The organism is Mordavella massiliensis, from assembly GCF_016902415.1.
Classification (GTDB): Bacteria; Bacillota; Clostridia; order Lachnospirales; family Lachnospiraceae; genus Merdimonas; species Merdimonas faecigallinarum.
In genome coordinates this window covers 1-57,671 of record NZ_JACJLV010000001.1, presented here as the reverse complement: position 1 = coordinate 57,671, position 57,671 = coordinate 1, and the positions used below count along the sequence as shown (strand labels likewise).

50 protein-coding genes, 1 tRNA gene and 1 riboswitch (1 of these 52 running past the window's edge) are annotated in these 57,671 nt (G+C 48.0%); of the genes, 47 read left to right on the top strand and 4 right to left on the bottom strand.

What is annotated here, in order from left to right; translation table 11 throughout:
• The 3 genes from pglZ to H6A13_RS00250 form a co-directional block, all read left to right on the top strand.
• A protein-coding gene (gene pglZ / locus H6A13_RS00260; protein WP_204907613.1) for a BREX-4 system phosphatase PglZ crosses the window boundary here: on the top strand, positions 1-1,338 show its 3' portion. The gene continues 996 nt to the left of window position 1, outside the view; 1,338 of the gene's 2,334 nt are visible here — the last part of the coding sequence; its start codon lies beyond the left edge, outside the window; its stop codon occupies positions 1,336-1,338.
• Positions 1,339-1,360: 22 nt separating this feature from the next.
• Complete coding sequence (gene brxL, locus H6A13_RS00255; protein WP_204907612.1) at positions 1,361-2,884, top strand: BREX system Lon protease-like protein BrxL; 1,524 nt, start codon at positions 1,361-1,363, stop codon at positions 2,882-2,884.
• A gap of 219 nt (positions 2,885-3,103) precedes the next feature.
• Positions 3,104-4,213, top strand: a complete 1,110-nt coding sequence (locus tag H6A13_RS00250) for a cysteine desulfurase family protein (RefSeq protein ID WP_338042967.1) — start codon at positions 3,104-3,106, stop codon at positions 4,211-4,213.
• 271 nt (positions 4,214-4,484) lie between these two features.
• On the opposite strand, the gene H6A13_RS13465 is transcribed toward H6A13_RS00250, so the two are convergent.
• The 3 genes from H6A13_RS13465 to H6A13_RS00230 form a co-directional block, all read right to left on the bottom strand.
• The gene (locus H6A13_RS13465; RefSeq protein WP_338042966.1) at positions 4,485-4,853 is read right to left on the bottom strand and encodes a DUF3791 domain-containing protein; all 369 of its coding nucleotides are present in this window, start codon (positions 4,851-4,853) and stop codon (positions 4,485-4,487) included.
• A gap of 123 nt (positions 4,854-4,976) precedes the next feature.
• On the bottom strand, positions 4,977-5,531 hold the full coding sequence (locus H6A13_RS00235) for an ImmA/IrrE family metallo-endopeptidase (protein ID WP_204907610.1): 555 nt from the start codon (positions 5,529-5,531) through the stop codon (positions 4,977-4,979).
• Between the two features lie 64 nt (positions 5,532-5,595).
• A complete protein-coding gene (locus H6A13_RS00230; protein ID WP_204907609.1) occupies positions 5,596-6,045 on the bottom strand; it encodes a helix-turn-helix domain-containing protein in 450 nt (149 codons plus the stop codon).
• A 297-nt stretch (positions 6,046-6,342) separates the two neighbouring features.
• On the opposite strand from H6A13_RS00230, the gene H6A13_RS00225 reads away from it, so the two are divergent.
• The 41 genes from H6A13_RS00225 (at position 6,343) to H6A13_RS00025 (ending at position 54,020) form a co-directional block, all read left to right on the top strand.
• Positions 6,343-6,900 (top strand): hypothetical protein, encoded by a 558-nt coding sequence (locus tag H6A13_RS00225; protein ID WP_204907608.1) that lies wholly within the window; start codon positions 6,343-6,345, stop codon positions 6,898-6,900.
• A gap of 233 nt (positions 6,901-7,133) precedes the next feature.
• The gene (locus H6A13_RS00220; protein WP_204907607.1) at positions 7,134-7,421 is read left to right on the top strand and encodes a helix-turn-helix domain-containing protein; all 288 of its coding nucleotides are present in this window, start codon (positions 7,134-7,136) and stop codon (positions 7,419-7,421) included.
• Between the two features lie 623 nt (positions 7,422-8,044).
• On the top strand, positions 8,045-8,437 hold the full coding sequence (locus tag H6A13_RS00215) for a type II toxin-antitoxin system PemK/MazF family toxin (protein ID WP_204907685.1): 393 nt from the start codon (positions 8,045-8,047) through the stop codon (positions 8,435-8,437).
• A gap of 89 nt (positions 8,438-8,526) precedes the next feature.
• Positions 8,527-8,742 carry a DUF6870 family protein gene (locus tag H6A13_RS00210; protein WP_204907606.1) on the top strand — a complete coding sequence of 72 codons (216 nt, stop codon included), beginning with the start codon at positions 8,527-8,529 and terminating at the stop codon, positions 8,740-8,742.
• A gap of 150 nt (positions 8,743-8,892) precedes the next feature.
• The gene (locus tag H6A13_RS00205) at positions 8,893-10,575 is read left to right on the top strand and encodes a recombinase family protein (RefSeq protein WP_204907605.1); all 1,683 of its coding nucleotides are present in this window, start codon (positions 8,893-8,895) and stop codon (positions 10,573-10,575) included.
• A complete protein-coding gene (locus tag H6A13_RS00200; RefSeq protein WP_204907604.1) occupies positions 10,576-12,282 on the top strand; it encodes a recombinase family protein in 1,707 nt (568 codons plus the stop codon).
• Between the two features lies 1 nt (position 12,283).
• Positions 12,284-13,840: a recombinase family protein gene (locus H6A13_RS00195; protein ID WP_204907603.1), complete on the top strand. Its 1,557-nt coding sequence runs from the start codon at positions 12,284-12,286 to the stop codon at positions 13,838-13,840.
• A gap of 185 nt (positions 13,841-14,025) precedes the next feature.
• Entirely contained in the window at positions 14,026-14,529 is a 504-nt protein-coding gene (locus tag H6A13_RS00190) for a stage V sporulation T C-terminal domain-containing protein (protein WP_420827208.1), read from the top strand.
• A gap of 60 nt (positions 14,530-14,589) precedes the next feature.
• On the top strand, positions 14,590-14,964 hold the full coding sequence (locus H6A13_RS00185; RefSeq protein ID WP_204907601.1) for a TIGR04086 family membrane protein: 375 nt from the start codon (positions 14,590-14,592) through the stop codon (positions 14,962-14,964).
• A gap of 72 nt (positions 14,965-15,036) precedes the next feature.
• On the top strand, positions 15,037-15,180 hold the full coding sequence (gene scfA, locus H6A13_RS00180; RefSeq protein ID WP_101694638.1) for a six-cysteine ranthipeptide SCIFF: 144 nt from the start codon (positions 15,037-15,039) through the stop codon (positions 15,178-15,180).
• Positions 15,181-15,311: 131 nt separating this feature from the next.
• Complete coding sequence (gene scfB, locus H6A13_RS00175; protein WP_204907600.1) at positions 15,312-16,742, top strand: thioether cross-link-forming SCIFF peptide maturase; 1,431 nt, start codon at positions 15,312-15,314, stop codon at positions 16,740-16,742.
• A gap of 6 nt (positions 16,743-16,748) precedes the next feature.
• Positions 16,749-18,893 carry a protein translocase subunit SecD gene (gene secD, locus H6A13_RS00170; protein ID WP_204907599.1) on the top strand — a complete coding sequence of 715 codons (2,145 nt, stop codon included), beginning with the start codon at positions 16,749-16,751 and terminating at the stop codon, positions 18,891-18,893.
• A 73-nt stretch (positions 18,894-18,966) separates the two neighbouring features.
• Positions 18,967-20,676, top strand: a complete 1,710-nt coding sequence (recJ, locus tag H6A13_RS00165; protein WP_204907598.1) for a single-stranded-DNA-specific exonuclease RecJ — start codon at positions 18,967-18,969, stop codon at positions 20,674-20,676.
• 87 nt (positions 20,677-20,763) lie between these two features.
• Complete coding sequence (locus H6A13_RS00160) at positions 20,764-21,288, top strand: adenine phosphoribosyltransferase (protein WP_204907597.1); 525 nt, start codon at positions 20,764-20,766, stop codon at positions 21,286-21,288.
• A 137-nt stretch (positions 21,289-21,425) separates the two neighbouring features.
• Complete coding sequence (locus H6A13_RS00155) at positions 21,426-23,702, top strand: RelA/SpoT family protein (RefSeq protein WP_420827209.1); 2,277 nt, start codon at positions 21,426-21,428, stop codon at positions 23,700-23,702.
• Between the two features lies 1 nt (position 23,703).
• A complete protein-coding gene (locus H6A13_RS00150; protein WP_204907595.1) occupies positions 23,704-24,330 on the top strand; it encodes an MBL fold metallo-hydrolase in 627 nt (208 codons plus the stop codon).
• Positions 24,331-24,333: 3 nt separating this feature from the next.
• Positions 24,334-25,761, top strand: a complete 1,428-nt coding sequence (gene hemZ, locus H6A13_RS00145) for a coproporphyrinogen dehydrogenase HemZ (protein WP_204907594.1) — start codon at positions 24,334-24,336, stop codon at positions 25,759-25,761.
• On the top strand, positions 25,752-27,017 hold the full coding sequence (gene hisS, locus H6A13_RS00140) for a histidine--tRNA ligase (protein WP_338042965.1): 1,266 nt from the start codon (positions 25,752-25,754) through the stop codon (positions 27,015-27,017). The genes hemZ and hisS overlap by 10 nt, the downstream gene beginning before the upstream one ends.
• A 43-nt stretch (positions 27,018-27,060) precedes the next feature.
• Positions 27,061-28,872 carry an aspartate--tRNA ligase gene (aspS, locus tag H6A13_RS00135; RefSeq protein ID WP_204907592.1) on the top strand — a complete coding sequence of 604 codons (1,812 nt, stop codon included), beginning with the start codon at positions 27,061-27,063 and terminating at the stop codon, positions 28,870-28,872.
• 82 nt (positions 28,873-28,954) lie between these two features.
• Positions 28,955-29,027: transfer RNA gene (locus tag H6A13_RS00130), tRNA-Gly, on the top strand.
• Between the two features lie 86 nt (positions 29,028-29,113).
• Complete coding sequence (locus tag H6A13_RS00125; RefSeq protein WP_204907591.1) at positions 29,114-29,545, top strand: MarR family winged helix-turn-helix transcriptional regulator; 432 nt, start codon at positions 29,114-29,116, stop codon at positions 29,543-29,545.
• A 131-nt stretch (positions 29,546-29,676) separates the two neighbouring features.
• Entirely contained in the window at positions 29,677-32,982 is a 3,306-nt protein-coding gene (locus H6A13_RS00120; RefSeq protein ID WP_338042964.1) for a DUF5717 family protein, read from the top strand.
• A 12-nt stretch (positions 32,983-32,994) separates the two neighbouring features.
• Positions 32,995-34,278 (top strand): DUF5716 family protein, encoded by a 1,284-nt coding sequence (locus H6A13_RS00115; protein WP_204907589.1) that lies wholly within the window; start codon positions 32,995-32,997, stop codon positions 34,276-34,278.
• Positions 34,253-35,035: a hypothetical protein gene (locus H6A13_RS00110; RefSeq protein ID WP_204907588.1), complete on the top strand. Its 783-nt coding sequence runs from the start codon at positions 34,253-34,255 to the stop codon at positions 35,033-35,035. Before H6A13_RS00115 ends, H6A13_RS00110 begins: the two co-directional genes overlap by 26 nt.
• Before the next feature lie 98 nt (positions 35,036-35,133).
• On the top strand, positions 35,134-35,982 hold the full coding sequence (locus H6A13_RS00105; RefSeq protein WP_204907587.1) for an amino acid ABC transporter substrate-binding protein: 849 nt from the start codon (positions 35,134-35,136) through the stop codon (positions 35,980-35,982).
• 71 nt (positions 35,983-36,053) lie between these two features.
• On the top strand, positions 36,054-36,704 hold the full coding sequence (locus H6A13_RS00100; RefSeq protein WP_204907586.1) for an amino acid ABC transporter permease: 651 nt from the start codon (positions 36,054-36,056) through the stop codon (positions 36,702-36,704).
• Positions 36,705-36,714: 10 nt separating this feature from the next.
• Positions 36,715-37,401 (top strand): amino acid ABC transporter ATP-binding protein, encoded by a 687-nt coding sequence (locus H6A13_RS00095; protein WP_243424682.1) that lies wholly within the window; start codon positions 36,715-36,717, stop codon positions 37,399-37,401.
• A gap of 87 nt (positions 37,402-37,488) precedes the next feature.
• Positions 37,489-38,922 carry an adenylosuccinate lyase gene (purB, locus tag H6A13_RS00090; protein ID WP_204907585.1) on the top strand — a complete coding sequence of 478 codons (1,434 nt, stop codon included), beginning with the start codon at positions 37,489-37,491 and terminating at the stop codon, positions 38,920-38,922.
• Positions 38,923-39,218: 296 nt separating this feature from the next.
• On the top strand, positions 39,219-40,631 hold the full coding sequence (locus H6A13_RS00085; protein WP_204907584.1) for an alanine/glycine:cation symporter family protein: 1,413 nt from the start codon (positions 39,219-39,221) through the stop codon (positions 40,629-40,631).
• Positions 40,632-40,762: 131 nt separating this feature from the next.
• Positions 40,763-40,863: riboswitch (glycine riboswitch) on the top strand.
• A gap of 170 nt (positions 40,864-41,033) precedes the next feature.
• Entirely contained in the window at positions 41,034-41,420 is a 387-nt protein-coding gene (locus H6A13_RS00080) for a GrdX family protein (RefSeq protein ID WP_204907583.1), read from the top strand.
• Positions 41,421-41,486: 66 nt separating this feature from the next.
• Positions 41,487-42,767: a glycine/sarcosine/betaine reductase component B subunit gene (locus H6A13_RS00075; RefSeq protein ID WP_204907582.1), complete on the top strand. Its 1,281-nt coding sequence runs from the start codon at positions 41,487-41,489 to the stop codon at positions 42,765-42,767.
• 19 nt (positions 42,768-42,786) lie between these two features.
• Entirely contained in the window at positions 42,787-44,097 is a 1,311-nt protein-coding gene (gene grdB, locus H6A13_RS00070) for a glycine reductase complex selenoprotein B (RefSeq protein WP_204907581.1), read from the top strand.
• 62 nt (positions 44,098-44,159) lie between these two features.
• The gene (gene trxB / locus H6A13_RS00065; protein ID WP_204907580.1) at positions 44,160-45,104 is read left to right on the top strand and encodes a thioredoxin-disulfide reductase; all 945 of its coding nucleotides are present in this window, start codon (positions 44,160-44,162) and stop codon (positions 45,102-45,104) included.
• A 45-nt stretch (positions 45,105-45,149) separates the two neighbouring features.
• Positions 45,150-45,467: a thioredoxin TrxA gene (gene trxA / locus H6A13_RS00060; protein ID WP_204907579.1), complete on the top strand. Its 318-nt coding sequence runs from the start codon at positions 45,150-45,152 to the stop codon at positions 45,465-45,467.
• 72 nt (positions 45,468-45,539) lie between these two features.
• Positions 45,540-46,001, top strand: a complete 462-nt coding sequence (gene grdA / locus H6A13_RS00055; RefSeq protein WP_204907578.1) for a glycine/sarcosine/betaine reductase complex selenoprotein A — start codon at positions 45,540-45,542, stop codon at positions 45,999-46,001.
• 172 nt (positions 46,002-46,173) lie between these two features.
• Positions 46,174-47,712 (top strand): glycine/sarcosine/betaine reductase complex component C subunit beta, encoded by a 1,539-nt coding sequence (grdC, locus tag H6A13_RS00050; protein WP_204907577.1) that lies wholly within the window; start codon positions 46,174-46,176, stop codon positions 47,710-47,712.
• A gap of 12 nt (positions 47,713-47,724) precedes the next feature.
• On the top strand, positions 47,725-48,879 hold the full coding sequence (grdD, locus tag H6A13_RS00045) for a glycine/sarcosine/betaine reductase complex component C subunit alpha (RefSeq protein ID WP_204907576.1): 1,155 nt from the start codon (positions 47,725-47,727) through the stop codon (positions 48,877-48,879).
• Positions 48,880-49,005: 126 nt separating this feature from the next.
• A complete protein-coding gene (locus H6A13_RS00040; protein ID WP_204907575.1) occupies positions 49,006-50,238 on the top strand; it encodes a GNAT family N-acetyltransferase in 1,233 nt (410 codons plus the stop codon).
• Positions 50,235-50,714, top strand: coding sequence for a threonine/serine exporter family protein (locus tag H6A13_RS00035; protein ID WP_204907574.1), 480 nt, complete (start codon positions 50,235-50,237; stop codon positions 50,712-50,714). Before H6A13_RS00040 ends, H6A13_RS00035 begins: the two co-directional genes overlap by 4 nt.
• A complete protein-coding gene (gene gltX / locus H6A13_RS00030) occupies positions 50,711-52,171 on the top strand; it encodes a glutamate--tRNA ligase (protein ID WP_204907573.1) in 1,461 nt (486 codons plus the stop codon). The genes H6A13_RS00035 and gltX overlap by 4 nt, the downstream gene beginning before the upstream one ends.
• A 10-nt stretch (positions 52,172-52,181) precedes the next feature.
• The gene (locus tag H6A13_RS00025) at positions 52,182-54,020 is read left to right on the top strand and encodes an ATP-dependent helicase (protein WP_204907572.1); all 1,839 of its coding nucleotides are present in this window, start codon (positions 52,182-52,184) and stop codon (positions 54,018-54,020) included.
• Here the strand turns inward: H6A13_RS00025 and H6A13_RS00020 are convergent.
• Positions 54,006-54,293, bottom strand: a complete 288-nt coding sequence (locus H6A13_RS00020) for a DUF1292 domain-containing protein (protein WP_204907571.1) — start codon at positions 54,291-54,293, stop codon at positions 54,006-54,008. The two genes, H6A13_RS00025 and H6A13_RS00020, sit on opposite strands and share 15 nt — an antisense overlap.
• A 143-nt stretch (positions 54,294-54,436) precedes the next feature.
• Here H6A13_RS00020 and H6A13_RS00015 point away from each other — a divergent pair, with 143 nt between their 5' ends.
• From H6A13_RS00015 to H6A13_RS00005, 3 genes are all read left to right on the top strand, one after another.
• The gene (locus H6A13_RS00015; protein ID WP_204907570.1) at positions 54,437-55,444 is read left to right on the top strand and encodes a sugar ABC transporter substrate-binding protein; all 1,008 of its coding nucleotides are present in this window, start codon (positions 54,437-54,439) and stop codon (positions 55,442-55,444) included.
• 15 nt (positions 55,445-55,459) lie between these two features.
• Positions 55,460-57,160 carry an alpha-amylase family glycosyl hydrolase gene (locus H6A13_RS00010; protein WP_204907569.1) on the top strand — a complete coding sequence of 567 codons (1,701 nt, stop codon included), beginning with the start codon at positions 55,460-55,462 and terminating at the stop codon, positions 57,158-57,160.
• Positions 57,161-57,167: 7 nt separating this feature from the next.
• A partial coding sequence (locus H6A13_RS00005; RefSeq protein ID WP_204907568.1) for a TraX family protein occupies positions 57,168-57,671 on the top strand: 504 nt, incomplete at its 3' end.

Here is a 57,671-nt window from a genome sequence, read left to right as displayed (position 1 = left end):
TATGCAGAGAGAAAGAGAATTCTTGATAATATTCCTGAGAATCTGCCTTATATCGACGATTATTGTGATCAGATTGGTAAGTATGAGAAGTATGCAGTCCGCTATTTGACTTCAACAAGCGAAAGGGAACGATATGAACTTGTAAGATGTCTGTCTATTTATGATTATAGCGAAGAAGAAGTTTCAGAGATTCTCAAAAATGGTTTCCCTGATATTTACTGTTATATGCAACCTTTTACTTTTGACGTGCTTAACACCAAATTGCCTGATGCAGATAGTCCTTTGCGGAAAGAGCTGACAGATTACTTCATACAGTATAAACAGCAGAAGTTAACCAATCGTATTTATGACGATTTTATCACCAAGGTGGATAATCATGCGGTTGATAGACCTTTTATGAAATTGCAGCCAAGAAGCAGTATCGTTTCTAAGCTGGATAAGAATAAAACAGGGTTCTTCTTTTTTGATGCTTTAGGTGTCGAATATCTCGCTTTTATTCAAAGTAAATGCGAAAGATATGGTTTGGTTTTTGAGGTCTCTGTTGGGCGCTGTGAACTACCTTCTATTACTTCGGAAAACAAGGAGTTTGAGAACACTTGCCCGAATGTAAAGAAGATTTCTGATTTAGATGAGTTGAAGCATCACAGCATGATATACGATTATGAAACATGCCCTTATCCGATCCATTTGTTCCGAGAACTCGAAATTATTGATACTGAACTGAGACGAATTCAGACTCAGCTCGCACAGGGAACTATTGAAAAAGCGGTGATTCTCTCCGACCATGGTGCAAGTCGTTTGGCTGTACTGTACGGAAAAGAATCTACATCTAATATCGAACTTAGCGAAAAAGGTGTCCATAGTGGAAGATGTTGTAAAATAGACGATGACCCAAATCTTCCCCAGGCATCTTATGAAGATGGCTATGCAGTTCTTGCCAACTACGAAAGATTCAAAGGAAGCCGTGCTGCAAACTTGGAAGTACATGGTGGTGCCACATTGGAAGAAGTTCTTGTTCCAGTTATTACATTGGTTAGAAAGCCTGACAATATTACCTATTGTTTTGTTGAGCCTGTGATTAAGTATAAGATGGGACAAGATGCAAAAATCACGCTGTTTTCCAATATGTCGATGAAACAACCTCGTATTCAGGTGAATGGCATTTTCTATAATGGTACATTTGTAGGAGATAAGAAACACGCAGAATTCGTTATGCCTGAACTAAAGCGTACAAATTCCTATGAAGCTTTCGTTTATGATGGTGACAAGAATGTTGGTGTAACACTCAGTTTCAGAATTGAACGAGCCACTAAACAAAAGAATCTATTTGGACTATAAATAAGATTGGAGGGGATTCTTAGTGGATGAATTTGCCGTAAAGATAGGTACAACAACCGATAATTGTCTTAATTCTGAGAAAAAACAAGGGGGTTATAAAGAGGGAAACGAAGATTTTATCAATCGTCTGAAAGATGCTTTTGATACAATGGTGGTGTTTAAAGACCTTCAACAAAATAATTTTATTTCTTCTTTTAAGCTTCCGTCTTTTATGCGAGACTATGTAATAAAAAATTTTCAGGATGATGACGGTGAGGTTGATGTAGACGGAGCAACAGATTTTATCAGAACTTATATTCCTAAAAAGGAAGACTGGAAAAATTTAAAAAATAGAATTATTAACAATAATGAAACGATTAAAATTTTGGCAAAAGTATGCGTCGAAATAGATATTCGTACAGGAGATATTTCGTTTTCTCTTCCGGATTTTGGTCTTGGATATAAAGACACAACTATTCCTCGAGATGTTTGGGACGCTTGTAGTGTCAATCTATTGAAAGCAGAAGAAAACTGGGGGATTATAGAACTTGGTTATCAGTATCCATATGATTCTAAAACACCAGGAAAGATTAAATTAATAGATTTTATAGATTTTTGTCCGTATGAAACTGACCTCGAAGAATATAAAACTGCACGTGAAAGCTTTTCTTTGGATGAGTGGCTTGATATTGTTCTTTCTGCTGTTGATTATAATCCTGCTGGATACGAGAATAGGGCTCAAAAGTTATCAGTTATTCAGCGGTTGTTACCGTTCGTAGAAAAAAACCTGAATTTGATTGAGCTTGCTCCTCCAGGTACTGGAAAATCATATTTATTCGGTCAAATTAGTCGTTACGGGTGGCTCGTTTCGGGAAAAGTTACACGTGCTAAATTAATTTACGATATTGGCAAAAAGGCAGATGGTATTGTAGCCTATAAAGATTTCGTTGCATTAGATGAAATTCGAGAAGCAGATTATATGAAAGATACTGAGCTTCATTCTGCTCTTCAACAGATTATGGAGAACAGGAAGTATAATGCCCCCGATGGACATGAAGTAAATGTTGATGCTGGCATCGTGTTCTTGGGTAATATCTCTGGTAGTGCAATGGATGAATATAGTAATATGTTTTTAGAACTGCCTGAGCCATTCCACAGAGTTCCTTTTTTAGACCGTATACATGGTTTCATCAAGGGATGGGATTTGCCAAGAATGAATGATGATTTGAAAGCATTTGGTTGGGCATTGAATTCTGAGTATTTTTCGAGTATTATGCATGAATTAAGAGATGATCCCTCATACCGAGCGATTGTTGATGCTCTTATCGATATGCCGCCTAAAGCAGATACTCGTGATACGGAAGCAATTAAGAGAATCTGTACCGCATACCTGAAGCTGCTATTCCCGCATGTTCGCAGACCTCAGGACATTACTTCTCGTGATTTTAATCGTTACTGTTTACAGCCTGCAATGGATATGCGAGCAATTATTCGTATTCAAATGGGTATTGTTGATGAAAAAGAAGCAGGCAAGACGGTTCCGAGCTTTTCTGTAATTGATGCGTAAGGTAAAAAAAATATCTTGTGTTTCTTGCGGGAAGGAAGCACTTGAAAAGGACGAAATTGGAATTAACAAGAAACTATTAGGGGAACAGGTAGAAACCTTTTACTGTATGGATTGTCTTGCTGATTATCTTGGAGTATCGGTTGAGGATATTTTGGATAAGATTGAAGAGTTCAAGGATCAAGGTTGCAAACTGTTTGAGTGATAATTATGAAAGTGTACGTGGATCATGCAGCAACAACACCATTAGATATAGATGCATTTAATGCGATGAAGCCATTCCTTCTTAATGATTTTGGAAATGCTTCACAACAATATTCCTTTGCACGGACAGCAAAAGCTGCATTGAAAGCTGCTCGTGTAACAATAGCAAAATGTATTAATGCAGAACCTGAGGAGATCTATTTTACATCAGGTGGAACAGAAAGCGATAACTGGGCTATCAAATCTACCGCCTTCGCTTTCGGAAATCACCGAGCAATAATTACATCTCAGATTGAACACCATGCAATTCTCCGCTCATGCCATGCTGTGGAGCGTATGGGGATTCCAGTGTTTTATTTACCGGTAGATTCAAGTGGTGTTGTCCAACCAGATATCTTGTCAGAGTACATTGATGATAGCACAAAAATGGTATCTATCATGTATGCCAACAATGAAATAGGAACCATACAGCCGATTAAGAAATTGTGTGAGATCACTCATTCCAAAGGAGCATTATTTCACACAGATGCAGTGCAAGCGGTTGGACACATCCCGATTGATGTGAAAGAACTTGATATAGATATGCTTTCCGCCTCGGCTCACAAGTTTAATGGTCCCAAGGGTATTGGCTTTCTGTATATAAAGAAAGGAACTCAGATTGCTCCTTATGCAGATGGCGGTGCACAAGAATTTGGAATGAGAGCCGGTACAGAAAATATCGCATCCATTGTTGCAATGGCTGTAGCATTAGAAAAGAATTGCAATAGGATGAAATCAGTTAGTGACCATCTGATAGGATTGGAAAAGTTGATGACATCTTTGTTGAAGAAAGCCGAGTTAGATTTTATTAAAAATGGAAGTCCCAAAAAAATTCCAGGAAATATAAGCCTTTCTTTCAAAAATGCTGAAGGAGAAATGCTCTTACATAGACTTGATTTAATGGGAATAAGCGTCTCTACAGGTTCTGCTTGCGATAGTAAGAATACGCAGATTTCTCATGTTTTGGAAGCTGTTCATGTATCAGAGAACTATGCCAAAGGAACAATACGAATTTCCTTGGGATATGAGAACACTGAAGAAGAAATATTCTATATTGTGCAGTCTTTAATGAAAATTCTGAAACGCTAATCTATGTAGTATAGGCTTTTAACAGGGTGCGGCGAATAGATTGACGGCACTGCTGCCCCCCCCAATAATGCCGTTAAACCGCCGATAAACTGCCGGAAAATGTAAGGATGTATTGGGAGATATCGGAAAAGAGGACGGGCTTGCAGGTGCATTTCACTGAAAGCAGATTGGTGACAATAGTTCCAATAACGCCACATGTAGCATTGATGGTGTTAAAAAGCAGACCTATCCAGTGTGCTGGTGTGGTCTGCTTTTTAAGTCCTGAAGCATTTTAAATTTTACCGTCATATTCCGAAATGAGTTCTTCCATCAGATATTCATCGCTCATGCAATGCAGATTGGATACCCTTTCACTGATTAGGCGATAGGTAACCGAATGATAGAAGCAGTCCAGAGCGTCATTTAAAGAAAGTTTTTGCCTTTCGGAAAAACGTTCAACGATTCGAGCGTATTTCTTTTGCAGTAAAACAGGATTAGCGGTCATATCGGTCGGTCTTCGGGGCAATACGGTCAACACAATGCTGTTTTCCTTTATAACAGCGATAATATCATCAACAATATAGTCTTTGCTCTGCGTATGTAGCATTTCATACTCTGGTATGATGTAACCGGACAGTATATTGTTTTCTTCGGTCAGCATCTTATATGTTTCTTCAGCATTTTTTTGAGCCGGATTGCAATATTCTCAATACAGAACACAGCAAATTCCAGCTCTTTCAGGTTCTTAATTTTAACATCTTCTAAAATGGCACTAATCCATCCGTTATTCATATTCAAAACGGGAACTATCATCATAGGCTCCCAAATCTTCTTTCAAAAAATCAGATTTCCGGATATACATGGAATCTACCCGTTTTCCTTTTTCGTGGAGCAAACTGAATTTGTAGTCCAGCAATGCAGCCGGTACAAAAAGCCGTTGGGCTGTTTCAAAGAAAGAGTATTCGGATAGATTTTCCAGGACTTCGTTATCGTCAAGAAGAAGTTCAGCAGCAAAGAAATTGGCTTCATCTTCTTCCAGGGAACTGCCGTCCAATACTTCCATTTCCTGAAAACCTTTCATCATGGCGATTTTGGTATGAAGCACTGCGTGTCCCAATTCATGAGCGATCAAGATGCGCTCCAGCACTTCATTGACGTTGCTGTCAATCACAATATTCTTTTGTCTTGACTGATAGAAGAAAAATCCCTTTAATTTCTTTTCCATGTTATAGAAATGAATTTTTATCCCTAAAGCCCGACAAAGCTCATAGGGATCTTTGGTATCATATTTCTTTACCAGCTTTTCGACTGCTTCAATAATATGTGCTGCGGTTCTCACTTGCTTCACCTCCAAATCGAGCACAGAACCCATTATGATAAACGAGAAAAGATGCTGTCAGGCATCATTCTGTTTTTCTATGCTTTCTGTACTTTTTCGGAGTGAATTTTTCTCTGGCATTCTTTTTGGAGTCCATATACACCGACATAAGAGCCTGGAAAAATACATCTTTGGCTTCTTCGTCCAGATCGCCGCCGGCAAACAGTGAACTTACACGTCCCAATACTTCCTGAGCTTCCTTTGCACCTTTTGAGCCGAATTTCTCCCGTGCTTCAGCAATGAATAAGTCCTCTTCTCTATGGATCTGAGTATTAGATTCCTGGTCGTCCAAAAGGTACGAAACAGAAATATTCAGTGCTTCAGCCAGTTTTCTGATGTTGCTTTTACGAGGGATTGTTCCGAGCTGTTCGTAGGTATAGAGAGAGCGTTCAGAGATACCTGTCATCTGAGCAAGCTCCGTCTGAGAAAGATTCATTGCCAATCGAGCTGCCTTTATTTTTTCGCCAAATGTCATTTCCGATCCATCCTTTCTAAAAATTTTTCGTAACTTCCGATTAACCATTGACAAACTTCCGAAAATCAGTATAATAGGAATTAATTAAAGAAGTTTAACTTCGATATAATTGTATATCAGAAGTTACAGGAAGTCAAGAACTTCCGATGAAAACTTCTGATTATACGCTCCGTAGTATAAGCAGAGCGAGTGATAAATGGTTATTTTGCCCATGATCCGGCATTTTCTTTCCCTTTGGCTGAAAATGGGCTTAGAAAGGATATAGTACATATGGTATAGATTTGAAAGGAGATTGCTATGAGTAGAAATAGTACACAGGCGTTACATAATATACGAATGCTGTGCCGGATACAGCAAGTGGATGAAAAGATTCTGTATGAACGGTCCCGACTGATTCTGTCGATTTATCGGGATGTTTGCTGGTCAGCAATCGGACGAGCTGAAGAAGTTCATGAAGATTTGATTTATAATTGCAGTTCCGGCTTGGATGGTGCTCTTGTCTATCTGGAAACTTTTGCTCCTGACGAAGCAAGAGAACGATTTGAAGAACGAATCCGCAGCCTGTTTGAAACGAGATGGCTTATTGAACTGGTGGATAATGCGATGGGACGAGTCAGGGATTACCCTTGCCGGGGAGATTTGTATTGTGTAATCCTGTCCAAATGTTATATGAGCCGATTCAAATATAAAGAAGCAGAAATGCTGGAAATTATGAATATGGAACGGAGTACCTATTACGACCGTAAAAAAGAAGCAGTTTTACTGTTTGGTTTATCTCTTTGGGGAAATTCGATTCCCATGTTGAAACAGCTTTTGCTGGATACAGAAAATGAGGAAAACGATATGGGATTATAAAAAAGTCCGATGAAAGTCCGACAAAATCCCGATGGTTTCCCTACTGAAAGTCCGACTTGATAGATGCTAAGATTGGTATGCTGGGAGATCGCAGCATACGAAACTGAATAAATACGTTTGCCTCGTGCCAATGCGGTACGGGGCTTTTTTGATGCCGTCTTCCAGACATTTGCATGAAAGAGAACCAGAGATTTCCTCCGGTTCTTTTTTTGCGCCGTCAAGGAGGAAACGGTATGTATTTTGACCCGAAAGAATGCGGAAGAAGAATTGCAAAATTGAGAAAAGAAAGAGGACTGACACAGGAACAGCTAGCGGAAAAGCTGAATATCAGCACCAGCAATCTTGGAAAGCTCGAAAGAGGATTGCAGGGTCTGTCTATCGACTTGCTGGTTGAGATCAGATGCTTCTTTGATGTTTCGACAGACTACATATTACTTGGAGAAGAGATTCAGCGTCAGGAAATAGTTGCAGATATAGATGCTGTTATTGCCAAGATGATTGCTCTGAAGCATAAAGTCTGAAAATCCACCGTACCACGGTGGGTGAACCGCCGTACAAGGTCATAAAAAGTTGAGTTCAGAACAGGTACAATGTAGATACAGCCAAGGAAAACGGCTGGATGTACCTTGAAAACAGAATACTCACTCATCAAACACGTTCCTGTTGCCGGTGCGAAAGCATCAGCCACATCAGCAATACGCCAGGACGATTTCGATCAGAAACACAGAGTCACTTATTTTGTCTGTTCATTCTGAGGGTCAGAGCGAGAACTATTGGCTTGTAAATATCGGATTGCTTCCGGTACGGCAATGAAAGCAACAGGTATAATGATACTTCTGCCCAGCCACAGCCTTGTGAAAACAAGATCACGCAATGGGGGCAGCCCGGTGAGAACCACGGGGAGGTTGGATTCCTATGGAGCTGGTCAGCAGCCAGCCGTTTGATGACTTCCCGGCAAGATACAGCTCTTGCCGCCCAGGGGTGTCGAGGACAAATATGGGAGCGAACGCAAATAAAGGGAACCGTGCATTTGACTGCCGGTTCCCTGTACATAGTAATTTTTATCGTTTATAGACCACAAAATTATTTTTGGCGGATTTTATCGACTATAAATTTATTTCCGGTAAAGGAGGAGCTGCAGGTGATGAAACAAAATTGGAAGTACCGCAGAGGTGATCTTTACATGGCAGACCTGTCCCCTGTATGTGGCTCAGAGCAAGGCGGTGTCCGTCCGGTGATCGTGATTCAGAACAACACCGGAAACCACTATTCTCCGACTTTGATCGTGGCTGCTATCACAGCCCAAAAAGAGAAAAAGGCAGGTCAGCCGACCCATTATCTGCTCCGGGACAATCCGGCGCTCTCCCGTTCTTCGGTAGTGCTGCTGGAACAGCTCCGAACGATTGATAAGCATAGAATCGAGCGATATTTGGGAAAGATAGATCAAACAGAAATGCAGAAAATAGATTCTGCACTGCTTGCCAGCCTGGGTTTGAAAAAGTATCTCATCTGTGAAAACAATGGGCAGAACTTTTAAAGGCTCTGCCTATTCTTTTGCAGATGATGTTTTCTGAATAGTTCAGGAAATTTCTGGCAATAATGATGAAGTAAGGTGGTGAAAGGTAAATGGAAAAAGAAAATGAAAACATCAGTCAGCTGGTAGACATCAGAGATGTAAAAATTGACCGTTCTCTGCCCAGTGAAGAACGGATTAAATCTTTCATTGAGCAGATCAAAAATCCGTATCAGTTTAAAGTGGGCGATACGGTAGTGAAAGTATCCTTTGCGAATACGCAGAACACCATTACAGATAATTTTATCAATATGATTGCCACAATGTAGAGCATTTTATGGAAGAAATTGGCGGGTTACTTTTGAGGTGACAAACTGGATTTCCACATTGAAATATGGTACGATTGCAGTGGACAAAAATCAGCGGAACTCCGGTTTGTTTTCGGCTTCTAAACGAAAATCAGACAGGAGTGGCGAACTATGCAAAAATTTATAGACATGACTTATCATGCCGCCATCTACCTGAGATTATCGAAGGAAGATGGCGACTTTTCTCAATTAGGAGAAAAGAAAGAAAGTAACAGTATTGCAAATCAGCGTAAGCTGATTAAAGACTATTTGAAACATCACCCGGAAATCATTCTGACACAGGAGTTTTGTGATGATGGATTTACCGGTGCAAATTTTGACCGCCCGGATTTCCAGCGAATGATTGAGCTGGTCAAAAAGAAGGAAATTGACTGTATTATCGTCAAAGACCTTTCCCGATTCGGTCGAGATTACATTGAGTCAGGAAAATACATTGAGAAGATTTTTCCGGCTCTCGGAATCCGTTTTATCGCAATCAATGACAACTACGATTCCGCAGCAAACCAGCAGGCAGGAAATGAAATTATCCTTCCGTTTAAGAACCTGATCAATGATTCCTACAGCCGTGATATTTCCATCAAAGTCCGTTCCAACCTGGACATCAAAAGACGGAACGGTGAATTTGTCGGCAATCATGCGATATATGGGTATCAGCGGTCAGAGGAAAACAAGAATCAGCTGGTCATCGACAAAACCGCAGCTCCCGTTGTGGAGAGCATTTTCCGGATGAAGATTGACGGATTCAGTCCGGCACAGATAGCTGACCGGCTGAATCAGGATGGAGTTCTTTCTCCATATGAATATAAAAGGCACTGCGGTTCCAGGTATCAGTCCGGATTCCGCAAGCAGGCTCGGACAGTCTGGAGTCCGGTAGCAATCTACCGGATTTTGAAAAACGAGATGTACACAGGGACTTTGGTACAGGGTAAGACCACAACTCCGAATCATAAGGTCAAAGTTCGCAGTACAAAGGATGAATCGGAGTGGGTGCGGGTAGAAAACGCTCATGAAGCGATTATTCCACCGGCAACTTTCGATATGGTTCAGAAACTGATGCTGGAGGACAGCAGAAGCCCTGTTGGAGGGGAAGCCGTCCATTTGTTTTCCGGAAAAGTTTTCTGTGCCGACTGCCACAGCTCCATGATCCGGAGAAAAACAAAATCGCATGGAAAAGAGTATGTGTATTTTATCTGTGGAGCCAACAAGCAGAATAAAGAGATATGCTCTCCTCACAGAATCACGGAACAGGCAGTCTATGATACGGTGCTGGCAGTGATCCAGTCGCAGGTGTCACTGGCGCTGGATTTGGAATCCGCCTTAAAAGAACTGGACGGCATTTCCTGGGAACGTCGTGAACTGGAACGGATTGAACGGGGAATTGCCCGACAGGAAGAAGTCATTGAGTACAACAAGAAGATGAAGGCGATGGTTTACGAAGACTTCAAGATGGAAGTCATCACGCTGGATGAGTATAAAATCTTAAAAGCGGACTGTGACCAGAAAATCCAGGATGCAAATGATTCGATTGCCCATTTGATTGGCAATCGGAATAAGGTAAATTCCGGTCTGACCGGACAGCAGAGCTGGCTTTCTCAGTTCCGGAAATATCAGAACATTCAGGAACTGACCCGCAGAGTGGTGATTCATTTTGTGGAACGGATTGAGATTACAGCGGACAAACAGATTTCGCTTACGCTGAACCACGCAGACCAGTTCCAGGCGATACTGGAATTTTTGGAAGAATATCAGGGACAGCAGAAAAATGTACAGCCTGTGGAAAAGGAGGTGGGATAATTGGCAAGAGTTGCAAAACGCCGGGAACGGCAGGGTGTTCAGCTCCAAAAGGCTGAATCCGGCATCAAAGTTTATCAGACAGCGATTTATGCTCGATTATCCCGTGAAGATAACTTAAGCAATTCTGATTCCATTGAAAACCAGATTGCGTTGCTGGAGCGATACATTGACGCCCGACCTTATCTTCAGCTGGCTGATATTTTTGCAGATAACGGATTTACCGGTACAGATTTTGAACGACCGGAATGGCAGCGTCTGATGGAAGCGGTTCAACAGAGGAAAATCAACTGCATTATCGTAAAAGACCTGTCCCGTCTGGGCAGAAACTACATCGAAACCGGCGAGTTTCTGGAAAAAATCTGTCCGTTCTTCGATATCCGCTTCATTGCGGTCAATGACAATTTTGATACGGATACAGCGGAAGCCAACGGGCAGCTCTCAGTGTCGCTGTCGAACATTATCAACGATTATTATGCCAAAGATATTTCCCGAAAAGTAACATCGGCTTTGCGGAGCAAGATGGAAAAGGGAGAATATATCGGCTCATGGGAAAAATACGGGTATGTGAAATCACCGGAGAACAAAAATCAGCTGATCGTGAATCCGGAAACTGCACCGGTAGTCAGGATGATTTATCAGTGGCGTTCCGAAGGCATGAGCTATATGGGAATCAATAAAAAGCTCAATGATATGGGAATCCCTTCTCCTGGTCAGTACAAGGCAGACCGGGGGATTGTCACCAACAATAATCAGAAGCCCCGGAAGATTCTCTGGAACAAGCACATGGTAACGGACATCCTGAAGGATATTACTTATCTGGGGCATCTGGCACAGCGGAAAACAACGCAGTGTTTATATGCTGGGATTCCGTTCAGCCGTACAGAAGAACAGGACTGGATACTGGTTGAAAATACGCACGAAGCGATTATTGAGCCGGAGCTGTTTGAAAAGGTACAGGCGATCAACGAGAAAGCTGCGGCGGCACAGAAGGCAAACAGAGGGAAATATGACCACCTTCCCAAAGCAAAAAACATTTACGGGAAGAAATTTACCTGTGCGGACTGCGGCTCCGTGATGAAGCTGGTACGTTCCTTCAGCACCAATAAAGATAAGGTATATTTTACCTTTAAGTGTCCGGCTCATGAAGAGCATGGAGCAAGAGCCTGCACTGCCAAACGGATGCGGAAAGCCGATGTGGACAAAGCGGTGCTCAGCAGCATCAAGGCACAGTTCGAGCTGTTTCTGGACTGCCGGGAAGCACTGGACAGCCTGCTGAAAGCCAAAGAGAAACAGGTGAAAAAGGCTGGAAAGTCAGACCAGGCGAAGGAACTGAAAAAACAACTGGAGAAAAAGAAGTCTGTTTTTTCCGGGCTGTACCGTGACTTGCGGGAAGGACTTATCGACGATCAGGACTATGCACAGACCCGTGAAATCCTGATGGAGGACATCAGCCGCCTGGAAAAACAGATTGAAGAACTGAAATTTTCAAAGGCAGAATATGAGGAGCCGCTTCAGGAAGCAAAAATCTGGGAAGCGCTGATTGAAAAGTACGCTCATGCCGAGGAAATCAGTGAAGAACTGGCAGATGCCATGATTGAATCCATGCAGATGAACGGGGATAATTCCCTGAGCATCCAGTTCAGGTACATGGACAGCTTCCAGGCAGTTCTGGATACTGTCAAAATACTCAGGAAGGAGGTTGCGTAGGATGAAAAAGTGTATTGCGGTTTATCTTCGTCTTTCACTGGAAGATGTGGATAAACGGACAAATCAGGCAAAGGATGAAAGCAACAGTATTGCCGCCCAGCGTCAGCTGATCCAGCGGCACATTGCCCTGAATCCCTACCTTTCCGGATTGCCACAGATGGAATTCTGCGACGATGGTTTTTCGGGTACGAACTTCCAGCGACCGGACTTCCAGAGGATGATTGACCTGATCCGGGACGGAAAGATTCAGATTGTGATTGTCAAAGACCTTTCCCGTTTCGGACGTGACTACCTGGAAGTTGGCGATTATCTGGAACACATCTTCCCGTTTCTGGGAGTCCGGATGATTTCCATCAATGACCACTACGACAGTGAACAGAATCTCGGTAATACCGCTGGGATGGACGTCGCCTTCAGAAATTTGATTTACGACTACTACAGCAAAGACCTTTCCAAAAAGGTAAAAACGGCAATGCGGGTGAAGCAGAGGGATGGCGGTTACGTCTCCTGCTGTCTGTATGGGTACAGGGTACTGCCGCAGGAAAAACACAAAATGGTCATTGACCCTGAAACCGCACCTATTGTTCGGAGAGTGTTTGAGGAAATTATTGCAGGTAAATCCACAAGTCAGGTGGCAAGAGAACTGAATGCGGAAGGCGTTCCGACACCGCTTGAGTATAAGGGGGTTCGGAGAAAAAATCAGTCTGACAAAAAACCTCTCTGGACACATCAGCGGATTCTTGAAATGCTGAGGAACATCAAGTACACCGGCTGTATGGTCAACCACACCCGTGAGAGCAGGAAAATCAGGGACAAAGCTCAGTACAGGGTTCCAAAAGAAGAATGGATCATCCATGAGAACGCTCATGAAGCCATTGTTTCGATGGAAGAATTTGAAGCGGCGAAAGATGCTTTGCGGAAAGTTCGTCCCTATAAAAAGAAAACAGAACGGGATGTTTACCCGTTTTACTGTGCTCACTGCGGCAGAAAGCTTCAGAAAACCTTCGGGAATGATGTGCATTTCTACTGTGCAACACCTTATTGGAATGAGGAAGAACATTCCTGCAAAGAAGTCCGCTGGGATAAAACAAGGATTGAAGAAGTGGTTCTGGAAGCACTGAAAGCACAGATCGCCATGATGACCGTTCAGTCCCGTGGAAAATCCAAAGCGGTTCAGCCAAAGGGGACAATGCTCAGACAGAAGCTGAAAATACTGACAGGCGAGTTGAAGTCCGGCGACAGTCAGAAGGTTCAGAGCTATTTGGATTACCGGGAAGGTCGCATTACCAGAGAAGATTTTATTGCACTCCGGGCACAGCGTGAACAGCGTGCCAGGGAGCTGCAAGAGGAAATTGCCCGAACCGAAGCGGAGTACCAGGAATATCTGGACGCTGAGGAACAGGCAAAAAAAGAAAGAGCGATTACCAGGAAAACGGATTCCCTGGATGAAGAATCGCTTCGGGAAATCATGTACGATGCAGTCAAGAGAGTGAATTTTGTGGACGGTCAGAACATTGAAATCGTCTGGAAATTCGATGACCTTTTTCGTACAGCATAGGAACTGATTTCATGGATTTTGCGGAAAATTACGGCTTTTAGCCTTATAATCACACAATGGGTACCGCAAAAAATGAGTTTTTTCGACTTCCTCGAAAGCCCGAAAATGCCCATTTTATCAGGGTTTTCGAGGATGCCGAAAAATTTTTTTGCACTTACTTGACACAATCAGATGATCTGGGAAGAGTGGTGGTCCCAAAGGAGATCCGGCGGACACTCAGGATCCGGGAGGGAGATCCGCTGGAGATCTTTACCGACAGGGAGGGCGAGATCATCCTGAAGAAATATTCGCCCATCGGAGAACTCTCGGCGTTTGCCGGCCAGTATGCGGAAAGTCTGGCCCAGACGGCGGGGTGTCTGGCGTGCATCTGCGATATGGATCAGGTGGTGGCCGCCTCCGGTGCAGGGAAAAAAGACCTGGCGGACAAATACATCAGCAGCCAGCTGGGAAAGATCTTAAGTGAGCGGACAGCGGTGATGTTTCCGGATCAGGAACATACCGGCGTGCGGATCGTCAGCGAACAGGAACAGGAGTATGCAGGAGGGATCATCCATCCTGTCATCTGCGAAGGAGATGTGATCGGAGGCGTGATCCTTCTTGCCAGGGATGAGAAGAAACGGCTCACCGCTGCGGAGCAGAAGATGGCTTCCTGCGCAGCGGATTTTCTCGGACGCCAGATGGAGCAGTAAATCGCTTGCATAAATCAAATGCTTTCGTCATACCTTGTGATAGACAAGGAGGGACGAGGGATGGAAAAGAGGATACGACGAGACACAAAGATCTTATGGATCCTGAAGGGGCTTCTGACGGCTTATGTGGTAACAGGCATCCTGCTCCTTTTGCTGGCCATGGCTCTGTACCGGCTGGAATTAAATGAAAAAAGCGTATCTGCGGCTGTAACCGCGATCTATGTGCTGTCTACGCTGGCCGGCGGGATCGTGATCGGAAAACTGGCAAAAGTCCGCCGCTTCCTGTGGGGGCTTTTGCTGGGAGGAGGATATTTTCTGCTTCTTGTACTGATCACACTGGGAGTTTATCATACGCTGAGCGGGGACGTCATACATCTGGCCGCCGCCTGTATCCTTTGTATGGGAGGCGGCATGGCGGGAGCAATGATATCATAAAAAATCCATTGCGTAATCAGGCTTTAGATGGTATAATGACGTAAGTTAAGGAAAAACAAGGAGGAATGTGCTATGAAACACGTGAAAACATTAAATACACAGACCATGAACAACAATCTGAAAAAGAGCGGATGCGGCGAGTGCCAGACATCCTGCCAGTCTGCATGCAAGACATCCTGTACAGTAGGAAATCAGACCTGCGAGCAGAAGAAATAAGCAGTTCATGGGAGTCCGAACAGGATACCAAAATGCGCGGGAACGCACAGCGTGAATGAGAGTCTGGGAAGCCAGGCTCTCTTATGTTGTTCCCGGAGACAAAATACGAGAGAACAGGAAGGGGTATCACCTTGATTCATCAATATAAAAACAATGGATACAATATCGTGCTGGACGTATGCAGCGGAGCCGTTCATGTGCTGGACGACCTGTGCTATGACGTGCTGGAGGTCCTTCTTACAGAGGAGCCGGGAAAAGACTATACGGCAGAGGAACTGGAAAGCGCCGGGGTACAGGCGCTTGTACAGGAAAAGCTTGCGGGCCGTTACCCGGAAGAAGAACTTTCGGACGCGCTTGGCGATCTGGCAGAACTTACTAGAGCCGGCCAGCTCTTTGTGCCGGATACATATGAATGTATGGTCGGAGAAGTCAAGAAGCGCAAAACGGTAGTAAAGGCGTTGTGCCTTCATATTGCCCATGACTGCAATCTGGCCTGCAAATACTGCTTTGCGGAAGAAGGCGAATATCATGGACGCCGTGCGTTGATGAGTTATGAAGTGGGGAAAAAGGCGCTGGATTTCCTGATCAGAAATTCCGGAAACCGCCGCAACCTGGAAGTGGACTTCTTTGGCGGGGAACCGCTGATGAACTGGCAGGTTGTGAAAGATCTGGTGGCATACGGAAGAGAACAGGAGAAGCTCCACGATAAACATTTCCGCTTTACCGTTACCACCAACGGAGTGCTTTTAAATGACGAGATCCAGGAGTTTATTAATAAAGAAATGGATAATGTGGTCTTAAGTCTGGATGGAAGGAAAGAGGTTAATGACCGCATGCGTCCTTTCCGGAACGGAAAAGGCAGCTACGACCTGATCGTGCCCAAGTTCCAGAAGCTGGCCGAAAGCCGGGATCAGGAGCGTTATTATGTACGCGGGACCTTTACCAGAAACAACCTGGACTTTTCCGAGGATATCCTGCATTTCGCGGACCTTGGATTTAAACAGATGTCCATCGAACCGGTGGTGGGAGACGAATCCGATCCTTACGCCATCCGGAAGGAAGATCTTCCGAAGATCTGCGAAGAGTATGATAAACTGGCAAAGATCATGATCCAGAGAGAAAAGGAAGGGAAAGGTTTTAATTTCTTCCATTTTATGATAGACTTAGACGGTGGGCCGTGCTTGGCAAAACGGCTTTCCGGATGCGGATCCGGAACCGAGTACCTGGCAGTGACCCCGTGGGGGGATCTGTATCCCTGCCATCAGTTCGTGGGACAGGAAGAGTTCCTGATGGGAAATGTGGACGAAGGGATCGTGAAGCCTGAGATTGCGGATGATTTCAGAAGCTGCAACGTCTACTCCAAAGAAAAGTGCAGAAACTGTTTTGCAAAATTCTACTGCAGCGGCGGATGCATGGCAAATGCCTATCATTTCCATGGAACCATTCATGATACTTACGATATCGGCTGTGAGATGCAGCGCAAACGTGTGGAGTGCGCCATTATGATCAAGGCCGCGCTGGCAGACGCAGCGTCCGCACAGGAAAACGAAGAAAGGAAGTAAAGAAAGATGAACAAGAAGAAGGGAATCATCAGCCTGATCCTGATCGCTGTGGTGATGGTCCTTCTGGGCTTCACGACGGCCGTAGGTTTCGGAAAGACCGGAACCGGAGCCATGAAAAATATCAAGCTTGGACTGGACCTTGCAGGAGGCGTCAGCATTACCTATCAGGTAGAAGATAAAAATCCTTCGGCAGAAGAGATGAGCGACACCATCTATAAACTGCAGCTGCGTGTTGAGCAGTACAGTACAGAGGCGAGCGTCTATCAGGAAGGCGACGACCGGATCAACATCGAGATTCCTGGCGTATCCGATGCCAACGCCATCCTGGACGAGCTTGGAAAACCGGGCTCCCTGGAATTCCAGACCTCAGACGGAGAGTCTGTGATCACAGGAGCGGACGTAAAGACCGCCAGTGTACAGTCCGGCCAGGACGATATGGGAAATGCCGAGTATTCGGTAGAACTGGTATTAAATGAAGAAGGAACCAAAAAGTTTGCAGATGCGACGGAGGCGAACATCGGACAGCCGATCTCCATCATCTATGACGGAGAAACCATCAGCAGCCCGACGGTACAGTCTGCGATCACAGGAGGAACTGCTTACATTACCGGCAACTTCACCTATGAAGAGGCGGAAAACCTTGCTTCCACCATCCGGATCGGCGGTCTGCAGTTAGAGCTTACCGAGCTCCGCTCCAATGTGGTGGGCGCGCAGCTTGGCGAGGAGGCCATCAGCACCAGCCTTTTAGCCGGAGCGATTGGCTTTGCGATCGTATTTTTCTTTATGATCTTTGTATATTATCTGCCGGGACTGGCATCCGGGATCGCGCTCTTTATCTACATTGAGCTGGTTCTTGTGATCCTGAATGCGTTTAATGTAACGCTGACCCTGCCCGGTATTGCCGGTATTGTCTTAAGTATCGGTATGGCGGTGGACGCCAATGTCATCATCTTTGCCCGTGTGCGTGAAGAGATGGCAAGAGGAAAGAGTGTGAAAAACTCCCTGAAGACCGGCTTCCAGAAAGCCATGTCTGCCATCGTGGACGGAAATGTGACCACGCTGATCGCGGCGGCTGTGCTGTGGTTCAGGGGATCCGGTACAGTCAAGGGCTTTGCCCAGACGCTGGCTATCGGTATCATCGTGTCCATGTTTACCGCTCTGGTCATCACCAGACTGATCATTTTCGCGTTCTATGCGCTGGGATTAAAGAAAGAGAACCTGTATTACCATGAGAAAAAGGAACGGGCGCCGTTCAATTTCCTGAAGAGAAAGAAATATTTCTTTACCCTGTCCATAGCCATCATGGTGATCGGACTTGGCATTATGGGATTCAACCAGTCCCAGGGAAAAGGATTCTTTGCTTACGGTCTGGAGTTTGAAGGCGGAACTTCCACTACCGTAGACTTTGGAAAAGATTATTCCATCAAGGAGATCGATCAGGAGATCGTTCCTGTTGTAGAGGAAGTAACCGGAGACCACAATGTACAGACCCAGAAGGTGGAGGGAACCAATCAGGTGATCATTAAGACTGTGACTCTGGATCTTGACGAGCGTGAGGCATTAAACCAGGCGCTGGCAGAGAACTTCCAGGTGGATCCGGCGACGATCACCGCGGAGAACATCAGCTCTACGGTCAGCAGCGAGATGCGCCATGACGCGATCATTGCGGTTCTTACTGCAGCAGTCTTTATGCTGCTTTATATCTGGCTGCGGTTTAAAGATCTCCGGTTTGCCACCAGCGCAGTGCTGGCTCTGCTCCACGACGTGGTCGTTGTAATCTTATTCTATGCAGTGTCCAGGATCGCCATCGGCAATACCTTTATTGCCTGCATCCTGACCATCGTCGGATACTCCATTAACGCGACGATCGTTATTTTCGACCGTATCCGTGAGGAACTGCACTATAAGACCAGAACCACCGATATGGAAGCGCTGGTGAACAGGAGTATCAATGAGACGCTGACCCGAAGCATTTACACCAACCTGACAACCTTTGTCATGGTAGCGGTATTGTATGTGCTGGGCGTAAGCTCCATTAAAGAATTTGCCCTGCCTCTGATGGTAGGTATCGTCTGGGGAGCCTATTCTTCCGTATGCATTACCGGAGCCCTCTGGTATGTGATGAAGACGAAGATCGGTGCAAAGAAATAGCAATGCTTATCAGAAACGGCTATGCCACAAATAATGGCAGGCCGTTTCTTTCTAACAGGGAAGGAACAGACAGATGGAACGATGGGTGATGCTCCGCAAAGGGGCGGATTTTTCAGGAATTGCAGAAAAATATCAGATCAGTCCCAGGCTTGCCTGCCTGATCCGCAACCGGGACGTGATCGGCGACGAGGCGATCTCCCGGTATCTGAACGGAACGCTGGGAGATCTCTATGACGGTATGCTGATGAAAGATATGGATAAGGCGGTTGCGATCCTGCGGGAAAAGATCGAGGCAGGAAGCCGGATCCGTGTGATCGGCGATTATGATATTGACGGCGTCAATGCCACGTATATTCTTCTGGAGGGCTTAAGACGGCTTGGCGTGGAGGCGGACAGCGATATCCCGGACCGGATCGCCGACGGGTACGGACTGTCTGTCCATCTGATCCAGAGAGCGCTGGACGACGGTGTGGATACGGTGATTACCTGTGACAACGGCATTGCAGCGGCGGAAGAGATAGAGTTCGCAAAAGAAGAAGGCATGACAGTGATCGTGACAGATCATCATGAAGTGCCCTATGAAGAGTGGAAGGGGGAAAAGCAGTATCTGCTCCCTCCGGCAGACGCTGTGGTGGATCCCAAAAGACCGGACTGCACCTATCCGTTTTCCGGCCTGTGCGGAGCGGCGGTGGCCTATAAGCTGATGGAAGCCCTCTGGGAATCCATGGGAAAGGATGCCGAGGATCTGGACGATCTTATTGAAAATGTAGCCATCGCCACGGTGGGGGACGTGATGGATCTTCAGGATGAAAACCGGATCTTTGTAAAGGAAGGACTGCAGATGCTGGCAAGGACCAGAAACCTGGGCCTGCGGTCCCTGATCGAATGCACCGGGCTTGGCGGGAAAAAGATCAGCGCTTATCATATCGGGTTTGTACTGGGACCCTGCATCAACGCAGGCGGGCGTCTGGATACGGCAAAGCGGGCCCTGGATCTTTTACGGGCCCGGTCCAAAAGAGAAGCGGATCTGTTGGCCGGAGATCTCAAAGCCCTCAATGACAGCCGAAAAGAGATGACAGAGGCGGCTGTCAAAGAAGCAGTGACCATGGTGGAGGCTTCGGCGCTGAAGGATGACAGGGTGCTGGTCATCTATCTGCCGGAATGCCATGAGAGCCTGGCCGGGATCGTGGCAGGGCGGATCCGGGAACGATACGATAAGCCTGTCTTTGTGCTTACCAGAGGTCAAGAGGGCATCAAAGGCTCGGGCCGGTCGGTGGAAGCCTATTCCATGTACGAGGAACTGAGCCGGTGCAAAGGATTTCTTACCAGGTTCGGAGGCCACAGGCAGGCAGCCGGGCTGTCCATGCGCAGAGAGAATCTGGAACCCTTCCGTCAGGCGATTAACGAAAACTGCAGTCTCTCGGCAGCGGACTTGAGCGAGAAAGTGGTGATCGATATGGAGATGCCGTTTTCCTGCGTGACGGAAGCGCTGGTGGAAGAGCTGGAGCTATTGGAGCCTTTTGGAAAAGGCAATACCAAACCGGTGTTTGCAGCCAGAAATGTGAGGCTGACCCACCCGAAGATCCTCGGCAAACATCGCAACGTGCTGAAAATGCAGGCGCAGGACCAGGCAGGTACGGTGATAGACGCCCTGTATTTTGGAGAGGTGGAGGATCTTTATGCGAAAACCGGAGAGAAACTTACACTGACTTATTACCCCGGGATCAATGAATATATGGGGAAGGCGACGCCGCAGATCATCATCACCCATTATCAGGGATAAATGTACAGAATAGTTTGAAAATAGCAGAAACTAATGATATACTTAAGAATGTATTAGTATTTTTAGTCAGAGAATGGAGAACAGACCATGAAAGGAATCGAAGATTATATTATCACTATTCCGGATTTTCCGGAGGAAGGAGTCATGTTCCGGGATGTGACCAGTGTCCTGCAGGATGAAGACGGCTTCCGGCTTGCGGTAGACCTGATGCAGAAAAAACTGGAAGGCCTGGAGTTTGATGTGATCGCAGGGGCAGAATCCAGAGGATTCTTTTTTGCGGCTCCGCTGGCATATAATCTGCACAAACCCTTTGTTCCGGTCCGTAAAAAGGGAAAACTCCCAAGAGAGACCGTATCGATCCGGTATGAACTGGAGTATGACGTGGCTGAGCTGGAGATCCACAGGGACGCCATCAAACCCGGGCAGAAGGTGGTACTGATCGACGACCTGATCGCCACAGGCGGCACCAATGAAGCGATGATCAAGCTGGTGGAAAGTCTGGGCGGGGAAGTGATCAAGGCAGTGTTTTTGATGGAACTGGCCGGCCTTCACGGACGGGAGCGTCTGAAAGGATATGATGTGGACGCTGTCATCACATATCCGGGAAAATAGCTGAAAATACCGTTGAATGAGAAGAAATGAGAGAGAAATGAGAGAGAAATGAGAGAGGAGGCGTTAATATGTCAAAGACCACAACTTATGAAGCGATAGACGGCCGTATTGCGCCGGAATCCATTACCGAGGATACCATGAGCGGGCTGGAGATCGTGGACGGACATGCGGTAAAAGCGCCCGGGGACTATGAGGACCCGGACCGGCTGTATGACATGTTAATCGCCCGTATCCGGAAATACCACCCGTCTACAGATGTGTCCATGGTGGAAAAAGCATATCAGATGGCAAAATCCGCCCACGGGGACCAGCGCCGGAAATCGGGTGAGCCCTATATCATCCATCCCCTCTGGGTGTCCATCATCCTGGCAGACCTGGAGATGGATAAGGAGACCATTACAGCAGGTCTTCTGCATGATGTGGTGGAGGATACGAAATATACAGAAGAAGACATCCGCAAGGAATTTGGCGACGAGGTGGCGCTTCTTGTGGACGGCGTTACCAAGCTGGGAAGATTGTCTTATTCTTCCGATAAACTGGAGGTACAGGCAGAGAATTTGCGGAAGATGTTCCTTGCCATGGCAAAAGATATCCGCGTGATCATTATCAAACTTGCGGACCGTCTGCACAACATGCGCACGCTGCAGTTTATGACCCCAGCCAAGCAAAAAGAAAAAGCCAAGGAAACAATGGACATCTACGCACCGATCGCCCAGAGACTTGGTATTTCCAAGATCAAGACAGAACTGGACGACCTGGCGCTTAAATACTCCCAGCCGGAAGTCTTTTTTGATCTGGTGCGCCAGATCAATTCCAGAAAGACGGAGCGGGAGGAGTTTGTCCAGCAGATCGTGGACGAGGTGTCCACACATATGAAGAATGCCAATATCAAGGCAGAGGTCAACGGCCGGGTGAAGCATTTCTTCAGCATCTATAAGAAGATGGTCAATCAGGATAAGACGGTGGATCAGATCTATGACCTGTTCGCGGTCCGGATCATTGTGGATTCGGTGAAGGACTGCTACGCGGCCCTGGGCGTGATCCACGAGATGTATACGCCGATCCCCGGAAGGTTCAAGGATTACATCGCCATGCCAAAGCCGAATATGTACCAGTCCCTGCACACAACGCTGATGAGTTCGGTGGGTCAGCCTTTTGAGATCCAGATCCGGACACAGGAAATGCATAAGACAGCGGAGTACGGTATCGCGGCGCACTGGAAATACAAAGAATCCAATGACGGCAAGAAGAGCGTCGAGGCGCAGGAAGAGGAGAAATTAAGCTGGCTTAGACAGATCCTGGAGTGGCAGAGAGACATGTCGGACAACCGGGAGTTTCTGAATCTCATAAAGGGAGACCTGGATCTGTTTGCAGAAGATGTTTACTGCTTTACCCCGCAGGGAGATGTAAAGAATCTTCCGAACGGGTCCACACCCATTGATTTTGCCTATGCGATCCACAGCGCGGTGGGCAATAAGATGGTAGGAGCCAGGGTCAACGGCAAGCTGGTCAATATTGATTACAAGATCCAGAACGGAGACAGGATCGAGATCCTGACCTCCCAGAATTCTAAGGGTCCCAGCCGGGACTGGCTGAATATTGTCAAGAGCACTCAGGCGAAGAACAAGATCAATCAGTGGTTTAAGAAGGAATTCAAAGAGAGCAACATCATCCGCGGAAAGGAAATGATCGCCGCTTATTGTAAATCCAAGGGGATCAATCTGGCTGACATTACCAATCCCAAATACATGGAAGTGGTTCAGAAAAAGTACGGCTTCCGGGACTGGGACGCTGTTCTTGCCGCCATCGGACACGGCGGCTTAAAGGAAGGCCAGGTTGTCAACCGTCTGATGGAAGAATATAACAAAGAGCATAAACAGGAGCTCACAGATGAAGTGGTCCTGGAACGGGTGGCGGAAGCGAACAAAAATAAAGTGCATATCGCCAAATCCAAGAGCGGGATCGTGGTCAAAGGGATCGATGATGTGGCCGTGCGTTTTTCCAGGTGCTGCAATCCGGTTCCGGGAGATGAGATCGTTGGCTTTGTGACAAGAGGAAGAGGGCTTTCCATCCACCGGACAGACTGTGTCAACATCATTCATCTGACCGAGGCGGAAAGGGCCAGACTGATTGACGCGGAATGGGAAAGCGACGTTGCGGAAAAAGACGGCGGACAGTATCTGGCAGAGATCAAGATGTATACCTATGACAGACAGGGACTTCTGATGGAAATGTCCAGAATCTTTACCGAGGCAGAGGTAGATGTAAAATCTATGAATGTAAGGACCAGCAAAAAAGGCACCGCTACAATAGAAACAGGATTTATCGTCCACGGAAGGGACGAACTGGCAAAGATCATTGAAAAGCTCCGCCAGCTGGACGGTGTGATCGATATTGAAAGGACGACGGGTTAAAATGAAGGTTGAGTTATTTGTGACAGGTATTATCAGTACCAACTGCTATGTTGCAGTGAATGAGGAGACAAAACAGGCGGTGGTGATCGATCCTGCATCGGCTTCCGTGCGTATGATGAACCAGATCCGGGAGGAGGGGCTGAAGATAGAGGCCATCCTCCTGACACACGGACATTTCGATCATATTATGGGCATTGACGGTTTCCTGAAAGAATATCAGGTGCCGGTGTATGTGCATGAAGATGATCTGCCGATGATGGAAGATCCCCAGTGGAATCAGTCGTCCATCTATACCACAGGCTATACCTTTTCCGGCGCAGTGCCGGTAAAGGACGGCCAGGTGCTCTCTTATGCAGGGTATGATTTCCAGGTGCTGCATACGCCGGGACATACGCCGGGCGGCTGTTGTTACTATGTGGCTTCGGAACATGTGCTTTTCAGCGGGGATACGCTGTTTCAGAGGAGCGTCGGAAGGACGGATTTTGAGGGCAGCAGTACCTCGGCCCTGATCCGGGGGATCCGGGAAAAGCTGATGACTCTTCCGGATGACACCCATGTTTATCCCGGACATATGGGAGAGACGATGATCGGATATGAGAGAGAGAATAATCCATTTATCCAGGAGTAGGCGATGATCAGAGTTTCGTGTAAAGAAGAATCCTATTTATATAATGCATATCATATGGTGAAGGCTTTTTTCCCGGAAGAAGAGGTGGTCTCTTTGGCAGAGGAGAAAGCCTCTCATTTTGCCAGGGCGGATTTTCCGGATGGTTCCTCCCTTGTACTGGATGCCTGTGAGACAGGGGAGGATCCCGGATCCAGGCGGGAGACGGACAGGCGCTGGTACCGGATGTTGTCCAGGAGGACAGGGAAAATCCTGTCCTGGGGGATCTTGCTGGGTGTAAGGCCGACCAAGCTGGCCATGCAGAAACGCATGGAGGGCTGGGAAGCCGGGGCGTTTCTGGACTGGTTCCAGAAAGAATATCTGGTCAGTGAAGAAAAGGCAAAGCTTGCGTGGGAGATTGCAGGACGGGAGGCGAAGATCCTGGAGAAACTGGATCTGGAGAACGGATACAGTCTCTATATCGGGATTCCCTTCTGCCCTACAGTCTGCAGCTATTGTTCTTTCAGTTCCGGGGCGCTTTCGGACTGGCAGGACCGGGTAGACGATTATCTGGACGCTTTGTGCCTGGAACTGGGATTTCTGGCAGACCGGTTCGGGGATAAGAAGCTGGACGCAGTCTATATCGGCGGAGGGACGCCCACGTCCCTTAGTGCTTCCCAGATGGAACGGCTCCTGTCTTTTGTTGACGAGCGGTTCGACAGAAGCGGGCTATTGGAATATACCGTGGAAGCCGGCCGTCCGGATACGATTACAGAAGAGAAGCTTCAGGTCTTAAAAAAATACGGAGTGACCAGAATCTCCATTAATCCGCAGACCATGCAGCAGAAAACGCTGGATCTGGTGGGAAGAAGACATACTGTGCAGGACACGGTAGAGGTGTTCCGGATGGCCAGGCGTCTGGGATTTGACAATATCAATATGGATCTGATCGCCGGACTTCCGGGAGAAGGGCCGGAAGAGATGCAGGACACCCTGCGTCAGATAGAAGCCCTTGCTCCGGACAGTCTGACCGTTCATGCGCTTGCGATCAAGCGGGCCGCAAAGATGGGGCAGGAAGAGAGGAAGGCAAGGATGGGATCGGAGATCGGCGCCATGATCCGCGAGGCTGCGCTTGGAGCTGAGCGAATGGGACTGAAGCCCTACTATCTGTACCGGCAGAAGAATATTGCGGGCAATTTTGAGAATGTGGGCTACGCAAAGGTTGACAACGCAGGAATATACAATATACTTATTATGGAAGAAAAGCAGACGATCCTTGCCGCCGGGGCAGGCGCCTCTTCCAAACTGGTCCTGAAGGAGGAAGTGAAAGCGCCGGGGAGCAGAAAAGGGAAGATGACAAAGTTTCTGCGGATTGAAAATGTAAAGGCGATTGACGCCTATATCAGCAGGATCGATGAGATGATAGAACGAAAAGGAGAATGGTTATGGCATTAAAGAAAAAGCCCGTAACAGGGATGAAAGATATCCTTCCACAGGAAATGGAGATCCGGGATTACCTGATCGGACTGATCAAAGAGACTTACAGAAGTTACGGATTTCAGTCTATGGAGACGCCCTGTGTAGAGCATATTGAGAATCTTTGTAGCAAGCAGGGCGGAGATAATGAGAAACTGATCTTTAAGATCATGAAAAGAGGAGAGAAGCTGAAGATTGCCGGGGCAAAAGAGGAAAATGATCTGGCGGACAGCGGTCTTCGCTATGATCTTACCGTTCCTCTGGCCAGGTATTATTCCAATCATGCCAATGAACTGCCTTCTCCTTTTAAGGCGCTTCAGATTGGAAGCGTATGGAGAGCGGACCGTCCCCAGAGGGGAAGATTCCGCCAGTTTACCCAGTGTGATATTGATATCCTGGGAGAGGGAAGCAACCTTGCGGAGATCGAACTGATCCTTGCCACTACGGCGGTTCTTGGAAAGATCCGGTTCAGCGGGTTTACGGTCTGCATCAATGACCGGAATATCCTGAAGGCAATGGCTGCCTATAGTGGTTTTAAAGAGGACGACTATGACGAGGTTTTCATCATACTGGACAAGATGGATAAGATCGGCCGGGACGGCGTGGCAAAAGAACTTGAGGAAATGGGATATGACAAGCAGGCTGTAGATCAGTATCTGGGACTTTTCGACGAGACTCCGGGGGATGTGTCCGGCATCCGCTATCTGAAGGAAAAGCTGGGCGGTTTCTTAAGTGATGAGACAGCGGAAAGCATGGAACAGATCATTTCCAGTGTGGAAGCGGCAAAAGAGTGCGAATTTTCTGTCCGGTTTGATCCTACGATGGTCAGAGGGCAGTCCTATTATACGGGCACGATCTTTGAGATCCGGATGGACGAGTACGGCGGTTCTGTAGCAGGAGGCGGCCGTTACGATAAAATGATCGGGAAGTTTACCGGGCAGGATACGCCGGCCTGCGGATTTTCCATCGGATTTGAGCGGATTGTGATGCTGCTTCTGGAAAGCGGATATCAGGTTCCGGGAAACCAGGAGAAAAAGGCATACCTGCTGGACAGGAAGCTTCCGGGAAGCGCGCTTCTTAAGGTGCTGGAAAAGGCAAAAGAAGACCGGGCAAAAGGCGAACAGGTGCTGATCGCCCAGATGAAGAAAAATAAAAAGTTTCAGAAGGAACAGCTTGCGAAGGAAGGATACGGGCAGATCATCGACTGTTATCCGGATTTCATAGATAAGCTGTAAGAAAAGGGAATAAGAGAATCAGGAAAGAGAGGATACAGCAGAAATGGCAGAGTCAATGCAGGGCTTAAAGAGAACGCACCGCTGCGGAGAACTTACCGCAGCGTTGGAAGGACAACAGGTTACGGTGATGGGATGGGTGCAGAAGAACCGGAACAAAGGCGGCCTGGTGTTTGTAGATGTCAGAGACCGTTCCGGAGTGATCCAGGTGGTTTTTGAGGAAGGAAAGACAGAGGCAGGTCTGCTGGAAAAAGCGGCAAAGCTTCGTGCGGAATATGTAGTGGCGGTAACCGGAACCGTGGAAAAACGATCCGGCGCTGTCAATGAAAGTCTCGCCACCGGGGAGATTGAGATCATTCCCGAGGGGCTCCGTGTTCTGTCCGAGTCCCAGACGCCGCCGTTTCCGATCGAGGAACATACCAAGACCAGGGAAGAGGTACGTCTGAAGTACCGCTATCTGGACCTTAGAAGACCGGATCTTCAAAGAAACCTGATGCTGAAAAGCCGGGTGATGACTTTGACGCGTCAGTTTTTTGCGGAAGAGGGATTTCTGGAGGTAGAGACTCCCATGCTTGGAAAGACCACACCGGAAGGAGCCAGAGATTACCTGGTGCCAAGCCGGATCCATCCGGGATGTTTTTACGGCCTTCCCCAGTCTCCGCAGTTATATAAGCAGCTTCTGATGTGCGCGGGAATGGACCGCTATATTCAGATCGCCAGATGCTTTAGGGATGAAGATCTAAGAGCGGACCGGCAGCCGGAATTTACGCAGATCGATATGGAACTTTCCTTTGTGGATGTAGATGACGTGATCGAAGTCAATGAAAGATATCTCTCCAGGCTTTTCCGGGAGGTGCTGGGGATAGAAGTGCAGCTGCCCATCCGGCGCATGACCTGGCAGGAAGCCATGGACCGTTTTGGCTCCGACAAACCGGACCTTCGCTTTGGCATGGAGCTTACCGATGTGTCCGACGTGGTGAAAGACTGCGGATTTGGCGTGTTTACCGGCGCTCTGGATCAGGGAGGGACCGTGCGCGGCCTGAATGTAAAAGGGCAGGGCGCTATGCCAAGAAAGAAGATCGATAAACTGACTGCTTTTGTAAAGGATTATGGTGCAAAAGGACTGGCCTACGTGGCGATCCAGGAAGACGGAAGCGTGAAATCTTCCTTTGCAAAATTCATGACAGAAGAAGAGATGGCATCTCTGATCCGTGCCATGGACGGAGAGCCGGGGGACCTTCTTTTGTTTGCGGCAGATAAGCAGAAAGTAGTCTGGGACTCTCTGGGAGCCTTGAGAGTAGAGCTTGGAAAGCAGCTGGAACTTTTTGACAAGAACGCATTTTGCTTTGTCTGGATCACAGAATTCCCCCTTCTGGAATGGAGCGAGGAGCAGAACCGGTATGTGGCCATGCATCATCCGTTTACCATGCCGATGGAGGAAGATCTGCCGCTGATCGATACAGATCCCGGAAAAGTCAGGGCAAAGGCTTACGATATCGTCCTGAACGGCAATGAGATCGGAGGAGGAAGCGTCCGGATCCACCAGGACGATGTACAGGAAAAAATGTTTGAGGTGCTGGGATTTACCAAAGAACAGGCATACAGCCAGTTCGGCTTCCTTCTGGACGCCTTTAAGTATGGTGTGCCCCCGCATGCAGGGCTTGCTTACGGACTGGACCGTTTGGTCATGCTGATGGCCGGTCAGGAAAGCATCCGTGACGTGATCGCATTCCCGAAGGTAAAAGACGCCTCCTGCCTGATGACAGAAGCGCCTACGCCGGCAGATCAGAAGCAGCTGGAAGAGCTGGGACTTCTGGTGAAAAAAGAAGAGAAAACTGCGGATGAAAAAAGCTTATAAAAAAATGAAAAAAAGTTGTTGACATTTCTAAAAACCTATAGTATAGTAGTTATTGTTCTGATGAACAGTAACTACTAGATATGCGACAGTGGCTCAGTTGGTAGAGTACGACCTTGCCAAGGTCGGGGTCGCGGGTTCGAGCCCCGTCTGTCGCTCTGAAAAAGGAATCTTCTGTTGAGAAGATTCTTTTTTTGTATACACCCGTGTTATACTGATGAAAAGAAAAGGGGAGGTACAGGCGATGAAGGAACAGATGCCGGTGGGGTTTCTGATCAATCAGATCAACCATGTATATGAAAAGGATTTTAACAACCGGCTGCGCAGGCTGGGCGTTACATCTTCCCAGTGCGCAGTGCTGGACTATCTTTTCAACAGCAGAAAAGAAGAAGTAAACCAGAAAGATATAGAAAAAGCCCTCTGCCTGAAAAACCCGACTGTGACAGGACTTCTCAAAAGGCTGGATGAGAAGGGTTTTATCCTTGTGGTGCCAAGCAATAAGGACAGGCGGTGCAAAAATGTTTATCTGACCGAAAAAGCGTACGATATCCAGAGGAGAATGGAAGCGGACCGCAAGAAGATCGACCGCAGCCTGACCCTTGGCATGACCAGAAAAGAGAAGGAATCTCTGACAAAATTACTGGAGAAGGTTCTCTATAATGTGTCAGAGCCCTGACAGACCGGCCGCGGACGCGGATTTTCCATAATTTCCGTAAATAAATTCTGTGTCCGGCATTGCCATAGCTGCGCAAACAATGCTATAATTTAGTATATGTATGTTTTTTGAAAAACAAACGAAAGAAGCAGGTGTCAGACTTGAAGAACAAAATCCAGAAATTTTCTAAAGGAGACTTTCAGTTAATACGACCTGATGTCACATTTGATGAAACAAATCTGGTTCTCATAATCGGGGAAGGGGAAGTATACAGGGGAAGTTTTACCATGAAAGCAGACACGAAGGGAACGATACGGGGACTGGTGTACCCGTCTTCTTTTCGTGTGCATTTTAAAGACCAGGGATTTGAAGGGAATCCCGCAAAGGTGGAGTTTACGTATGACGGACGGGGATTGCGGCCGGGACATGTGGAGGAAGGCAAGTTTACCGTGGTCTGCACGGGAGGTGAATACGAGCTTTCCTTTACAGCCATTATCGAAAAGCCGTATGTGATGACCTCTTATGGAAAGGTGCAGAGTACCGACGACTTCCGCAAGCTTGCCATCAAAGATTTTTCCGAGGCGGGCAGGTTGTTCCGTTCCAGGGAGTTTTATGAGATCCTGAAATATGAAAATGAGCGGATCTTTTATCTCTATGATAATATGCGCAAGTGGTCCCTGGGAGACCAGGCTATGGAAGAGTTCCTGGTAGGGATCAAGCAGAAGGAATGCATTTTCCTGACGCTTCCCGGCGAGGGAATGCTGTTTGAGGACGTGGAGGAACCGGCGAAGGGAACGCTTACCCTGATGAAAAATACCTGGGGATATATGCCGATCCGGATCGAGGCGGAAGGACCCTTTATCCGGCTCAGCAGGTCGGAGATCAGCACCGAGGACTTTGTGGGCAATACCCATGAGGTGGAGTATCTGATCCGTCCGGAGTATCTCCATGGCGGACGCAACTTCGGAAAGCTCCGGTTTATCACGCCTTATGAGACGCTTACCTATGAGATCGAGGTACTGCAGAACCAGAAGGACTACAATGAGGACCGGAGGCTGCCGGAACTTTTACAGGCGCAGATCCTGAAAGAGTATGTAAGCTATGTGGCGGGACGGATCTCTTTATCCGCCTGGGTGGACGGCGCGGTGGAAAAGATGAACACCCTGCGGAAACTGGATCCGTTAAGCGAGATGTATCAGCTTTACCAGGCGAATATCTATCTTCTGGGACACCGGACCGAGGAGGCAAAGTGGATCCTGGAAAATTACAATTACAACCGGTTTGCCATCGGAAAAGACCCCATCACAAACTGCTATTACCTGTATCTGACGGCATTGGTGCGGGGACAGGGCAACCATATCGAGCGCGTGCTGGATGAGATCGGGAAAACCTATATGAGGCATCAGGATTCCTGGCTGCTCTTATATATGCTTTTGAATCTGGATCCCAAATATAAAAATGCCTACAAAAGGCTGGAAGTATTAGAGCAGCAGTTTGAATATGAGATCCACAGCGTATCCTTTTACCTGGAGGCGTATCTGTGTTATCAGGAGAAGCCGACCCTTCTTAAGAAGCTTGGACCATTTGAACTGCAGGTGCTGAACTTTGCTTCCAAATACCGGCTGATGACCAAAGAACTGGCGCTCTATGTGTCCAACTTTGTCAGTCAGCAAAAACGGTTCCATGAGCCGATGTTCCGGATCCTGGAGCGGGTTTACAAGATGTACAGCGAGCCTATGATCCTCAATACCATCTGTACCCTCCTGATCAAGGGAAATAAGACCCAGGGACGGTATTTTGCGTGGTATCAGCGGGCGGTGGACGCAGAGCTTAAGATCGCCCAGCTTTATGAATATTATATGATGACTCTGGATGAGGAGAATGTAAAAGGACCGCTTCCAAAGTCGATCCTTCTGTACTTTATGCACGGCAATACGCTGAATTATAAAAAGGCCGCGCTTTTGTACGCGAACCTGGTGACCTATGAGGAGCAGGCGGGAGATCTTTACTTAAGCTACCGGGAGCAGATGGTGGAATTTACCTGGGATCAGCTCCTGAAGCGGCACATTACGGAGTCTCTCAGGATCCTGTATAAACGGTTCTGTACGGAAGAGGAGATGGACGCGGAGCGCATGGAAGCCATGCGGGACGTCTGCTATGCCTATGAAGTGCGCACAAAGGTGCAGAACATGAACTGCGTGCTGGTCATTGAAAAAGACGGGCAGATCCGCCAGAGAGTGCCCTATGATCCAAAGAACGGGGCGGTGATCTGTCTTTATGATAAAGAATCCCGTATCGTATGGGAGTCAATAGAGGGAAGACACTATACGGACTCCATCGCCTATGAGACCAGACGGTTATTCTATGAGCCGAGATTCCTGGATATGTGCCGGAAATATGCGGCGTCCGAAGGAATCTGGGAACGGGAGCGGGAAAAAGAAGAACTGAGTTTTGAAAATATCCGGGAAAAAGGCCTGGAACTCTTTGACGAAAGGGACGTCTTCCGTCTCTGCAGCCGCAGGATCAGGGAGGACAACTATGAAGAGGATGAATTTCTGACTTATCTGTGTTTTGAACTGTTTAAAAGACAGCAGTACGATAAAGTCACTCTGATGTATCTGTCCAATTATTTCTGCGGAGCCACCAGAGATATGAAAGCGTTGTGGCATGCGCTGCAGGATTACGGGATCCCGGCCTTTAAGGTGGGAGAACGGATCATCACACAGATGGTCTTCTCGGAAAATCTGTTTGAGGAAGAAAAGATTTTTGAGGACTATTATCTGTCCGGAAATGTATACTTCCGGCTGAAGCAGGCGTATCTTGCCTATGCGGCAAGGGAGTATGTGGTCAGAGGAAGAAAACTGGAGCGCAGCGTCTTTGAGATCATTGCCAATGAATGTGACAAGAAGGAGGATCTGCCGGATATCTGCAAGATCGCTCTTTTGAAGTTTTATTCCGGCCAGGATTATCAGACCGATGTGGAACAGGTGCTCCACGCGGTGCTGCGGGAAATGTGTGAAAAGCAGATTGTATTTCCGTTTTATCTGCAGTATAAAGAAGAATGGATCCGGGAGGTCCAGCTCCATGATAAGTCTATGATCGAATATCAGGCCGCGCCGGGCAGCAGGGTGAAAATGTTCTACAAGGTGCGGAAAGGAAAGAGAGAGGAACTGGGGTATCATACAGAAGTTCTGATGCCGGTGTATGAGAACCTGTATGTGAAGCAGTTTATCCTCTACAGCGACGAGTCTGTCAATTACTATTTCCAGGAGATCAGAGGCAAAAAGAGCCGGACAACGGACAAACAGATCCTGGACAACAGGAAAAGCGCCGTAGGGGCAGGAAAGTATGGGAAGCTTAACGATATGGCGTGTTTAGGACCTGCGGCAAGACATCTGGCGATGCTGGAATATGAAGAAGAGGAAAGACTGGCGGAGCAGTTCTTCCAGACATATTAGGAGGTCGTGTTCATGCAAAGGGGAAGTATTCTGGGGTATGATCTGAATGAGAAAAACTGTCAGATCAGCTACTATGATGAGAAAAAAGAAGAACCGGAGACACTGGAGACGGCGATCGAGAATTATCAGATCCCGGTGCTGCTGGGGTATTATAATGAGCGGTGGGTCTATGGAAAAGAGGCAAAGAAGCTTTTAGTGGTCCGCGAGGGTGAAGTGGTCACAGACCTTTATCAGAAGGCTGTGCGCCGGGAAAAGATCCATATCGGAGAAAAAGACCATGACGCGGTCTGGCTTCTGTCCAAGTTCATCAGCCTGACGCTGGAAGAGTTTGAGGAGATCGAAGAGATCACATTTTCGGTTCCTTATACGGACATTGACGTGTCAAAGATGCTGAAAGGGATCGGAAGGCACATCGGGATTCCCAAAGAGAACATCCACGTGCAGGATTATAAGGAAAGCTTCTGCCAGTATATGTTCTACCAGCCCAAAGAACTCTGGCAGTATGAGGCCGCGCTGTTTTACTGCGACGCGCAGGAGATCCGCGCTTATATGCTCCGGAAACTGAACACGGTGACCGGAAGAGGCAGAGATCTGTTTGTAACGGTAGACGAGGTGGCAAGTGCAAAAATGAAGGAGCTGGAAGCCATCTATCCGGTGCTGAATGTAGATAAGGCCAAGGATGCGGACGAACAGTTCAAATCCTTTATCCAGAATGTTTTTGATAAGAAGGTGATCTCATCCGTATTCCTTACCGGGGAAGGATTTGAGAACAACTGGTATCCCAATTCCCTGAAAGTTCTGTGCAACGGAAGAAGAGCGTTTCTGGGAAATAACCTGTACAGCAAGGGAGCCTGCTATACATCGATGCGCAGATCCTTTGCGCTGGATGACGGACCGGTATACCTGGATGAGACGAAAATGACGGAACAGATCTGCCTGCGTATGCGTGTGGGGGGACAGGAAGGATGGCATCCCATTGTGTCCTGGGGCACCCACTGGTATGAGGCGGACGGCCAGTGGGAGGTGATCCTGGAGGACACCTCTGATATAGAGATCCATGTGGAATCTCTGGCCGGCGAGGAACTGCAGGTAGAAACGGTGTCGCTGGAAGGGCTTCCGGACAGAAAGGATTATTCTCTTAGGATCCAGATCGACGTGATGTTCCTGGATGAGAAAACCTGCCGGCTCACATTTAAGGATGTGGGATTCGGGGAATTTTTCCCTGCCACGGATTTCTGCACGGAGAAGATATTAAAATTAGGAGGCATCCATGGGCAGTTTAATTCTATGTCATAAAAAGAGAGCCAGACAACCCTATGTGATTTCCAGGGTTCATATGAAGATCTACACCATTGAAGAGCTCTGTTATTATATCTGCAACAACCTGTATCTGATCGACTATACGATCATCAATCAGCAGCTTTGCGACTGGATCGGAAGAGAGCTGGATATGGAAGAATTGTCGGAACATCTGCGGGAGGAGCTGCGGAAGAACTGCTCCATGGAGCAGTTTATCCTGACGATTTTAAGAGAGTCTACGATCTATGCCCAGTCCGATATCAACCGGATCCAGAATATCCTGGAGCGTCTCCAGAACCAGAAGGATGTGGAGCGCAAGAAGCACAAAGCGGACAGTCTGATGCAGAGCAAGGAATATGAGTCTGCAGTGCTTGTGTACCAGTCGATCATCCATGGCGAGCGGGACGATTCGGTTGACAAGACCTTTTACGGCAAGGTATATGCCTGCCTGGGAGCAGCCTACGGCCGGCTGTTCCTCTATGAGGAGGCGGCCAGGATGTATGAGCAGGCATACGCGATCTGTGAAGACGCGGATATGCTGAAGGCTTATCTCTACTGCTGCAGCCGGGCGCTTCCGGAGCAGAAATATGTGAAGATGCTGTCTGGTAATCCGGCTTATCTTACGATGGACCCGGTGGTGAGAGAAAGCGTGCAGACAGTAAGGCGGGAGATCGACCCGGATCTTCCGGAGGAAAAGCTGGAACAATGGGAAAAAGAATACCGGAGGATTGACAAGACTGCCGGAATATGCTAAGATAACAACGATTTAGCGTAGTAAAGTAGTCAATTGTTAATAGAGCGTTGTCCTAAAACACGGCTCTTGCTGCGCGTGATTTCAAGGAGGATGAAGAGATGAAAAAGAGAGTAACTTTGCTCCTTGCCCTGATGAGTGCGTCAGCAATGCTTGCGGCCGGATGTGGCGGCGGCAGCGAGAGCACAGGCGCAGAAGAGACCGGCGGCGATACATCGAAAGAAGAGACTGCATCATTTGAAGAAAAGCAGGAAGGGGATACCTTTACCGTAGGATTCGATCAGAACTTCCCGCCCATGGGCTTTGTAGGAGATGACGGCGAATATACCGGCTTCGACCTGGATCTGGCAAAAGAGGTCTGTGAACGGCAGGGATGGGAGTTTGTACCCCAGCCCATTGCATGGGAGACCAAGGATGCGACGTTAAATTCCGGTGAGATCGACTGTATCTGGAACGGATTTACCATGAACGGAAGAGAAGATGAGTATACCTGGTCTGATCCCTATCTGGATAACCAGCAGGTATTTGTGGTAAGATCTGATTCCGGCATTGAATCGGAAGAAGATCTGGCAGGAAAGATCGTGGACGTTCAGACAGAGTCCTCGGCCCAGGCGGCGCTTGATGACAATCCGGAACTTGCAGATACGTTTGGAACGCTGCAGGTGATCCCGGATTATGATACCGGATTTATGGAGTTGGAGAGCGGCGCAGTGGATGCGGTGGCCATGGATATCGTGGTGGCCAGCTATCAGATTGAATCCCGCGGTGCGGATTTTACGATCCTTGATGAATCCATTGCCTCTGAAGAATATGGAATCGGTTTCGCAAAAGGCAATGAAGCGTTAAGAGATACGGTGCAGGCGACGCTGGAGGAGATGGCTGCGGACGGTACGATGGCGGAGATCTCCGAGAAATGGTTTGGCGAGGATATTACGACGATCGGGAAATAAACGAAAGCAGACGATGAAAAGCAGGGGCTGTCCTTCCCGGACAGCCCCTTTTTACGAAGAGAGGGAAAGATATGGCAATTTCAGTTATGCTGATGAAGCTCCTGGAAGGAATGGGCGTGTCCGTGATGATCTTCCTCGTGACACTGATCTTTTCTCTTCCTCTGGGGCTTCTGGTATCCTTTGGCAGAATGTCAAAGAATCCGGTGATCCGGACCATTGTAAAAGTATATATTTCTGTGATGCGCGGCACGCCGCTGATGCTGCAGCTGATCGCGATTTATTTCGGACCTTATTACGGCCTTGGGATCCCCAATTCTCCGGGGTGGAAAAATACAGCGGTAGCCATAGGATTTATTTTGAATTACGCGGCTTATTTTGCGGAAATCTACAGGGGAGGCATTGAGTCCATGTCCCCGGGGCAGTATGAAGCGGCAAAAATACTGGGATACAGCCGGGCGCAGACATTCTTTCGCATTATCCTGCCCCAGGTGATCAAACGGATCCTGCCGGCAGTGACCAATGAGACGATCACGCTGGTCAAGGATACGTCCCTTGCCTTTTCCATCGGTGTGATCGATATGTTTACGGTGGCAAAGGCGCTGAGCGCTTCCCAGACCTCCCTGCTCCCGCTGGTATTTGCCGGAGTATTCTATTATATCTTTAACTTTATTGTGGCTTTTTTCATGGAAAGCATCGAAAAGAAGCTGAATTATTATCATTAGGAGGAAACCTATGAGCCTGTTGGAAATGAAGCATATCAAAAAAAGTTTTAACGGCCAGGAGGTGTTAAGGGATATTTCTCTTACTGTGGAAAAGGGAGAAGTCTTAAGCATCATCGGGCCTTCCGGTTCCGGGAAATCCACGCTTCTGCGGTGCGCCACGGGGCTTGAGACTCCGGATTCGGGAGAGATCCGCTACACGGGGACGTTTGGGCTGGTGTTCCAGAACTTTAATTTGTTTCCCCATTATTCTGTTATAAAGAATGTGACAGACGCGCCCATAAAAGTGCAGAAGAGAAGAAAAGACGAGGTGTATCAGGAAGCCAGGGCGCTGCTAGCTAAAATGGGGCTTTCGGATAAGGAGAACGCTTATCCCTGTCAGCTGTCCGGAGGACAGCAGCAGAGAGTCTCTATCGCAAGGGCTCTTGCCATGAATCCGGATATCCTGTTTTTTGACGAGCCCACGTCCGCGCTGGATCCGGAACTGACCGGCGAGATCCTTAAAGTGATCAAAGACCTGGCGGCAGAACATATGACGATGGTGATCGTGACGCATGAGATGAGTTTTGCCAGAAATGTTTCCGATCACATCCTGTTTATGGACCAGGGATATGTGGAACTGGAGGGAACTGCGGAGGAAGTGTTTGCCTCTTCCAATTCCAGGATTCGTGGATTTCTGGGAAAATTTGAGAATATCTGACAGATCGTCTGACAGGGCCAAAGGAAGGTTGCTTTTCCTTTGGCCTTGTATTATACTGGATTTATTAACGAAAAAGGAGATAAAAAAATGGCAAACGACAGATATCAGAGCCCGCTTTCCGAGCGTTATGCAAGTAAGGAAATGCAGTATATTTTTTCACCGGATAAAAAGTTCCGCACATGGAGGAAGCTGTGGATCGCCCTGGCGGAAACAGAAAAAGAGCTGGGACTTCCTATTACACAGGAACAGATCGACGAGCTGAAAGCCCATGCGGAAGACATTAATTATGACGTGGCAAAGGAAAGAGAAAAGGTGGTCCGCCACGATGTTATGTCCCATGTGTATGCGTACGGTCAGCAGTGCCCGAAGGCAAAAGGCATCATCCACCTGGGAGCTACCTCCTGTTATGTGGGAGATAATACCGATATTATCCTGATGGCAGAAGCCCTGGAGATCGTAAAAAAGAAACTGGTCAATGTGATCGCGGAACTGGCGGATTTCGCAGAGAAGTACAAAGAACTTCCGACCCTTGCGTTTACCCATTTTCAGCCTGCGCAGCCAACGACGGTCGGAAAGAGAGCGACCCTGTGGCTGCAGGAGTTTGAGATGGATCTGGAGGATCTGGAATATGTAAAGAGTACCTTAAAGCTTCTGGGATCCAAAGGAACCACCGGAACCCAGGCAAGCTTCCTGGAATTATTTGACGGGGATCAGGAGACCATTGACAAGATCGATCCCATGATCGCGGAGAAGATGGGATTTGCGACCTGTTATCCGGTATCCGGGCAGACCTATTCCAGAAAAGTGGATACCCGTGTGCTGAACGTGCTGGCAGGAATCGCGGCAAGCGCACACAAGATGTCCAATGACATCCGCCTTCTCCAGCATTTGAAAGAAGTAGAGGAACCTTTTGAGAAGACCCAGATCGGTTCTTCTGCCATGGCTTACAAGCGCAATCCCATGAGAAGCGAAAGAATCGCCTCTCTGTCCAGATATGTGATGATCGACGCGCTGAATCCGGCGATCACCTCTGCCACCCAGTGGTTTGAGCGGACGCTGGATGATTCCGCCAACAAACGGCTGAGTGTGCCGGAAGGCTTCCTGGCCATTGACGGGATCCTGGATCTGTGCCTGAATGTGGTAGACGGCCTGGTGGTATATCCCAAGGTCATTGAAAAGCGTCTGATGAGCGAACTTCCGTTTATGGCAACCGAAAATATCATGATGGATGCAGTGAAGGCCGGCGGAGACCGTCAGGAACTTCATGAGAGGATCCGGGAGCTTTCCATGGAAGCAGGACGCAACGTAAAAGAAAAGGGACTGGATAACAATCTGCTGGATCTGATCGCAGCAGACCCGGCATTCAATCTGAATGAGGAAGAGCTGAAGAAGACCATGGATCCGGCAAAATATGTGGGACGCGCGCCGATCCAGGTGACCAATTACCTGAATCAGGTGATCCGTCCGCTTCTGGAAAGAAATAAAGAACTGCTTGGCGTAAAGGCGGAGATCAACGTATAAAAGGATCGTCTGCCTGCATAGGAAATGCTAAAGAAGAAACAAAATCTTAGCAATATTACCAAAAATAAAAAAGTCAAGTCTTTTTTGCAAAAAAGGGACAGGAAAAAACGGCGTAACCACGGGGGGTGCGCCGTTTTTTGAATTCCCGGGGTTCAAACACATGAAAAAATGACGAAATTTTTTCAAAACTTCAAAGTTTGATTGAGAAAAAAATGTCAAAGTGGTATGATAGACGAAGTAAATATAGATATGTATGGTATCTATGATTTTATCTAGAGAGAAAGGGAGATGATTTTTTGGAAACATTAAACAACATCGTACTGACGATCCAGGACTACATGTCGAACATTGTACTGATCATTGCTCTTGCAGCAGCCGGTATCTGGTTCAGCATCCGCACAGGATTTATCCAGGTTCGCGGATTTAAGCGGGGCATCAAGCAGGTGTTCGGCGGACTGTTCAGCAAGAAAGGCGAGGCCGGAAATGACGGTATGAGTTCTTTCCAGGCTCTGGCAACCGCCATTGCGGCACAGGTTGGTACCGGTAATATCGCCGGCGCGGCTACAGCCATCGCCATCGGCGGACCGGGCGCGATCTTCTGGATGTGGGTAGCAGCCTTCCTTGGTATGGCTACTATTTATTCTGAGGCTCTGATGGCACAGAGATATAAGAAGATCGGAGACGACGGGATCGTAACCGGCGGACCGGTATACTATATCCGCGGCGCGTTCAAGGGAACCTTTGGCAAGATCCTGGCAGGTATCTTTGCGGTACTTCTGATCTTTGCTCTTGGATTCATGGGGAACGCAGTACAGTCCAACTCCATTGCTGCATCCTTCCATACTGCATTTGGAATCCCGCAGTGGATCATGGGACTGATCGTGGCAGTACTCGCCGTATTTATCTTCTCCGGCGGTATGAAGCGTATCGCGAAAGTAACAGAGACCATGGTGCCTTTCATGGCGGCTCTTTATATCCTGGGATCTCTGATCGTAATCTTCTATAACTGGAGAAATATCCCACTGGCCTTCTATGAGATCTTTGTAGGCGCGTTCGCACCGGCTTCCATCGCCGGCGGAGCAGTGGGCGCAACCATTAAGCTTGCCATCACCAAAGGTGTTGCAAGAGGTCTGTTCTCCAATGAAGCAGGTATGGGTTCCACACCTCATGCGCATGCGGTAGCAAAGGTAGCGCATCCGGTAGAACAGGGACATGCGGCTATGATCGGTGTCTTCATCGATACCTTTATCGTACTGACCATGACAGCTCTGGTTATCGTGACCACACGTGCTTTGCCGGAGTCCTACAACGTAGTAGAAGGCGGATATACAGGAGCAGAGTTAAGTCAGTTCGCATATTCTCTGGTATATGGTAAATTCGGAGAGATCTTTATTGCGATCTGTATGTTCTTCTTCGCATTTTCCACTATCGTTGGCTGGTATTTCTTCGGACAGGCCAATATCAAGTATCTGTTTGGATCCAAGGCGGTTCCGATTTATTCCGCGCTGGTATGTGTCTGCGTATTCCTGGGATCCCTGGCTCAGGTAGATCTGGTATGGAATATGGCTGACTGCTTCAACAGTCTGATGGTAGTGCCCAATATCATTGGTCTGCTGGCACTTAGCGGCATGGTGAAGAAGGTACACGACGACTATTTCAACAATTTCCTGAAAGGAAAGCCGTCGGAATTTTCAACAAAAAATGATTAGTTAAATTGTATAATTTCACCAAATTTTCAGGATTGAATTTTTGCGGTTGAAAATGAATTAACAATCAGTTATTATAAAAACAGATAAAAAGACATATACATATATTTTATCAATAAAACAATATAGTAGGTTGATATTTTCCCGGAGAGAGCCGCATCGGCCGCCGAAGAGGCAAACCTGTCAGAATAGTCGGACAGGCGAAACTTTCAGGCAAAAGGACGGGGAAAAGGACTACATTCTGAATCTTGTGCTGTATGAAAAACTTTTTGAGTATGGCAGGGCAAAAGACAGGAAGGGCGGCTTACGCACACGGTTATGTGCATAAGGCGCCCTTTTATATAGGTAATTTCTATAAGCGGCCCGTAAGATTTCAGGCAAATATCAGAAAAGGAGTAGAGAGCTTTGCAGGACGGATATATTGTACTTACGAATAACCCGCTGGTTTTTGAAAAACTGCACAGCACCCATGAACTTATTTACAGAGAAGTTTCCTATGAAGATATCCTGAAAGAGGCAAGAGATATGATCCATCAGGGGCATCAGCTTCTGACCCATCCCTTGTCCGGCAGTGTGAAGCCAAATGAGACGCCTTATAAGTCCATGCTCCTGTCAAAGTCAAAGGGGCGTATGGATCAGGCGTCTGTGCGTCTGATCGAGTATGCGCTGGACGCATGCAAGAAGTTCCATTTTCGGGGAGATCAGTTCCAGTCGGATGTATATGAAGATTTCCAGATGATCGACTGGACGCTTCTGGAGAGCGGTATGACCTCTGCCGATGTGTGGAGATAGGTATCCGGTTGTAAAAGCATTGAAGCTTAGACAATACAAACAAATTTTTTAAGGAGGGAATGTAAAGTGAGATTAGAGTTAGGACACATTTACATCAAGGACATTCAGTTCGCATCCGAATCCAAAATTGAAAACGGAGTCCTTTATGTATCCGAAGAGGCTGTAAAGGCAGTGGCTCTTGAGGATGAGAAGATCAAGAGTGTATCCTTTGACATCGCAAAACCGGGAGAGTCTGTAAGAATTACTCCTGTAAAAGATGTCATCGAGCCACGTGTAAAGGTTGAGGGAAGAGGGGGAATCTTCCCGGGCGTGATCGCAAAAGTTGACACTGTAGGTTCCGGAAAGACCTACGCACTGAAGGGAATGGCTGTTGTTACCGCTGGTAAGATCGTTGGATTCCAGGAAGGTATCATCGATATGACAGGCCCTGGAGCAGATTACACACCATTCTCCAAGACACTGAACCTGGTTATGGTATGTGAGCCTGTAGACGATATCAAACAGCATGACTATGAGAAGGCTGTAAGATTTGCAGGATTCAGAGTTGCTACTTACTTAGGTGAGCTGGCACGCAACCTGACACCGGACGAGACCAAGGTTTATGAGACCTGCGGAATCAAAGAAGGCATCGAGAAATATCCGGATCTTCCGAGAGTTGCTTATGTACAGATGCTTCAGAGCCAGGGACTTCTGCATGACACCTATGTATACGGTGTAGATGCCAAGAAGATCGTTCCTACTATCTTAAGCCCCACAGAGGTAATGGACGGCGCGATCGTATCCGGTAACTGTGTATCCGCATGCGACAAGAACCCGACCTATGTACATGAGAACAACCCGGTAGTTGAGGATATGTTTGCACAGCACGGAAAAGCCTTCAACTTTGTGGCTCACATCATCACAAACGAGAACGTATACCTGGCTGACAAGATGCGTTCCTCTGACTGGACAGCAAAACTCTGCAGAATGCTGGATCTGGACGGCGTTATCGTTTCCCAGGAAGGATTTGGTAACCCGGATACTGACCTGATCATGAACTGCAAGAAGATCGAAGCAGAAGGTGTGAAGACAGTTATCATCACAGACGAGTATGCAGGACGCGACGGAAAATCCCAGTCACTGGCTGACTCCGATCCGGCTGCTGACGCAGTAGTAACAGGCGGAAACGCAAACCAGGTAATCATCCTGCCGAAACTTGACAAAGTCATCGGAACCCTGGATTATGTAACAAAGATCGCAGGTGCAAGTGAAGAGACACTTCACGAGGACGGCTCTCTGGAAGTTGAGCTTCAGGTACTGACAGGTGCTACCAATGAGACTGGCTTCAACAGACTGAGCGCAAGATAGGAAGGAAGGAGAAAGAATCATGGCAAACATTAAAGTTGTTCATTACATCAATCAGTTCTTTGCACAGATTGGTGGAGAAGAGAAAGCGGATTACCCGGTTGAGCTTCGCAAGGGCGAGGTAGTCGGACCAGGTATGGCGCTGACACAGAATTTCAAGGGCGAAGCAGAGATTATTGCAACGATCATCTGCGGTGACTCTTACTTCAATGAAAATATCGACAAGGCAAAAGCTGAGATCCTGGATATGGTAAAGGAACAGGCTCCGGATGTATTCATTGCAGGACCGGCTTTCAACGCAGGACGTTACGGTGTTGCCTGCGGAACCATCGCAGCAGCAGTTCAGGAAGAACTGGGCATCCCGTCCCTGACCGGTATGTATGTAGAGAACCCGGGCGCTGACATGTTCAAGAACCAGGTATATATGGTTGCTACCAAGAACAGCGCTGCAGGCATGAGAGATGCTGTAAAGAAGATGGCTCCTCTCGCTCTGAAACTTGCAAAAGGCGAGCCGATCGGCGCTTCCTGCCAGGAAGGTTATATGCCGAACGGCGTTCGTGTAAACTTCTTCGAAGAAGAAAGAGGATCCAAGAGAGCGGTTGACATGCTGATCAAAAAGCTTGCTGACAAACCGTTCACCACAGAGTTCCCGATGCCTGACTTCGACAGAGTAGAGCCTAATCCGGCTGTTAAAGATCTGGCACACGCTAAGATCGCTCTGGTTACTTCCGGCGGTATTGTTCCGAAGGGAAATCCGGACCACATCGAAAGCTCCAGTGCTTCTCACTATGGAGAGTACGACATCACAGGCGTTATGGATCTGACAGAAGATACCTATGAGACCGCTCACGGCGGATACGATCCGGTATATGCTAACGAAGACGCTGACCGTGTACTTCCGGTAGACGTGCTTCGCGATATGGAAAAAGAAGGAATCATCGGAGAACTGCATCACCTGTTCTACACCACAACCGGTAACGGAACAGCCGTTGCATCTGCAAAAGCATTCGCAGATGAATTCTCCCAGAAGCTGAAAGCTGACGGAGTTGACGCAGTGATCCTCACCTCTACCTGAGGTACCTGTACTCGTTGCGGTGCAACGATGGTAAAAGAAATCGAGAGAGCCGGCATCCCGGTTGTACACATTTGTACAGTAACTCCGATCTCTATGACAGTTGGTGCGAACAGAATCGTTCCGGCTATCGCTATTCCTCATCCGCTTGGAAATCCTGCACTGGATAAGGATGAAGAGAAGAAGCTGCGTCGTCATATCGTAGAGAAGGCTCTGACAGCCCTTACTACAGAAGTTGACGGACAGACCATCTTTGAATAGTACGAAAGGTATTATCTTTAGGTAAAGTTGGGTAAAACTTTAAAAAAGGAGACGAGACAGACATGAGCAAGATTTATGATGTTATCGTCCTGGGTGCAGGTCCTGCCGGTTTAGCGGCAGGCCTGTATGCAGGAAGAAGCCGCCTCTCTGTTCTGATCATTGAAAAAGGACAGGACGGCGGACAGATCGCGATCACAGATGAGATCGAGAACTATCCGGGACAGATCGTAGAAGGAGAGTCCGGACCGTCCCTGATCGCGAGAATGACAGAGCAGGCTGCGAAATTCGGAGCAGAGCGCGTATCTGACACGATCAAGGAAGTAGAGCTGAATGGTGATGTAAAAGTTCTGAAGAGCGAAAAAGCCGAGTATCAGGCAAAGAACGTGATCATCGCTACAGGCGCTCACGCAAGACCGATCGGATGCAAGGGCGAAGCAGAATTTATGGGCAAGGGTGTTTCCTACTGCGCTACCTGTGATGCCAACTTCTTTGAGGACTTTGAAGTATATGTAGTCGGCGGCGGAGACTCCGCAGTAGAAGAGGCTATGTATCTGACCAAGTTCGCAAGAAAAGTAACGATCATCCACAGAAGAAATGAACTTCGTGCAGCAAAATCCATTCAGGAGAAAGCATTCAAGAATCCGAAGCTTCACTTCATGTGGGATTCTGTTGTGGAAGAAGTCGGTGGAGACGACATCCTGCAGTGGATGAAGGTTAAAAATGTTAAGACCGGCGAGATCACAACAGTAGAGGCAGATGAAGAAGACGGAATGTTCGGCGTATTCGGATTTATCGGAACTGTTCCGAACACTCAGCCGTTTGAAGGCATCATCGACATGGATGAAAGAGGATACATCAAGACAGATGATGACATGCACACCAACATCCCGGGCGTATATGCGGCAGGAGATGTCCGTGTAAAGAGCCTGCGTCAGGTAGTGACCGCAGCTGCTGACGGAGCGATCGCAGCAGTCCAGGTAGAAAGAAGCATGTCTGACTACTTCTAGGAAGTAACAACTATTATTTATTTACAAATAAGGAGGATGATTCCAATGTTAGACTTAGATAAGAAAACATTTGAAGACGAAGTGTTAAAAGCAGACGGATATGTATTCGTTGACTTTTACGGTGACGGATGTGTACCGTGCCAGGCTCTGATGCCGAAGGTACATGAGTTCGCTGATACTTATGGCGACAAGTTAAAATTCACATCTCTGAACACCACAAAAGCACGTCGTCTGGCTATCGCACAGAAGGTGCTTGGACTTCCGGTTATGGCGATCTACAAAGATGGAGAAAAAGTAGAAGAGCTGGTAAAAGATGACTGCACACCGGAAAGCATTGAAGCGATGATTAAGAAATACATCTAAGACCAGAGCGGATGTTTTTCTAAATCATAAATTACAACCTGTAAAACCACAAGAAAGGAGAGTCGCATAATTATGGCTATTTTAGAAGGCAAAAAAGCAATAATTATCGGAGACCGTGACGGAGTACCGGGACCGGCTATCGCAGAATGCGTAAAGACTGCCGGTGCTGAAGTAGTATTCTCCTCCACGGAGTGTTTCGTCTGAACGAGCGCAGGCGCAATGGATCTGGAAAACCAGAAGAGAGTAAAAGAATTCGCTGAGGAATACGGCGCAGAGAACTTAGTAGTAGTTCTTGGTGCTGCAGAGGGCGAAGCTGCAGGTCTTGCAGCTGAGACTGTAACCCTTGGTGATCCTACTTTCGCAGGTCCGTTGACAGGGGTCCAGCTTGGACTCGCGGTATATCACGTATGTGAGCCAGAGATCAAAGAAGAGTTTGATCCGGAAGTTTATGACGAGCAGGTAGGCATGATGGAGATGGTTCTTGACATTGATGACATCTGTGATGAGATGAACGCAATCAGAGAGCAGCTTTAATCAGTTGTAAATAGGACGTAAGACCTGGAAAAGGCCTTGCGTCCCCTGTAAAGATTTTAGGAAAGGGGCAGCCCCAAAGTATGTTCCCAGAAATGGGCTGCTCCTTTTTGTATAAATAAGCATAAACTGCGGGTCAGTTTATATTTATGAATTTAAGAAAGGTGGAAAACCAATGAACAGTGTAATTAAGGGAGCAAGCTATGTATTAGTACATACTCCGGATATGGTTTTATACAACGGAACCACACAGACAACAGAAAGAATCGTAAATCCTGATTCTGAGTATCTTAAAGAAGTGCCGAATCATCTTCGTTCCTATGAGGACGTAGTTGCTTACTGGCCGAACCAGACCTATATCGGAAACGTACACCCGGATCAGCTTGCAGAAGTTGAGTTCCCGTGGTACGACAAGAAGATGGAAGGCGCAGACCGTTACGGAAAATACGGTGAGATCATGCCGGAGGAAGAGTTCCTGTTCCTGGTACAGGCCAGCGACATGTTCGAGGTTGTAAAACTGGAGAAGGGATTCGTTGAAAAATACAAAGATCAGTTTGCAAAGAACCCGATCATTACAGAAGATATTGTTGCACTGACAGAGGACGGCGTAGAGCTTTCCGAAATCGAAGCTCTGATCAATGACGATCATGCAGAGCCGCTGTATTTTGAAAACCAGCTGGTCGGATGTGTAAAACCGGCTCACGATATCGACGTGAACCTGTCCGCACATGTAATGCATGAGAACCTGATGAGCAAGGCATCCAGCGTACTGGCTCTTCTTTACGGCGTACGCAATGCAGGAATCGACAAGGCAGACGTTGAGTATGTCATCGACTGTGCAGAGGAAGCCTGCGGCGATATGAACCAGAGAGGCGGCGGAAACTTCGCAAAGGCTGCAGCAGAGGTTGCAGGCCTTGTAAGCGCCAGCGGATCTGACGCAAGAGGATTCTGCGCGGCTCCGACCCATGCGCTGATCGAAGCGGCTGCACTGGTAAAATCCGGAGCATACAAGACTGTTGCTGTTACAGCCGGAGGCTGTACCGCAAAACTTGGTATGAACGGAAAAGACCACATCAAGAAAGGCCTTCCGATCTTGGAAGACTGCCTGGGCGGTTTCTGCGTGATCATTTCTGAAAATGACGGCGTAAGCCCGGAGATCGATCTTGGAATGCTGGGACGCCACAGTGTTGGTACCGGCTCTGCTCCGCAGAACGTAATCGGCAGCCTGGTTGCTGATCCGCTTGACAAAGTGGGAATGAAGATCACAGATATCGACAAATTCTCTCCGGAAATGCAGAACCCGGATATCACAAAACCGGCAGGAGCAGGAGATGTTCCGCTTGCCAACTACAAGATGATCGCAGCTCTTGCTGTAAAGAGAGGCGAGCTTGACAGAAAAGAACTTGCAAACTTTACAAAAGAGCACGGCCTGACTGGATGGGCTCCCACACAGGGACACATTCCGTCCGGAGTTCCTTATGTAGGATTTGCTGCTGAGGATATCAAGGAAGGCAAGATCAAAAACGCTATGATCATCGGAAAAGGAAGTCTGTTCCTTGGACGTATGACCAACCTGTTTGACGGTGTATCTTTTGTGATCCATGGAAATACAGCAGCAGAAGAAGAGGCGGCTGCAGGAGTATCCGAAGAAGAAGTAAAGGGACTCATTGCGAAAGCAATGAAAGATTTTGCTGCAACCCTGATGGCAGAGTAAGGGGTGGTGAATATGGCAAATAATATCGAGAAAATGATCGCCACCACATTTATGGAGATGGCAGAAGGGTTAGAGACAGGAAGCTTCGGCAAAAGACCGAAGGTTGCGCTGACCGGTATGGGAAGCGAGCATGGAGAGGAAAACTCCATGGCAGCGGCTGTTGAAGCTGCAAAAGACGGCATTGATGTATACTACATCGGAACTCTGGAAGCAGAAGGCGTTACAACCATCAAAGTGGCAAACGATGAAGAGGGCCACGACAAGATGGAAGAGATGCTGAAGAATAAAGAGATCGACGCTGCCGTTACGATGCACTTCCCGTTCCCCATCGGTGTATCCACAGTAGGACGCTGTGTGACACCGGCCACAGGAAAAGAAATGTACATCGCCAATACCACAGGTACCTCCAGTACGGACCGTATCGAAGGTATGGTAAAGAACGCGGTATATGGTGTGATCGCAGCGAAAGCATGCGGAAAGAAGAACCCGACCGTTGGTATCCTGAATGTAGACGGCGCACGTCAGACAGAGAAGGCGTTAAAGCAGTTAAAAGATCAGGGATATGATATCACATTTGCAGAGTCCAGCCGTGCAGACGGCGGATGCGTGATGAGAGGAAATGATGTTCTTCAGGCATCCCCGGATATCATGGTAACAGACTCTCTGACCGGAAATATCCTGGTGAAAATGCTGTCTTCTGCAAATACAGGCGGAAGCTTTGAGGCAACCGGTTACGGCTATGGCCCGGGTATTGGAGAAGGATATGAGCAGTTAGTCATGATCGTATCCAGAGCATCCGGTGCTCCGGTTATTGCCAATGCGATCCGCTACGCGGCGCAGCTGGTAAGAGGTAAAGTCTTTGAAGTTGCAAAGAAGGAATTTGAGGCGGCTAAGAAGGCAGGATTCCAGCAGATCCTGGATTCCGTAAAAGCTGCTTCCAAACCGGCGGCTGCAGAAGAAGAGGTAAAAGAACCTCCGAAGGAGATCGTAACCGCACAGATCCCGGGTATCGAGGTCATGGATCTGGACGATGCAGTAAAATGCCTGTGGAAGATCAATATCTACGCAGAGAGCGGCATGGGCTGTACCGGACCGATCATCCGTGTATCAGACGCCAACCTTGCAAAGGCGGAAGAAGAACTGAAAAAAGCCGGATACATCGGCTAGTTTCAGCCAATTTGTAAAAATTGTTTAAAAGAAGAGACATCTTGATATCTGTCAGGATGTCTCTTTTCTTTTTGAGAAGCCGGTGCTATAATGTATGGGATTGATGAAAGACTGGAGTTGACCGTTATGGATATTGAACGGATCACAGATAAAAAAAGAGACTATATGGAAATGCTGCTTCTGGCCGATCCGCAGGAAAGTATGATCGACAGATACCTGGATCAGGGCGAGATGTATGTGCTCTACGATCAGGGACGGGCGGTCACGGCTGCCGTGGTGGCGGATCTTGGCGGCGGGAAGTGTGAATTAAAAAATATATCCACCATACCAGAAGAACAGCGAAAGGGATATGGCAGGTACATGATCCATTTCCTGTGCGAACATTACAGCGGCCGGTACGATCTGATGTATGTGGGGACCGGCAACAGTCCGGATACCCTGGGATTTTATCATGCCTGCGGGTTTGTGAATTCCCATATTGTGGCAAATTTCTTTGTAGACAACTATGAGGAACCCATTTATGAAAACGGGATCCGCCTGACGGACATGATCTATCTGAAAAAGAAGCTGGATTCGGAACTGGACGTCAAAAAGGTGGTGGATCTGGCGGTAGAGGCGGGCCGTATCCTGTTAAAGAACGGGGCGGAGATCTTCCGTGTAGAAGAGACTATGGACCGTATCTGTAAGAGATTCCACGTGGATTATGTGGATTCCTTTACCCTGAGCCATGCGATCTTTATTACGGCGGAAAAGGGAATGAATGAAGTCTATACCAAGGTGAAAAATGTCCCGCTTTCCGGTGCGCACCTGGGAATCGTTACCGAAGTCAACGCGCTGTCCAGGGAGATCAGCGCAGGAAAGATCGGTATCGACGAGGCGTGGGAGAAATTACGTGCGATTGAACAGATCCCGCCGAAAAAAGGATATTTTCAGGTCCTTGCAGCCGGCGTGGGCAGCGCGGCATTCGGATACCTTCTGGGCGCGTCTGTGAATGAAAGCCTTGTCGCGTTTGGGATCGGATGCCTGTTGTATTTCTGGGTATTATTTGCAAAGAAGCTGCATATGTCAAAGATTATCGTAAATATTGTGGGCGGCGCGCTGATCACTTTGCTGGCGGTTCTTGCGCTGCATGTTCCGGCCCTTGGGGTTGCGAGGCTGGACGGTATGATCGTGGGCGCGATCATGCCTCTGGTGCCGGGGCTTGCATTTACCAATGCGATCCGGGATATTGCGAACAGTGACTTTTTGTCAGGTACTGTGCGGATGATCGACGCTCTGATGGTATTTGTGTATATCGCGATCGGCGTTGGTACGATGCTGAGTATCTATAATAATATGATTGGAGGGATCACGGTATGATGGGAAATGTAGCCGCGAACCTGATCTGCCCGTTTCTTGGAACGGTTGCGTTTGCCGTACTGTTTAACGTCCCGAGAAAATATTATCTGGCAGGAGGACTGACCGGAACGGCAGGCTGGCTGGCATATATTTTTATTTTAAACTTTTCTTCCGCTGCGATCGCTTCTTTTGTCGGCGCGTTTGTGGTAGTATTTATATCCAGGATGCTGACCGTGCGGATGAAGTGCCCGATCACGGTATTCCTGATATCCGGTATCTTTCCTCTGGTGCCGGGAGCCGGTGTTTATTATACGGCCTATTACCTTGTGACCGACCAGATCGCTCTGGCAGGGGAAAGAGGGCTGGGGGCTCTGAAGATCGCCTTTGCGATCGTCCTTGGCATAGCATTTGTGGTTTCCATTCCAAGAGAGGTCTTTCAGGGACAGTATTGGAGAAATAGAAAAACAGAAAAGATGAGAACAGGAGAGAAACAATGAAAAGAGTAAGAACAAGATTTGCGCCCAGTCCGACAGGACGGATGCATGTGGGAAATTTAAGAACAGCGCTGTACGCGTATCTGATCGCAAAGCACGAGGGAGGAGACTTCATTCTCCGGATTGAGGATACGGACCAGGAGCGTTTTATGGAAGGGGCGCTGGATATCATTTATCATACGCTGGAAGAGACAGGTCTCGTTCATGATGAGGGACCGGACAAAGACGGCGGCGTGGGCCCTTATGTACAGAGTGAGCGGAATCAGTCCGGCCTGTATCTGGAATATGCAAAGCAGCTGATCGAGCAGGGAAATGCCTATTACTGCTTCTGCGACAAAGAGCGTCTCGATTCTCTGAAAACAAAGGTTGCGGACGGAGACGGCCCGGAGATCGTGGTGTATGACAAACACTGCCTGGGACTTTCCAAAGAAGAAGTAGAGGCAAACCTGGCGGCAGGCAAGCCCTATGTAATCCGTTTTAACATGCCGACAGAAGGGGAGACCACCTTCCACGATGAGATCTACGGAGATATCACGGTTCCCAACAATGAACTGGAGGATCTGATCCTGATCAAGTCCGACGGATATCCGACCTATAATTTTGCCAATGTTATTGACGATCACCTGATGGGCATCACTCATGTGGTGCGGGGAAATGAATACCTGTCCTCTGCGCCCAAGTACAACAAGATCTATGAGGCGTTCGGCTGGGAGGTGCCGGTTTATGTACACTGTCCGCTGATCACCGATGAGACCCACAAGAAACTGAGTAAGCGCTGCGGACATTCTTCCTATGAAGATCTGATCGAGCAGGGATTTGTAACAGAAGCAGTGGTAAACTATGTGGCTTTGCTTGGCTGGTGTCCGGAAGGAACAAAGGAGATCTTTTCTCTGGAAGAACTGGTGAAAGAATTTGACTACCGCCACATGAGCAAGTCTCCGGCTGTCTTTGATATTGTGAAACTGAAATGGATGAACGGCGAATATCTGAAAGCCATGGATTTTGACCGGTTCTACGAAATGGCAGAGCCTTACATCAAAGCTGTGGTAAAAAGAGACTGTGATCTGAAGAAAATCGCGGCGCTGGTAAAGACCCGGATTGAGATCTTCCCGGATATTACCGAACAGATCGACTTTTTTGAAGAACTGCCGGATTATGACGTATCCATGTACTGTCATAAAAAGATGAAGACCAATGAGGAAAATTCTCTGAAGGTATTGCAGGATGTCCTGCCGCTTCTGGAAAACCAGGAAGACTTCAGCAACGACGCGTTGTTTGAACTTCTGAAAGGATATGTGGATGAGACAGGGGTAAAGACAGGATTTGTAATGTGGCCGGTGCGGACCGCTGTGTCCGGCAAACAGAATACGCCGGGTGGCGCGACAGAGATCATGGAGATCCTTGGAAAAGAAGAGTCTCTTAGACGGATCCGCAAAGGCATTGAATTATTGACAAAGTAAGGGGAATTTCATGAGTTTAAATCAGGCTCAGACAGAGGCGGTCGCCCATCACCGGGGACCATGTATGGTCCTTGCCGGTCCCGGTTCCGGGAAAACTCTTACCATTGTAAAAAGAATTGAATATCTGATCCAGACGTATAAGGTAAGGCCAGAAGAAATTCTGGTCATTACCTTTACGAAGTATGCTGCCAGAGAGATGAGGGAGCGTTTCTTCGCCCTGAAAAAAACCGGGCAGGGAACGGTGACCTTTGGCACCTTCCATGGGATCTATTATGGCATCCTGAAGTGGGCGTACGGGATCCGGCAGATGGATCTATTGACGGAGGACCAGAAGGCGGAGCTGATCCGCCTTTCTATGGAGGACGCCGGATGGGAAGAAATGGGAGAAGCGGAATCACAGAAAGAACAGATCCGGGAACTGGCAGAGGAGATCGCCTCTTTGAAGAATCAGGCGGTCCCGGCAGAATCCTTTTCTCCGGCATCCTGTGAAAAAGACAGGTTTCTCAAGATCTACCAGGCCTATGAATCCAGAAAAGACAGCTGTCATAAGATCGATTTTGAAGATATGCTGATCCGCTGCAGGGATCTTTTCCTGCAAAGACCGGATATCCTGAAAAAATGGCAGGAAAAATTCCGGTACATCCTGGTGGATGAATTTCAGGATATCAACCAGGTACAGTATGACGTGATCCGTATGCTGGCTTCGCCGGAGGATAATCTCTTCGTGGTGGGAGACGACGACCAGTCCATCTATGGGTTCCGGGGAGCCAGGCCCGGCGTGATGCGGCAGTTTATGAAGGATTATCCGGGGGCCAGAACCGTTCTTCTGGATATCAATTACCGTTCTACCGGTAATATTGTAAAAAGCGCCCTCCGGGTGATAGGAAGGAACCGGAACCGGTATGATAAGAAGATCCGGGCTCTGGCAGGAACCGGGGAAACAGTCCATGTGCAGGAGGTAAAAGACCCACTGGAAGAAAGCAGATATGTGGCAGAGGAGATCAAAAAACGGCTGGAGCAAAGCATCCGCCCCTCCCGGATCGCAGTCCTGTACCGGACCAATGTAGACGCAAGGGCTTTATCCGAGACACTGACGGAATATCAGATCCCTTTTTTCATGCGGGAGAAGATCCGCAATCTCTATGACCATATGACTGCCGTTGATATCAGCAGTTATTTTCATCTGGCAATGGGAGACAGGCAGAGGAAATATTTCCTGCAGGTTGCAAACCGTCCCAACCGCTATATCGGAAGAGACGCCATGAAGGAGCCGGACATTTCCTATGAATCGCTCCGGAACTTTTACTGTGACAAAGAGTGGATGATGGACCGGGTCGACCAGTGGGAGTGGGATATGAAGATGCTGAACGAAAAAGCGCCGTTTGCGGCCATTCAGTACATCCGAAAAAGCATGGGATATGATGAATTCCTGAAAGGGTACGCCGAGTTTAAGGGACTGGACAAAGAGGAACTTTTCGGGGCGCTGGATGAGATCCAGCAGGCCGCGAAGCATTACAAAGATATGGAAAGCTGGTTCGCCCATGTGGAGGATTACCGGAAAGCGCTTGGCGCGCAGAAACAGGAAGGGGCTGACGAAAACAGCATCCGGCTGATGACGGTCCATGGCGCGAAGGGGCTGGAATACGATACCGTATTTCTGATCCACGCCAATGAAGGGTGCATTCCTTATAAAAAGGCAAAAACACCGGAAGAGATCGAAGAAGAGCGGAGGCTTTTCTATGTGGCCATGACGAGGGCGCAGAAGAAACTGACCATCAGCTATGTAAAAGAAAAAAACGGAAAGGAACAGCGTCCTTCCCGTTTTGCAGAGGAATTATTCCTCGTCTAAGTCTTCAAACTCCTGGGTGTCCATCCACTCGTCAAACGCATCAGCGACGGCTTCGTATTCGTCGTCATCCTCGATGTTCTCAAGCTCCGGCTCTTCTTCGCTGTGGTCGATGTAGCGGTAAAGATATACATCGCCATCCTGCGGTTCGCCGTCGTCTCCCAGGGGAAGAAGGGCGATATAATCCTTTTCGCCTGCAGAAAAGATGGTGAGGACGGCGCATTCCACTACTTCATCGTTATCCAGGGTCAGTGTGACTGTCATATACTCGTCCATAGTATGAATCTCCTTTGTTTTGTAGATACTCTTACTGTAGCAGAGGAGAGAAGAAAAAGCAAGAATGAAGAGTAGCCAAATGACTGAAAATAGTGTAAAATATTTGTAAGTATGTGCGGCTGATGCACACGGGAGGTATGAAAATGTTGAAAAAAAGAATGTTGACGGTGCTGGCAGTCCTGCTTTCCTGCGCCTTTCTTTTTACCGGATGTAAACAGAATGTGGGGACGCCGGAGGACAATGCCGTACCGGAAGAAGGGGAGAATGCGGACGAAACAGAAGAGGACGGCACGTTTGTCTTCGGTTTTACAGGCATTGATATGGAAAATCCATATTTTATCACACTGGAGAAGGCGATCCGCGAAGTGATCGAGGAAAACGAATATCGGCTGGTGACAAAAGATCCTGCATCCGACCCGGAAACGCAGGCCGCGCAGATCCAGGAGATGATCGATGAAGGAGTGGACGCGGTATTTCTCTGCCCGGTAGACTGGGAGAAGATCACGCCGTCTCTGGAAGCTCTGAAAGACGCAGGCATCTATATCATCAATGTGGACACACAGGTGAAAGAGATGGATTATGTGGACGCCTATGTGGGATCCGATAACTATGAGGCCGGTTATATCTGCGGCGAGGATCTGGTGGAAAAGTGTCCGGACGGCGGAACAGTGGCGATCCTGGAGTGCCCGACGCAGAATTCCATGAATGACAGGATCACAGGATTTGAGAATGCGCTGGCAGACGCGGATTGTGGATTTACTGTGGTTGCAAGAGAGGATACAAACGGAGAGTTTGAAAAAGCGCTGGAAGCTTCCAAGCAGATCTTCGCAGAGTATCCGGATGTGACGGCTGTGATGTGCGGAAACGACCAGCTGGCGGTAGGTGCAAAGACAGCCGCCAATCTGGCTGAGATCGAGCAGGTGATCATCTACGGCGTGGATGGTTCGCCGGATATCAAAAAAGAACTGAAAAAGCCGGGAAACCAGATTGCCGGGACAGCGGCCCAGTCTCCGATCAATATGGGCAAGACTGCCGCAGAGATCGGAATCGATATTCTGGAAGGTAAAGATTACGATACAGAGACCTTTGAAGAGGTCTTTATGATCGATGCAGATAATGTAGACATGTATGGCGTAGACGGCTGGCAGTAGAGAGAGGGCATGCGTATGAGAGCAAAAAAAGGAAAACCATTACCATTAGGTATCAGCATAACAGGAAGCAGTGTGAATTTTTCCGTTGCGGTTCCGGAAGGGAAGCAATGTGAATTGCTCTTGTACAAAGCCGGGAGCGCCGCGCCTGCAGAACAGTTCCCAATGGAAGAGTCCGTAGGAGAAGTGCATTTCCTTGCAGTGGAAGGACTGGATCCGGCAGAGTATGAATATAATTACCGGATCGACGGAGAGGTCGTAGTGGATCCTTATGCCAGAGGACTGTCAGGACGGGAAGCCTGGGGAACAGAAAGGGACGCGCAAAAGCATGAGGTCAGAGGCGTGCTCCGATGTGACGGGTATGACTGGGAGGGGGACCGCCCGTTAATGATCCCGCAGAATCAGATACTGGCCTACAGCCTTCATGTCAGAGGATTTACGAAGCACAGCTCCTCCGGCGTGGAAAGGAAGGGTACCTTTGAGGGCGTGATTGAAAAACTTCCTTATCTGACGGATCTGGGGATCAATCAGATCCACTGTATGCCGGTGTATGAGTTTGAGGAGTGCGGACGGCGCAGGAATTACTGGGGATATGGGCCCGGGTGGTTCTTTGCGCCAAAGAGCGCTTATTCCGCCTGCGGCGACGGCGGAAAGAGTCTGAAAGATATGGTGAAGGCCTGTCATAAAGCGGGCATCGAAGTGGTGCTGGAGATGCCCTTTGCCCAGGGAACGCCGGGACAGATGATGGAAGAATGCCTGCGGTATTATCTTCTGGAGTATCACGTGGACGGATTTATCCTGAATCCTTTTACGGCTCCTATGGAAGGAGTCTGCGCAGATCCGCTTCTTAAGAAGACCAAGATCCTGGTGCATGATCTGGGCTATCAGACCGTGATGCGCCGTTTCCTGAAAGGAGACGAGGGCATGGTGCGGGATGTGATGTACTGGCTGCGTCACAAGCCGGAAGCAGACCGGATGTTTAACGCGATCACTGAGCAGAGCGGATTCACCCTGCAGGATCTGGTGTCCTATGACGGAAAGCATAACGAGGCAAACGGAGAGGATAACCAGGACGGAACGGATTATAATTACAGCTGGAACTGCGGCGCGGAAGGCCCGTCACGGAAAAAAACAGTGGCGGAACTTCGGAAAAATCAGGTGAGAAATGCCTTCTTCCTGCTTCTGACATCCCAGGGGACGCCCTGTATTCTCGCAGGAGACGAATTTGGCAACAGCCAGCAGGGAAATAATAATGTCTATTGCCAGGATAATCCGGTGGGATGGGTGAACTGGGCAGGACTTAAGAATCATCCGGAACTGCATGCATTTGTAAAAGCCCTGATCGCTTTGCGTAAAAAGCATCCGGTCCTGTGGCCGGAAGAAGAGATGACAGGGATGAGTTATGGGAACCGGGGGATCCCGGATGTATCCTACCACGGAGAAAACGCATGGAAAGTGCCCTGTGAGGTATCAAGCAGACAGCTTGGCGTCTTTTATAACGGAGAAGATCCGGGCACCGGGGAAGAAGAGCATCTGTTTATCGCCTATAATATGCACTGGCTGGAACATACCTTTGCGCTGCCGGCTCTTCCCAAAGGAAAGAAGTGGTACCGGGTTGCTTCTACTTCGGAAGGGATCCTGCAGGAAGGGATCCCGGCGGAAGATCCGCGCATCACAGAGATAGAAGCCCGCACCGTTGCGGTATTTGCAGGCAGGTAACAGAAAGATGAACGTATCTGAACGTATCTCTTGTCTGAGCGGATTTCAGTTGAAGTGCATTGCCATCCTGTCCATGGCGCTGGATCATACCGGAGCGGTTCTTTTTCCGCAGGAAATCTGGCTTCGATGCGCAGGACGTCTGGCCTTCCCCATTTTCTGTTTCCTGATCGTGGAAGGGTTTGTCCATACCCATGATGTATACCGGTATATGGCAAGGCTGGGAGTTTTTGCGCTGATATCTGAGATCCCCTATGATCTTGCCTTCCGCGGCGTATGCCTGGAATTCGCATATCAGAATGTGTTTTTTACCCTGCTGATCGGCATCGTTATGATGAAACTGCTTTCCGTGACCAGGCTTTGGCCGGAAAAAGCGGCGATCCTGATTCTGGCCATGTGGCTGGCGGTAGTGTTAAGAACGGATTATAATTTCCGCGGGATCCTTCTGATCTTTATGCTGTATGTATTCCGGGAACAAAAGTTCCTGGCAGCGGCAGCAGGCGGTCTTTGGAAC

Bases quoted from the DNA above. Each gene is read 5' to 3' on its own strand.
- H6A13_RS13465 (WP_338042966.1), bottom strand. From the start codon at position 4,853: ATGCTGACCGAAGAAAACAATATACTGTCCGGTTACATCATACCAGAG.
- H6A13_RS00230 (WP_204907609.1), bottom strand. From the start codon at position 6,045: ATGACATTTGGCGAAAAAATAAAGGCAGCTCGATTGGCAATGAATCTT.
- H6A13_RS00225 (WP_204907608.1), top strand. From the start codon at position 6,343: ATGAGTAGAAATAGTACACAGGCGTTACATAATATACGAATGCTGTGC.
- H6A13_RS00220 (WP_204907607.1), top strand. From the start codon at position 7,134: ATGTATTTTGACCCGAAAGAATGCGGAAGAAGAATTGCAAAATTGAGA.
- H6A13_RS00215 (WP_204907685.1), top strand. From the start codon at position 8,045: ATGAAACAAAATTGGAAGTACCGCAGAGGTGATCTTTACATGGCAGAC.
- H6A13_RS00210 (WP_204907606.1), top strand. From the start codon at position 8,527: ATGGAAAAAGAAAATGAAAACATCAGTCAGCTGGTAGACATCAGAGAT.
- H6A13_RS00205 (WP_204907605.1), top strand. From the start codon at position 8,893: ATGCAAAAATTTATAGACATGACTTATCATGCCGCCATCTACCTGAGA.
- H6A13_RS00195 (WP_204907603.1), top strand. From the start codon at position 12,284: ATGAAAAAGTGTATTGCGGTTTATCTTCGTCTTTCACTGGAAGATGTG.
- H6A13_RS00185 (WP_204907601.1), top strand. From the start codon at position 14,590: ATGGAAAAGAGGATACGACGAGACACAAAGATCTTATGGATCCTGAAG.
- scfA (WP_101694638.1), top strand. From the start codon at position 15,037: ATGAAACACGTGAAAACATTAAATACACAGACCATGAACAACAATCTG.
- secD (WP_204907599.1), top strand. From the start codon at position 16,749: ATGAACAAGAAGAAGGGAATCATCAGCCTGATCCTGATCGCTGTGGTG.
- recJ (WP_204907598.1), top strand. From the start codon at position 18,967: ATGGAACGATGGGTGATGCTCCGCAAAGGGGCGGATTTTTCAGGAATT.
- H6A13_RS00160 (WP_204907597.1), top strand. From the start codon at position 20,764: ATGAAAGGAATCGAAGATTATATTATCACTATTCCGGATTTTCCGGAG.
- H6A13_RS00155 (WP_420827209.1), top strand. From the start codon at position 21,426: ATGAGCGGGCTGGAGATCGTGGACGGACATGCGGTAAAAGCGCCCGGG.
- H6A13_RS00150 (WP_204907595.1), top strand. From the start codon at position 23,704: ATGAAGGTTGAGTTATTTGTGACAGGTATTATCAGTACCAACTGCTAT.
- hemZ (WP_204907594.1), top strand. From the start codon at position 24,334: ATGATCAGAGTTTCGTGTAAAGAAGAATCCTATTTATATAATGCATAT.
- hisS (WP_338042965.1), top strand. From the start codon at position 25,752: ATGGCATTAAAGAAAAAGCCCGTAACAGGGATGAAAGATATCCTTCCA.
- aspS (WP_204907592.1), top strand. From the start codon at position 27,061: ATGGCAGAGTCAATGCAGGGCTTAAAGAGAACGCACCGCTGCGGAGAA.
- H6A13_RS00125 (WP_204907591.1), top strand. From the start codon at position 29,114: ATGAAGGAACAGATGCCGGTGGGGTTTCTGATCAATCAGATCAACCAT.
- H6A13_RS00115 (WP_204907589.1), top strand. From the start codon at position 32,995: ATGCAAAGGGGAAGTATTCTGGGGTATGATCTGAATGAGAAAAACTGT.
- H6A13_RS00110 (WP_204907588.1), top strand. From the start codon at position 34,253: ATGGGCAGTTTAATTCTATGTCATAAAAAGAGAGCCAGACAACCCTAT.
- H6A13_RS00105 (WP_204907587.1), top strand. From the start codon at position 35,134: ATGAAAAAGAGAGTAACTTTGCTCCTTGCCCTGATGAGTGCGTCAGCA.
- H6A13_RS00100 (WP_204907586.1), top strand. From the start codon at position 36,054: ATGGCAATTTCAGTTATGCTGATGAAGCTCCTGGAAGGAATGGGCGTG.
- H6A13_RS00095 (WP_243424682.1), top strand. From the start codon at position 36,715: ATGAGCCTGTTGGAAATGAAGCATATCAAAAAAAGTTTTAACGGCCAG.
- purB (WP_204907585.1), top strand. From the start codon at position 37,489: ATGGCAAACGACAGATATCAGAGCCCGCTTTCCGAGCGTTATGCAAGT.
- trxB (WP_204907580.1), top strand. From the start codon at position 44,160: ATGAGCAAGATTTATGATGTTATCGTCCTGGGTGCAGGTCCTGCCGGT.
- trxA (WP_204907579.1), top strand. From the start codon at position 45,150: ATGTTAGACTTAGATAAGAAAACATTTGAAGACGAAGTGTTAAAAGCA.
- grdC (WP_204907577.1), top strand. From the start codon at position 46,174: ATGAACAGTGTAATTAAGGGAGCAAGCTATGTATTAGTACATACTCCG.
- grdD (WP_204907576.1), top strand. From the start codon at position 47,725: ATGGCAAATAATATCGAGAAAATGATCGCCACCACATTTATGGAGATG.
- H6A13_RS00040 (WP_204907575.1), top strand. From the start codon at position 49,006: ATGGATATTGAACGGATCACAGATAAAAAAAGAGACTATATGGAAATG.
- H6A13_RS00035 (WP_204907574.1), top strand. From the start codon at position 50,235: ATGATGGGAAATGTAGCCGCGAACCTGATCTGCCCGTTTCTTGGAACG.
- gltX (WP_204907573.1), top strand. From the start codon at position 50,711: ATGAAAAGAGTAAGAACAAGATTTGCGCCCAGTCCGACAGGACGGATG.
- H6A13_RS00025 (WP_204907572.1), top strand. From the start codon at position 52,182: ATGAGTTTAAATCAGGCTCAGACAGAGGCGGTCGCCCATCACCGGGGA.
- H6A13_RS00020 (WP_204907571.1), bottom strand. From the start codon at position 54,293: ATGGACGAGTATATGACAGTCACACTGACCCTGGATAACGATGAAGTA.
- H6A13_RS00015 (WP_204907570.1), top strand. From the start codon at position 54,437: ATGTTGAAAAAAAGAATGTTGACGGTGCTGGCAGTCCTGCTTTCCTGC.
- H6A13_RS00010 (WP_204907569.1), top strand. From the start codon at position 55,460: ATGAGAGCAAAAAAAGGAAAACCATTACCATTAGGTATCAGCATAACA.